Below are 57,671 nucleotides of genomic sequence, written 5' to 3' on the forward strand. Positions count from 1 at the left end.
TACTAAACAATGTCTTTCTATAAAGATATAATCCATCATGACTAAACTCAGCTGAGTAGAACACATCACCTTTTAAATCCTTTAAATCCTCATGATGATAAGTATCAGGGCCAGTGATTACTCCATTTAAACCACAGCTACATGGAGGCTGTTCAGTGGCAAAGTATAATTTCACTCTGTCCTTGCTACTTTCAGGTAGCATTTGTCTAGGAATGATTTGATAAGCTGGTTGTTTTCCTTCTTCAGGTCCTTGATGGATAACTTCCAACAGCTCGTAGCCTTCTAGATTTTCCTTTTTCATTAATGACACCAGTTCCTCAGAGGCTACCCAATAACCATTTACATGGACCAAATGTCTATCCTTCATCTGCGTTGTATCAATTACTATTGGTGATAACTGCTCTTTATCCATAAGACCGCAACATTTACAATGGGTACTTAAAGAGAAGAGTGTCCCTTTGTCTTCTAAGAACATTTCTGGAGAATTCCCTGTTGAATTTAAAGTAAATAAAGGTGCCCTTTCATATTCAATATCTGAAAATTCAAAATAAAAACGTTCTCCTATTGACACAATACCAAATTCACGTTCTAAGGATTCGTACAACGCTGTAACCTTCTCGTATGTTACATCTTCGTTGAGTGTAAAAATGGGATTAAATTTTGTTTTTAAATTTCTTTTTCTAATTTCAGGCGCACCAATAGCAATACCATGACGATTATAAACGTTAATAACTTGATCTTCACTAGTTTCATCTATGGAAAACAAATTTTCAAGTTCTACTTTCACAATACACGCCTACCTTTATAAAGTTTTATGGTGAAGTATATTGACTAGCTAGTAACATTCTACAATCTACTAACGTTACTTTATTCATAGATAGTCAGGCTGCTTTATTAATAAAATCATTTGTATATTACTTACTATAGCAAATCTACTTAACCACGGTTAAATTAAGCGTACCAGTTGTTATACCGTATTTTCAACTTCGGGTTTACGCCAATTTTTTGGCGTGATTCAGGTCAATTTTTGGCGTGATTTGGCGGACATAGAAAAACACCGCCACTTTTTTGGCGGTGTTTTCCTTATACTATAGGCTATTTTACATAAAATTTTGGATTTATTTTACTAAGTTAAGAGTTGGTTATTTATTTTCAATAAGTACCCTCTTAATTGAAAAATATACCAACAGTATAGCATAGTACGAAATTAGAGTAAATTCATTCTTTCAGCAAGATTCACAGCTTCTGTTCGTGAATCTACATTTAACAAAGAAAAAAGTTGAGTTAAATATCTCTCTGTTGTGCGCTGTGGAATATTGAGTTCAATAGCAATGGCTTTATTCGTATGCCCCTCCGCTATTAGTCTTAATATTTTCTTTTCTTTTTCATTTAAATGAATATCTTTAGCATCCTGCAGTTTAAATTTATCATCCAGAAAATCTAAGAAGTTTTTAGGTAAAACAATTTCACCATTTGCAATCGCTCTTACTGTTCTTAAAATTTGCTCCTTAGAGGCAGTTTTAGCTAAAATTCCTTCTATTTTTCTTTCTAAAATGAGTGGATAATAATCCGTGATATCATCTCCTGTATAGAGAATAACGGAAGCATTTGACTGAATGGCTTTAATATTACGAGCTAAGTTAATTCCATTTTCTAAAGGCATATTGATATCGATTAAATAGATATCATATGGCTTATTATTTATTCTTTGAATGACACAGGTAGCATCACTTTCAGTATCAATAATAATATCTTCATTGTCTTGAAATAAATTTTTAGTTCCTTCTAACACTATAGGGTGATCATCCACTATGAGCATCGTAATCATGTGTTTCACTCCCTTCTATCACAATTATTCTAATAGCCATTCCTCTGTTGACGTTTGAGTCAATATAAAATTGTCCATTAAATGCTTTCACACGCTCCTGCATACCTCGAATACCCATCGACTCTGCTACAATTATATCCTCCACGTTACATCCTACACCATCATCTATATATACAATTTCAAAGCCATCATTCTTTTCTTTTAAATGAATCTCAACTGAAGTTGCATAAGAGTGTTTTAAAGCATTATTCAGTAGCTCTTGAAACAATCGATAGATCATTAAATTCATACGCTCATCCTCTAAATAGAGACGATCAATCGTATAAATTAACAAAAAGTTAGCCCTCTCCTGAACTTTTCTTATTAATTTTTCTAATGCTGCGTTTAAACCTAGTGTGTCTAGTAACGGCGGCTTTAGATTTTCACAATAGGTACGTAATTCATGTAGAGAGGTAATCATTTGTTTATGAATCTCTGCCAGCTTTTCTTGCATATTCGTTGTATCTTTTGCATTAACTAGGACATCCACCTCTCGGGCTATATGGAGTTGTTCCTGTAAATTGGTGTCATGCAACTCTTGGGCTAGCAAATACTTTTCTTCTTCGAATCTCATCCATAATAGCTTATTCAGCCATGGTAATTGACCATCGTCAGCTTGCTTCATATGCTTTAGTTCCTCTAATAGTTCTTCTACCATCTTTGTATTTTCAATAAAATTATTTACATACAATAGGAGTAACTCAAGCCATAAAAGCTCTTCATCTTTTAAATGAATCGTATTATTATGCCCTAGCACTAAAGCTCTCTTATATCGTGCATCCTGATGAAGAAAGGCTACATAAACCTTGTCAACCTTTCTTATTTCTCCTAACCTTATTTCTTCCATTGTATCAGGATGGATCGTGAAATTTTCCTCAGCGACTGTCATGAATTCATTTGTTTCATAGTTATATGTTAGGACAAAAACATCTTCCAGCTCAAGGTGCATAGAAACCTCATAAGCAAATTTTTCTAAGAGCTCGTCAATTTTAATGGTCTTACCGATTTTATCCACAGCAGTATATAGTTGATGAATATAATCGCCCTTCGTCGAAAATAGTATCTTCCGTTTTCGATAATCGACCTTTTCTTTTATATAAAAAAGGATAACTAATGAGGAAAATGTAAAGAAAGCAACCCCTGATACAGCAGTCATTGTTAAATACTGACCAGCAATAAAATAAAGTCCCACAGTAAACCATACTGTAAAGATTAAAGAAAAAATAACGTAATAACGTAATCTTGTAATATGGTACTCAATATCAAATAACCTTTCTGCTAATTGTGTAAAGATAAAGCTAAAAGGGATAAGCAATAGAAATAATGAGCTAATCTCAGATGAAAGAATGTACGTATGAAAAAGTACTTTTGGGAGTGCATATAAAAATAGGAACGGTAGAAACGGTATTAAAATACTATTTAAGAAAATTTTCAACTGAGGTGAGCTATATTTGAAATAGCTTATTAATAAAATACTAAGGATAATCACAAGGAGAATTAGAAACATAGCTAATACAATATTTGAAAGAATATCGTTAGCAGTAGGGTAAATAGTGCCCATTAACCCTAGTATAAAAGCGAATATAGGAAGTATATAAAAGAGCCTGATATTATTGGTAAACATCCAATTTGTTTTCACAAATGAATAATAATTTCTTAAAAAATGTAATAAGACGACTAAACATAACAGCATACTACTACGATTTACAATAATTCCAATAGCATCTAACCTGCCAGAGACACCGCTACTTACATATGCTAATGAAACAGATAATACAAAAAGAATAAGTAAGTCTACTAACTTTGAATTCCTTTGTTTAAAATGTAAGTAGAACGCAACAAATAACGTTAGTAAATAATAACAAGCTGGTATGATTAATACATAGATAAACTGCTGAGGGATGTCCAAATGCTTAATATGTATATTAATTAAATCTCCATTGGGCTTCATTATGGTTAAATCATTGGCAGATAGTATTCTAGATTTATACCTTAGCTGATCAAAAGAGTCAATTGGACGCTTATCTACAGTTAAAATGGCATCGCCAATGGATAAATTTTGCCTATTAGCCCAGTCTTTATAATACAGTCTTGTTACTAGCCACTTTCCATCTTCTTTTTCTACCTCTATTTCAATATACGGCGCGCTATAATTCACATAATTTAAATACAGACCTATAATTAAATAGAGAATTATAGCAGGCCAAAACAATTTATTACGCAATGTTTTTAGTTCCAAATTTCACTTTCTGCATTCATATCACCGTTAAACGATTCTAAAATTGCTTTTTGTTCTGTAGATGAGACACCAATTAATGCGGCTTTTTGTTCCTTTAATAGTGCAACTAGGCTAGGATTTTGCTCTAAATACTGGATTACATTAATCATTTTAATCTCTCCTCATCTCAATAGTTTTTCTAGATATTCTCTACCTAGCTTATTTATAGCTACATTTTCTAGATAATTCAGCGCTTTAAACTTGTAGACATTCTTTATCGTAATGGCATAACGTATTGCCCCACCATTTGTCAACTCGTTTTCTGTTGCCTTATTATCCAAAACTGTAACTATATCATCATTATAATAGCTGGCAACAGAATTTGAAACATCATTTTTCTTTGATAAGAGATAAATAATAGGCAAGGAGTATCTTTTATTTAGCAGGTCATTTTTAGGGCCCCATACTTTCAAACTTTGAATGTCATTTTTAATTTGTTGGATAATACCTATGTATTTCCCGTATTCCTCTACTTCTTTCGTAACTTCCCCCTTTGCAAGCACCTCGCCTATTAAACAACCCATCGCTGTTAAAGAGCCCGATTTCTGAGTAATCATTTGGACATAAGATTCCTCATCACGACAAATATTAAGTAAGTCTAATTGTTGACCACTAATGCTCATTAAGGCGTATTTCTCAAGTAGTCTTATAGCAGCGCTTTTATGCTCAAATGACGTTTCATTTATTGCTTTAGAGGCCATGATCAGCATTGCTAGGGCAACATTTAATGATAGCTCAGGTGTATTGTTCCAAATATAGTCTGAATCCTTATCTTGCAGATCATCGATAATATCAAAAGACAATATTAAAAGTTCAATTGCTGCAGCTACTTTATAGATATCTTCATTTATGCCATCCGAAAATGCTTCATAATGCAAAAAACATAACTTACCAAAAGAAAAACCTACGGCAGTTTTCTCTTCAAGAAAACTTTTTAACAGCAATTTAAGCTCATCACCAAGTAATGTTTCGTTTTCTATAAGAATGTCCAATGATTCATGAATACGTTCATCAAAACCGTTCAATAGTCCTCTCTCCCCTCCCGTTTATTACTAGATATTATATATATTAGTGGCAAATAATACTAGACTAAACAATTTTAAATACATTTAATACCATCAAATCCCACAAAAAGGTTATGTCCGCCAAAAAGTGGCGTTATTTACATAAAGCACGCCATTTTTTTGTTAATTAATGCTAAAAAAATGGCGGTGGAGAACCATATCCCGCCATTAAAGTGGCGTAAACTCACCATTGAAATGGCGTTCTGATAGATGTTACGCTTATATTAATAAGATTTTGATAGATATAAAGTCAGAATCGATGTGAATAAATTGATACATATAAATTCTTTTGCACTGGGAGTGATTTAAAAATGAAAAATGGATTAAACGAATCGCTTTTAATACTTACGGCTACTTTTTCATGTAATATCTCTGTCTCAGCTGAAGAAATTACAATTAAACAGCCTACAACTGATCAACTACAGATTGAGCAAATAATTATTCAATCTGAGTTAAAAGCTTATCAAGAAACGTTAGCAACCTATAAAAACATTTCAACCTTTTCATGCCTTATTAGTGACACCCCTGGATTTGAGGATTGTTTCCAACAAAAAAGAGATCAGTATATGGAGCAGTACGGCATTATAAGAATATCGGATGAGAGCTTATCTAGTATGCCATCCATTCATCCATTTCCTTTTGGATTAAATATTGAATCTCCTTCTATTTATGTAACGCCACAATACACCATCATTAATGCTAGAGGACTAGAAACGAAGAAGACTATTCAAGAGTTGGATGGGCTCAATAATGCCAACATCTCAGGATTATCCATTAACGAAAGCTCTATTTCCTTTAATTTGGATTCAACATTTAGCGGATGGAGAAAAACATCGATCAAACATTAAAGTACAATTAACTAAGCAGTCATAATAATTGTGCTGACTGCTTTATATATAACAAAAAAGGTGTCTCAATTTACTTGAGACACCTTTAACGTATTAACCTTTTACGTAATAAACTTCTTGTCCGCTTTCAATGACGTATTCAGGTTTCGGTTTACCTGCGTTTGCCTTATGACCCGCAATGTGCTCGGGACTCTTTTCCCAGTTTTTCCATGCTTCTTCTGATTCCCAGCGAACCATAATTAGCACTTCTTCATCACCACGGCGAACTTTTTTTACAAGCACCTGCTTATCAATATAACCAGGTTGTTGTTCAAGTAATGACGGACCATCAGGTTTAGCGCCAAAACGTTCCACAACCTTATCCGAATTCCCTTCCGTTACAACGATACGTTTAATTTGTACAAACATATTAGTTAAACGCCTTTAATACATCATCAATTTTTTGTGTTTCAGATTGTAAGCCGCCACCTGATAGATACCAAATTTCTGGGTCTAGGTAGAATACTTTGCCGTTTTTCACAGCGTTTGTTGCACTAACGATTTCGTTTTCAATCGCAGCTTTTGTACCTGATTCACCATTTTCATTTACAACAGCGTCACGGTCAACTACAAATAAAATATCAGGATTTGTATCACGCACATATTCAAATGATGCGTTTGCACCATGTGTAGAAGCTTCAATTTTTTCATCAGCAGCTTTCACACCAAATACATCATGAATCACACCGAAACGTGAACCAGAGCCATAGGCTGATAAAGCACCTTCACTACCTAAAACAATTAATGCTTTCTCTTCTGAGGCAGTTGCTTTAGCTTTTACTTCTTCTACTTTTGCTTCATATGCAGCAATCGCATCTGCTGCTTCTTTTTCTTTACCAAAGATTTTACCAGCTAATTCTGTATTAGCTTCAAATGATTCTAAGAATTTTTTGTTATCTACACCAATATAGACTGTAGGCGCAATTTTAGATAATTCAGCGTAAGCAGCTGATGCACGACCAGAGATGAAAATAATATCTGGGTTAATTTCAGATAGTTTTTCATAGTCAGGCTCAAATAAAGTACCAGCATTTACATAAGTGCTATCTTTAAATTTGCTTAAATATGATGGTAATGAATCTTGTACCACCGCAGTAGGCTTAACACCTAAAGCATCTAATGTATCTAGGAAACCATTATCAAAAACAACTACTTTTTCCGGCATCTTATCAAGTGTTACATCTTCAAATGTAGTCTTACCATCTTTTCCTTCAATTGTGCTACCTGGAATTGTTATTGGATATGCAGAAGAATCACTATTTTGCTCCTCTGCTGGTTTATCAGTTGAAGTACCTTTATCTTCTTCTTTTGCTTCGTCTTTTGAACCGCAAGCAGCTAATACTAATAACATCATTGCCATTAATACCGTAAGTAATTTCCATTTTTTCATTATGATATTTCTCCTTTAATTAATTTATTTGATAGTATTTTGATGGTTCGTCCATCTGTAACTATTTTCACGAATTAAAATAAACACAAATTCGACAGCCATTCTGTTCTTGAACAGGGATATCCATATCATAGATTTCCTTTAAAGCATGGGAGTTAATAATATCGTTTGTAGGACCATTTTTAACTACGCGTCCATCTTTTAATGCAACAATATGATCAGAGTATACAGAGGCAAAATTTATATCATGTAAAACAATAACCACCGTTTTCCCTAACTCATCAACAAGCTTTCGTAAAATCTTCATAATCTGTACAGAATGCTTCATATCTAAATTATTTAATGGTTCGTCAAGTAATATATATTCTGTATCCTGTGCAATTACCATTGCGATAAAAGCACGCTGACGTTGACCACCCGAAAGCTCATCTAAATAATTATGTTGAATCTCATCTAAATTCATATAACGAATAGCTTCGTCAACTTTTTCCTCGTCTTCTGGTTTTAAGTTCCCTTTCGAATAAGGAAAACGGCCAAACGATACAAGTTCACGAATTGTTAGACGAACATTCATAAAGTTTGATTGCTTTAGGATCGATACCCGCTTCGCAAAATCATCTGATTTCCAGCGTCGTACATCTGCTTTATCGAGTAGTACTTCACCAGTATCTGCATTTAGTAAACGGCTCACCATTGAAAGTAGTGTAGACTTCCCTGCGCCATTCGGTCCAATAAATGAAGTGATTTTTCCTGAAACAATATCAACACTTACATCTTGAACGACAGGCTTTTTCCCAAAAAACTTTGTAATTTCTTTGACTTGAATCATCCTGCTGACCTACTTTCTTTTAATAATAAGTAGATGAAGTAGACCCCACCCACAAAATTAATAATGACGCTAAGTGTAGTACTGAAAGTAAATAGTCTTTCAACCATCCACTGTCCACCGACTAAAGCAATAATACTCATCACACAAGAACCAGCAATTAAGATGGAGTGCTTGTATGTTTTGAAATACTGATAAGATAAATTTGCTACGATTAAACCAAAGAATGTAATCGGCCCAACGAGTGCCGTTGATACAGCAATCAGGATGGAGGCTAAGATTAACATACGTTGAACCAACTTATCATAAGGTACGCCTAAGTTAATGGCTGTATCCCTTCCTAATGACATGACATCTAATTGGTTCATATGGCGCCAACCGTAAATAAACGTTAGTAAAATCACGACACCTGCTAGCCAAACTAAATCTGAGTTGACATTATTAAAGCTTGCAAACATTTTACTTTGTAAGCCTAAAAACTCATTTGGATCTATTAATACTTGGAAGAACGTTGTAATACTACCTAAAAACGTTCCGACAATCATACCCACAAGCAGTAAGAAATAAATTGGTCGCTTGCCTTCTTTAAACAATACTCTGTAAAAAATTAAAGCGAATATAATCATTGCTACAATAGCAAGTGAAAAATTGTAGTAAATATTAATTACCAATATCGACGTAGAGCCAAAGAAAAAGTAGATGAATGTTTGAATTAGCATGTATAGTGCATCTAATCCCATGACACTTGGCGTTAAAATACGGTTGTGTGTAATTGTTTGAAAAACGACAGTTGAATAGGCAATAGCTATACCTGTTAACGCCATCGCTACTACTTTTATGACACGACGTGGAAATGCATAATGGTAATTACCGTTTAACTCCCAAAATAAATATAGCAAAACAGCTATGACGGCAATACCTATTAAAATGAACATTCTTGTACGATTACGCATATGCTCTCCCCCTAAACAACATAAATAGGAAGATTGCACTTCCGATGACACCAACAGTCATACTAATTGGTATTTCATAAGGGAAAATCAAGACGCGTCCTAAAATATCGCAGAATAATAAGAATGACATACCAAGTAATGCTGTATGCGGCAATGTCTTTGCCAAATTATCACCTTTAAACAGTGAAATAATATTCGGAATGATCAAACCTAGGAATGGAATGACACCGACTGTTAACACCACTGTTGTAGAGATAAGAGCTACCAATACTAAGCCTAAGTTCACTACAAATTTGTAGGATAGACCAAGATTTTTAGCAAAATCCTCTCCCATTCCAGCCACTGTAAAACGGTTTGCGTAAATGTAAGCTAAAATCAGTACTGGTATACTTATGTATAACAGTTCATAACGGCCTTTCATGATTAATGAGAAATCTCCTTGTAACCATGCAGAAATGTTTTGGATAATATTCGCCTTGTACGCAAAGAACGTTGTAACAGAGGACAAAATATTTCCGTACATTAAGCCAATAAGCGGTATAAAAATCGCATCTTTAAACTTTATTCGATTTAATATTTGCATAAATAGTAATGTGCCGGCTAAAGCAAATATGAAAGCGAAGGAAATTTTTTGAAAATACGTGACGTTCGTAAAGAACATCATGGAAATCAAGACACCCAACCGAGTGGCATCTAACGTACCAGCTGTAGTTGGTGATACGAACTTATTCCTACTTAAGCTTTGCATAATTAAACCAGCAATACTCATACCTGCACCTGCTAGCAAAATTGCAACAAGTCTAGGTACTCGACTAATTAAAAATAGTCTTGTTTCTTCTGATTGGAAGTCTAATAGGTCACTAGGCTTTATATCAACTACTCCTATAAATAGCGACACAATAGACAACACAACAGTTGCTGTTAAAAGATATCTTATTTTCATAGTAATCCCCGGTAGATTTCATTTTTGTGTGTAACGCATTTATTCAATGAAAATGATTATCATTACTCACGATTCCCATTATAAGCATGATTTTATTATCAGTCAACCAACAATTGAGAATTATTCTCGTTTTATTGAGTATTAACTAAAAAACGTGTCTATTTAACGAAATATCAGTTATTTCGCTAATCTTTTCAACTAAAGCATTTCTCTATTTCTACATATTTTTTCTCCAAGCAAAAAAGGTAATTGAGAACAAATTTATATCTCAATTACCTTTTTTATAGTAAACAATTTTCTTTGTTCCGCTTTTGAACCATGCTGAAATAATGAAAATAATTAATATTAAACCTACATAACCCATAACTGCATATAGTTTTGCTACCAATGTTGTGAATCCCACAAGACTCGCTAAAAACCCCAAGCCTCCAATAATAATAACGGCTACCCTAAAGCTACCTCTATTGGGCTTGATAAACCTTACCATGAAAGAATATAGCATCCCCACAGCAGTATTATAGATCATGCCTAAAAGAGAGAAAGTCATAAGCAAGCCCACAATAGGATGTATTTCATTAGCCAATGCAAGCATTGGAATATCTAATCCAACAATAATATTCATTTTTGCAAGAAGAGAGAAATTAATAAGTAATATTAAGGCTCCTAACAAGATACCACCTATTATACCTCCCATACCCGCTACCTTATCATTGCGTATAGAGCCACACATCACGGTTAACAATGAAAAACTAACCCCTACGTTAAATGACATATAGAGTAGGGCTGTGACCCACCACCTGTTCCCGCTTATTTGAGCTTGTTGAGCAATAACTGCCTGCTCTACAAAGGTGAGATCCATAGTTGCGATAGCATAAATAGCGATGATGGACACAATTGTTAATAGGTAAGGGGTGGCAAGAGCAATAATATTAATGATGTTTTTCACATCCAGCATAACGGTAGCTACTGTAAGGATAACCATGCAAATACTACCTAACCAAATAGGTAGTCCAAACATTTGCTGAAAGGTTGCACCCGCTCCCGCAAACATAATGACAGCAACTCCAAATAAAAAGAGCGATAATATTAAATCCAATAAAAAGCCAACAAAATTCCCTGAAATTTGATAAATCAAATCCTTATGAGAGGTTGTGTGCAGTCTTGAACTAACTTGTGCCACACACATTCCGACTATAGAGAAGCCAATCATCGCTAACAATGCACCATATATTCCTTTAAAGCCATAACTTGTAAAGTAGAGGACAATTTCCTGCCCTGACGCAAATCCTGCACCAACGATTATTCCTACATAGGCACCGCCGATTTGCAAGCTTTTTTTCAATCAGTTCTCTCCTCGTTTTTTCTTCTATTAGAGCATTGACAATCAAGGTTTACTTATAGACTTCCGTACATATTGTTAACTTATCAATGACAGCCATATTAGGCGCATAACCAATGCCAACTGATTGGGGTATCTCAATATAGCCATCTTTAACTATAACTTCAGGTTCAATTATATCTTCGAACCAATAATGACTAGATCCCGCCGTATCTCCAGGTAATATAAAATGACTTAGTGATGTTAAGGCAATATTGTGTGCTCGTCCGATACCTGCTTCCAACATGCCACCACACCAGACAGGAATGCCGTTTTCCTTACATAAATCATGGATTCGCTTCGCTTCCGTTAAACCACCTACTCGTCCAATTTTGATGTTGATTACACCACAGCTCCCAAGAGTAATCGCCCTTCTTGCATCTTCAAAAGAAGTAATACTTTCATCTAGACAAATAGGCGTTTTTATTTTTCGCTGTAATGTTGCATGATCGACAATATCATCAGGGGCTAGTGGTTGTTCAATCATTAATAATTGATAATCATCTAGTTGCTGCAACATGTTGATATCGTCTAATGTATAGGCAGAATTCGCATCTACCATCAAAGGTAAATCTGGTAGTTCAGCACGGATTGCTTGTACTACCTCGATATCATAACCAGGCTTAATTTTCACCTTCACTCTTTTGTAGCCTTTTTCAATATGGCCTTTTATCAACTTTATTAATTGAGCGGTAGAAGGTTGGATACCTACACTGACGCCGACCTCGATTCGTTGCTTATGACCACCTAATGCCTGTGCAAGTGATTGCTTTGTTTGTTGGGCATAAATGTCCCATACAGCCCCTTCTATCGAAGCCTTAGCCATACAATTACGACGAATAGGGGCAAACAACGACGTTACCTCATCAGGATGCCCAATCTCTTTATTTAACAAGATAGGTATTAAATAATCCTTGAGCATATGCCATGTCGTCTTTAAAGTCTCCTCTGTATACCAAGGTGCTACAAATGCTACCGTTTCTCCCCAACCTGTTATTCCTGATGCATCTTTTGCCTCTATTAATAACAGTTCTTTTTCATCCACTGTTCCAAAACTCGTTGTAAACGGAGCTTTCATTGGCATTTTAATGTGCCTTAAAATAATCTTTTCTAATCTCACAACATTCACTCCTCAGCCTTATTATAAGGCTAATAAGGAGCGTCTGACTAACAGATAGCTATGAACATATTCCTTGTGCTTCTTCACGCGTACAATGGCGTAATCTTGATTAAATAATGTAGTTAAGATTGTCCGTATTTTATAACGCCAGTCCTCAGCAAGTTTTGGACTCTCGACTTTCATCTTCTGTAAAGATTGAGGGATTGCTAATAGATAGGCATCATTGTAAAAAGATTGTTCCATCTGAAATTCATTTTCTATATCAAGTACTGGCAAACCATCTACGGTTAATGTCCACGGCACGATTTCCTGTGCTATTTCTTCTAACTCATCAAGGCTATCTGTCACCTGTTCACGTTCGATCCACCACTCAACGACCAACCTATCCGAAGGTAGTCCTTCATTAAAATCATCTTGGAGCGGGCCATAGTAATCATTTTCATATTGAAAGCTCGTAGCATTCAGTTTAAGAAATGCTAGATTAGCTAAGCCAGCTTCTAACGGCTCAATTAACCAGCGAACAAGCTGAAATCCATTCTCTTTTGCGTATTCTTGTTGTGCGTGCTTCAATAACTCACCTACACCTTGTTCACGATATGCCTTTTCAACACCAATCATGTGCGAATGTAAATACATTTCTCTATCTCGATAGCCAACGAAGCAATAATTAAAACCAATTAATTTTTCATCTAAATATGCCCCTAATACTAATCCGCCATTTTGAACAGCAGCTAATAATTGATGGGAGGGAATTGCTTGGCTGCCCCAAATTTCTGCATTCAATTTCTGTACTTCTGCAATTTCTATAGGTGTCACTACTTTGTGAATACGCACTTTCTCTAACATTATGCTGACGCCTCCTTTATATGCCTAGACTCCAATGCTAGCAAGACCGCTCTCGTCAGAATTTCAACTCCTGTAACAAGTCTTGCTTGTTTAAATTTCATTTTAGGATGATGCAAGCCTGGTGTAAGCCCACAGCCTAAGCCCAGCATCGTTGTTTTTAAATGTGGTCGTTGTACAGCATAGTGATGAAAATCCTCACCACCAGGCGTATGAACAGGCTTTCTTAAATTCGATAAACCAGCTGCTTGTATAATTGCTTGCTCCATAATATATTGAGCACTTGTATCGACCTCAGCAGCTACAATATTGGCAACAGTACGTAATTCAATTTGCACCTTATGCAATATTTTAGAGGAATCAATTACACGTTTAACCCCTTGAGCTAAATCATCCATTACATTGTTTTGTTGCGCACGGATATCAATAGTGAATGAAGCATTGCCAGGGATAATATTGCCTGACTCTCCTCCAGCATGAAATTTGGTCATTTTAACAGACACAGGTACCATAGGATCTGTATGGATGGTTCGTAAATCTTCAATGATTGTTGCACCTACTTCAATTGCATTGACGCCCAGATGTGGCCTTGCAGCATGGGCATCCTCTCCAATAATCTCACCTTCTAGTAAGCGAGAAGCCCCGTGATATAAGGCAGCACAATAAGTACCATCCTCTAATTCATGAACAGGCCTTAAATGAACACCGAATAAATAATCTAAATCATCTATAACGCCTTCTTCTAAAACGGATAACGCCCCTGTTCCTTTTTCTTCAGCAGGTTGGAAAATAACACGAATTGTACCATTGAATGATTGCTTTAGTTCTTTTAGAAGTAATAACGTACCAATGGCCATCGTCATATGTCCATCATGTCCACAGGAATGATTCGCTCGAAAATGACCATCAACCTCCTGCCATAGTGCATCTATATCTGTTCGTAACCCCACTTTCGGATTTCCGTTGCCCACATCAACATATAGCCCTGTAGAATGCTTAAAGCGTATTGGTGAAAATCCTTCTTGAGTTAATAGCTCCACTATATAATTGGTTGTTTCTACTTCGTGCCAGCTAATTTCAGGATGAGCATGTAAGTATGTAAAAATCTCCATTAGCCTTGGCCTCAAATAATCTAACTCTTCTTTCATGGCTTCCAACCCCTTAAATTTTCTTATTATTAAAATTATTATAACGAAAATAATCATGTTCTACATAGAAACTTATACCCGCATTCAACAAAATAACTACTTATGATAATATATTTCATTCTAAAGCTCATAGATAGACATTTATTTAGACAGCAAAAAAAGATGCAAGCACAGTTACTAACTACTGTACTTACATCTTTTCTTTAGTTAATACCTTTCATCGCCTTTGAAATAACCGGTGAAAGAATTAATATTATAATTCCAATCACTATAGATAGTGATCCTAAGAAACCAAAGTATGTGAATTCGCTTACAACTTCGTAAACTCTTACTAATTGAGCATTAATAGCTTGTGCTGCTGCACTTGTTAAGAACCATAAGGACATTGTTTGTGCTGCAAAGGCTTGTGGTGCCAGTTTCGTTGTAGCTGATAAACCAACTGGTGATAATAATAGTTCACCAACAACTACTAGGAAGAATGACAGAACTAACCATAAAGGACTTACTAACGTTTCTCCACCAGATAAGTGTGCTGGAATCATCATTACAATGAATGATAGACCCGCAAAGAACAATGCATATGAGAACTTGCGTGGTGTTGTCGGTTGCTTGTCCCCCCATTTAAGCCATAGCATAGCAAATAATGGAGCTAATGTTATGACAAATAACGGATTCAACGACTGGAACCATGAAGATTGAAGCTGAATACCACCAATACTTAACTGTGTACGCTCATCTGCATACGTCGCTAAAATCGTTGCTCCTTGTTCTTGAATAGCCCAGAACATTACCGCTGATAAAAATAATGGAATGTAAGCGAGTAGACGAGATTTCTCATCCTTCGACGTCTTTTTACTGCGGTACATATAAATAAAGAACACCGTTGGGATAATCACACCAAGTGCTGTAATAATTAAACTAAATACGTTCATTGTTAATGTACCCGTTTTAATACCAATAGCACCTAAAATGATAAGAAGTAATGCTACAATCCCGAATTGTGTAAAGACTTTTTTACGTTCTTCAGGCTTTAATGGATTATTTACTTGTAAGCCAGCTAAGCCTAAATATTTTTTCTCTGTTAATTTGTAGACAATTAAACCAACAAACATCCCAAGACCTGCTAAACCAAAGCCAAGGTGGAAACTATACTTTTGTCCAATTGTTCCGACAATAAATGGTGCAATGAATGCCCCCATGTTAATACCCATATAGAAAATAGAAAAACCTGCATCGCGACGACTATCTGTTTCAGCATAAATGTCCCCAACAATACTTGAAACGTTTGGTTTTAATAAACCTGTCCCCATAACGATAAATGCCATTGAGGCAAATAGCATGCTGACACCACCAGGCAATGCTAGTAGCAAGTGACCGATCATAATTAAGACACCACCATAAAAAATGGTTCTACGTGTCCCTAAAACTCGGTCGGCTATCCAGCCACCAATAATACCAGACATATAAACGAGTGAACCATAGATGGCCATAATTGAGTTCGCTGTTCCGCGGTCTAGACCTAATCCACCCTCATTCAATTCATAATACATAAAGAAGATGAGAATTGCCCGCATACCATAATACGAGAAGCGTTCCCAAAATTCTGTGAAAAATAAAGTAAAGAGCCCTTTAGGGTGTCCAACAAAGCCATTTTGAGGGACAGATTTTACAACTTCATCTTTACTAGACATACAATACCCTCTCCCGATTAAATTATTCTCTAAAAAACATCATTACCCTAATTTAAGGATAAAAAATCTTTGTTTCATCATACTAAAGCGTTTTTTAAACTTTAGCAAGAGTTTTAAAAAATGTTGAAAATTTATCATTTTTCAATAAATTCTGACTGATTGATAAAGAAATTATTAAATCCTTTGATATATCTAAGTTTTCTCACTCTTTAATTGTCGATAAACACCATAATAACATTAAATTATTCTAAAATATCTAAAATTCAGATTTATAACTTTATTTACAAATTTACACTATTGCGTCTAGGATTTTGATTACAGCTTTGTTCTAGATTCTACTATTCCCCCTAATGATAAAAAGCATGCCAAAATTTCTTTTGGCATGCTTGGTTTCATTTTATTTTACATATTGCTGGTACTTTGCATAATCAGATGCTTTTACTTCAAGGGATAATAATGTACCATCCTCTTCATAAGAAGTATTAAAAACAGAGGCATATTCATTTAAATAAGAAACAACATTCCCTTGATCATACGGTATTAACATATCACACGTTACATAGTGGGAGAAGATATGCTGACGAATCAATTGTAATAACTCCTCTAAACCAATCCCTTGTTTCGCTGATATCCAAATATTATCACCACTTACTACAGGGTAAGGAACATTTGCAATATCCGCCTTATTGTATACATAGATAGTTGGAATGTCTTCAACGCCAACTGCCTTCAATGTCTCATTTGTTACATCCATCATAAATGCGTGCTCTGCATTTGAAACATCTACAACATGCAATAAAAGATCAGCATCTCGCGCCTCTTCTAATGTAGATCGGAATGCTTTTACCAGATGATGTGGTAATTTACTTACGAAACCTACTGTATCTGTAAGTAAAAACGTCTTTTTATCAGGTAATTCTATCTGACGAACAGAAGTTTCCAATGTAGCAAAAAGCATATCTTTTTCAAATACTTGTTTATGCTCTTCCTGCCCTATTTGTGTAAGTAACTGATTCATGATTGTTGATTTACCAGCATTTGTATATCCAACGATTGACACAACGGGAAGTGCATTTTTACGGCGTTGTTTACGTTGTGTCTCTCGTTGCTCTTTCACGTGTTCGAGATCCTTTTTAATTTTGGCAATTTGATCTTCAATTTTCCTTCTATCCAGTTCAAGCTTCGTTTCACCAGCTCCACGGTTTTTAAAGCCACCTCCAGTACCACCACCCTGACGACTTAGAGAAGCATGTAGGCCTACTAAGCGAGGTAGCATGTATTGCAACTGAGCTAATTCCACCTGCATCTGTGCTTCTCTTGTTTTTGCTCGTCTTCCGAAAATATCCAAAATAAGCATCGTACGATCAATAACTTTCGTTGCTAAATCACGCTCTAAATTGCGGATTTGTGAAGGAGACAATTCATCATTAAAAATAACAAGATTTGCTTGTGCTTCTTCATAAAAACTTTTGATTTCCTCTATTTTACCTGTACCAACATAGTGTGAAGGTGTAACACGCTCTAAATTTTGTGTAACAATTCCTACCACTTCTACATGCAAAGCCTCGGCTAAATTTTGTAACTCTTCCATTGAATAATCAAAATGCTCGTCATTTCGTAAATTGACGCCAACAAGTATGGCCTTTTCAACTAATACATCAACTTCCTTAATTCTATCCATTAGAAACCTCCCACCAAAGCCTGGTGTCCCTACGACAAATTTTCTTCATCTTACCATAAAATACTCTTTTTCGTATTTGTGGACCATCCGTATTTTTTAAAAAATGCGCCTCTCTAAAAGGCGCATTTTCATTACTTTCTTTCTTCTTTTAGTAATACTTCTGAGCGAGTAAATTCTTCTTCAATTTCTTTATTCGGCTTATATGTCAGCATACTAACAACAACCGCAACGATTAAACAAACAAAGAAACCAGGAACAATTTCATATAAAGCACTTGATAAAGCATCCACTTTACCCCAAATAAACGCAGTTGCGGCACCTGTTATCATTCCGCTTAGCGCTCCATAATTGGTTAATTTTCTCCAATATAAAGAAAGCAATATAACAGGTCCAAATGCTGCACCAAACCCTGCCCAAGCAAAACCAACTAGGCTTAAGATAGAGCTATCTGGATTCCACGCTAGGATACCGGCAATAATCGCTACTACTAATACCGCCATTCGTCCAACAAAAACATAATGTTTATCATCGGCTGTTTTGTTGAACAACGCTTTATATATATCCTCAACAAGTGCTGAAGAAGTGACGATTAGTTGTGATGAAATAGTACTCATAACAGCTGCCAAAATAGCCGCTAACATAATACCCGCAATAAATGGATGGAATAAAATTTGCCCAAGTACAATGAAAACAGTTTCGGCATCCTTTAACTCACCAGCGTTTTGCTCATAATAGGCAACACCTACTAAAGCTGTCCCAATGGCCCCGAATAAGCTTAACATCATCCAACCAATACCAATACGTCGAGCCTGCTTTGTTTCCTTTACTGAACTAATAGCCATAAAGCGTACAATAATATGTGGCTGTCCAAAATAGCCTAATCCCCAAGCAAGAGAAGAAATAATCCCTGCTGCTGTTGCAGTGGCTGGTAATAAATTTAAAAGATCTGGACTAACGGCTTTAATTGAAGAAATTGTATCCCCTAATCCACCCGTTACAAATAAACCAAATAGCGGTACAGTAATAAGTGCTAAAAACATAATAAGTCCTTGTAAAAAATCTGTATAACTAACCGCTAAAAATCCTCCAAATAGTGTATAGGCAACTACTACTGCCGAAACAATTAGTAATCCTGTGTGATATTCGTAACCAAATGAACTATCGAAGAATTTACCACCTGCTACCATTCCTGATGATACATAAAATGTAAAGAATATTAAGATAATAATACCTGACGCAATTCTTATTAGCTTCGTATTGTCACGTAGGCGGTTATCCAAATAACTTGGAATCGTAATGGAATCATTCGTAACCTGTGTGTAAACACGTAACCGTGGAGCAACAAGTAACCAGTTTAAATAAGCCCCTATTGTCAGTCCTATTGCAATCCAAGCCTCTACAAGTCCTGATACAAATATTGCACCTGGTAAACCCATTAGAAGCCATCCTGACATATCTGCGGCGCCTGCACTTAGCGCAGTTACTGCTGGACCTAAGGAACGACCTCCTAGCATATAGTCTGTTAAATTCGACGTTTTAGCAAATGCATACCAACCAATTGCTAGCATGGCTATCATATAAATAATAATCGCCAATAATTGATACATGTTATCCGTCATATTTTTCCTCCTTTGTTCAATCTTTAATTTCACTATCTATATTAAAGATACCACGATTATACAACACTACATATGATTACTCTAAATTTTCGTGAAATTTTTTCTGAATGCCAAAGTAGTCATTGTACATTATAAAGTGTGATAAACTAGTGCCATCTATTACACAATAAAGTAGGCGAAAATGTATGACATTTGAAGAAATGAAAACTCTGCTCACTGAGCAAATTTTGCAGCAACAACTTGTGACTGCTACTATTAGTCAACCTCGTATGAAATCGAATGAAATAAAACGTATAAAATTAAAGCCTTTACTATTAAAAAATCACTACCATATACAAATTGAATACCAATATGAACGCATTTTAAAACATGAGAATATTTTATTGGCTGACTTCCCTTCTAAGCTTGAAGCCATTTTTGAAGATTATCGACAAGCTCATATTGATTTCTTAGATGAAAAAGTACAAATCCAATTATCGAAAAAGAATAAAGTACTTTGGAAATCAGATAAATCAGCTTCACCGAAAGAGGTTAATTTAGCCCATAATCGGAAGAAAAACTACTTACTTTCAGATGATCAACCATATCCTTTTTTAATTCGACTAGGAGTTCAAACTGAGGATGGGAAAGTTAAAAAACAAAAATACGATAAGTTTAAACAAATTAACCGCTTCATTGAATTTATTGATGATGCTTTATCTTATTTACCTCAGAATCGACAAGTGCGTATTTTAGATTTTGGTTCAGGAAAATCTTACTTAACCTTTGCTTTGTATCATTATTTAAAAATCGAAAAGGGCTTAGATATTCGTGTTACTGGTTTAGATTTGAAAAAAGAGGTTATTGAAGAATGTTCAAGAATCGCACAGGATTTAGGTTATGACCAGCTTGAATTTCTGGTAGGAGATATTAATGATTATAATGAAGAATCGTCCGTGGATATGGTAGTGACCTTACACGCTTGCGATGTTGCCACAGATATGGCATTAGCACGCGCTGTAAAATGGGGAGCAAGTGTTATATTAAGCGTTCCTTGTTGTCAGCATGAGTTAAATCGTCAATTAAATACACCAGCTCTTGATATTATGTTGCAACATGGACTTGTCCGAGAGCGTTTTGCAGCACTGGCTACAGATGCTATTCGTGCAGAAATTTTAAACCTCGTTGGCTATGAGGCTCAACTTTTAGAATTTATTGATATGGAGAATACACCTAAAAACATTTTAATTAGAGCATATAAAACAGGTAAAAAACCTCGTGAAGAGCAGCGTACTAGCTATAATGCCTTTCTACAATTACTAAATGCCACACCATTTTTAGCAAATGAGCTAAAAGACTACTTATGAAAATCTTCTCAAATAAAAAGGCGCCCCAAACAATATTGGACGCCTTTTTATCTTTGTTTATCATTGAACCCACAGTGGCTGAGGGTGTTTCAAGTGTTTGTACACCCCGCCGATTTGTCGTAGATTAAAGCTCTTGTCGTAAAGCCTGAATAACATCAATCTTTGTAGCTTTCCGTGCTGGACGATAGCCTGAAATCATCGCTACCCCTATACTAATGGCAGCTGCAATAATGACTAGTTGCCACGGAATAAGAGAAAATGTAATATCATTTGTGGCAAATGCATCCTCTCCTGTTGCTGCTTTAAGAATCAAGGGTAATGCTGCATTTGCCGCAAAGCTAATGGCATACGAGATGGCAACTGCAATAAGCGTCCCCAAAATACCAATAAACGTACTTTCCATTAAAAATAGTCTTTGGATAAGCTTCGGACTTGCACCAATAGCTTTTAACACACCAATTTCTCGAGTACGCTCTGTGACAGCCATTGTCATTGTATTAAAAATACCAATTGAAGCAATCAATACAGCAATTGTCCCTACAAAGATTAAGCCAATTTTTAAGACAAGGAAAAATACATTCATTTGATCTAATTGTTCAGTTACTGAATATACACTATAGCCTTTATCTTTTAATTTCTCTAAAATCGGCTTTACATTTTCTAAAGTATCAGCATAAATATTAAATTCTGAGTAAAACAACTCATCCTCTTTACTAGCACTATCAGTGGATAAATTTTCAACCAATACTGACTTTTGAGCTTTATCCATATGAATGGAATTATCAACCATCCAGTCATAAGAAGGCTTCTCCATCACACCAACAATTGTATAGCTCATTTTTGGCGAGTTTTCATTTGTGCCAGTCTGAGGCACTAAGGACAGCTCAATATTTTTATCAATCAACGACTCTTTATAGCCTTCTTCACTGCCATCATAGTAGGTTCCTTCTGCCTCAGCCTTTTTACTCTTTTCTTCGATAATATCGCGTTCTTTTTCATTCAATAATGTTTGAGCGAAGTGATAACCTACAACGATTTCATTTGGTTTTGTTGGATAACGACCTTCTGCAAGCTTACCATTTACCTGCTCAAAGTCCTGCATATCCGATAAAGTCAAAGTAGAGGCTGTCTCACGATCTCCTAAAAACGACTGTGCAGAAGCATTCACATTAATCGTTTCAAGTACTGTTTCCACATGGTCCAACTTTTTAATTTCTTGAACCTGTTCTTCGGTGAATTGATTATCTCCATATATTTGAATTTTCGTAACGGTTTCATTCGAAAGAATATCATTGCGTAGTGATTCCTGTATACCAAAGCCAACCGAAGCTAGCACGATAAGGAACGCACAGCCCATTGTTGCTGCTAAAATTGTCATAAACACACGTAATTTATTTTTCTTGATATGCTGTGTTACAAAATCGATTTGGTCCTTAAATAACATTTTAAGCCTCCTCCCTTACGAGTTCGCCATCATACATACGGAGTCGTCTATGTGCGATAGAGGCTACTTCTTCATCGTGTGTAATAATGACAAAGGTTAGCCCCAATTCACGATTTAAACTTTGAATAAGCAATAATATATCTTGCTCTGTTTCTGAATCAAGACTTCCCGTTGGCTCATCAGCAAGCAATATTGGAGGGTTTGTAATAAGCGCTCGGGCAATGCTGACACGCTGTTGTTGCCCACCCGATAGTTCATTTGGATAATGGTCTGCTACTTCAGTCAAACCAACCTTGTCCATCAATTTCTTTACCTTTTCCTTACGTACTGCCTTACGTAAACCTTGTAGTTTTAAAGGCAATTCAATATTTTCGAAAGCAGATAAACCAGGCATCAATTGAAAGTTTTGAAAAATAAAGCCGAATTGGCGTAAACGAAATGCAGCACTTTCTGTTTCAGTCAGATTGGCAGTTTCCTTACCATTCACTCTAATAGATCCTTGTTCAGCTTTCATAAATCCAGCTAATACTTGCAATAAGGTCGATTTACCAGATCCACTTTTTCCCACAATAGCAACAATTTCTCCTTTATTGACCTCGAAGTTCACACCCTTCAATACTGGTACTTGTTTCTCCTTCCCCTTTTTTCCAATTAAAAATGTATGTTGTAAGTTTTCAACTTGAATCATTATAAATAATGCTCCTTTCTCCTTCATTTCCCATTGTAGAGAATAATTCTTAATAAAGAGGAAGGATAAAAATGAAGATATTCTTAAGAATAAGAAGAGAGTCCTTCAAAAATAAAACGTATTTACATTCCCTTTACAATTCAACATGCTAAATCAAATGTTTACACTATTTTTCTCTTATAAATCTGTATTAAACAGAGGAGAACTCTTCAAAAAACCTAGTATTAAAGGTAATTCTCTGTACTACAAAAAACAAATACAGTGGAGTCATCATTATTTTGTGAACGAATTGTATATTACAGCAATGTAAATTTTATTGTCGAATAGTAAATTTTTATGTAGATAAATTAAAGATTTTGTTATGATAGTAAAGTTTAGAGGTCGATTAATTTATTTATATCCAGGAGGATTCGATTTACATGCTTAACTCAAAAAAACAAGACCCATTCTTTATTGCATTGCATAAAATTGCTGAAAATATGAGAGAGGCTGTACATTACGCAAATGATTTTCGTATTCACAGTGTAGCTGACCTTAAAGAGATTAGCATTACAATGAAAAATTACGAAACTGCTGGCGATAAGCTCATTCACGAACTGATCGTAATGTTAAACAAATCATTTATGACACCTATAGAACGTGAAGATATTTTAGAGTTTGCCATTCGTATGGATGATATTTTAGATGGCACAGAACATTGTATTGCACACTTTGAAATGTTTTCACTTACAGAGATTGATGAATCCATGCGCACTTTCCTAGGATATATCTCTAAGAGTGCTGATGAAATTGTCAAAGCGACTGAAGAGTTAAAGAAAAAGAATCTAATTGGCATGCGTCCACACGCCATTCTTATTAAAGACTATGAACGTGAATGTGATGAGGTACAGCGTACTTCCATCAAAAAACTGTTTTTAAACGAAAAAGATCCGATTCGTCTTATTAAATTTAAAGATATATATGAACAACTTGAAGATATCGCTGATCATTGTCAAAACGTAGCCAATACTATGGAAACAATTATCATGCGTAACGCATAATTAGGAGATGGGCAATTTACAATGAATACAATCATAATACTAACCATACTGGTCGTCATCTTTGCCCTTACATTTGACTTTATCAATGGCTTCCATGATACAGCAAATGCTATCGCAACTTCGGTTTCCACTCGGGCATTGCCACCTCGCACAGCGATCATTATGGCAGCGACTATGAACTTTATCGGTGCCATCACCTTCGTAGGAGTTGCTAAAGCTCTAACTAAAGACATTGTAGACCCGTTCTCTTTAAATGCCTTTGAAGGAGACACAACAGGTTCAGTTGTTATTTTAGCTGCATTAATTTCAGCTATTATTTGGAATTTATTGACTTGGTACTTTGGTATTCCATCTAGTTCTTCACATACGTTAATTGGTTCGATTGCAGGTGCTGCTATCGCATCAGCAGGCTTTAACGTGTTAAACTACGGCGGCTTTACTAAAATTATTATGGCATTAGTGCTATCCCCACTACTTGCCATTTGTGCTGGCTTTATCATGATGACACTTTTTAAATTATGGTTTAAAAATTTAAATTTATATCGAACAAATAAAGGTTTCCGAACAATGCAAATCTTCACCGCAGCCATTCAATCGTTTACTCACGGGACAAACGATGCACAGAAGGCAATGGGGATTATGACAATGGCGCTAATTGCTGGTGGCTTGCATACTGGAGATGAAATACCTTTCTGGGTACGTGCTGCAGCCGCTACAGCAATGGGTCTAGGTACATCTATTGGTGGATATAAAATCATTAAAACAGTTGGCGGTAAGATTATGAAAATTCGTCCAGTTAATGGTGTTGCGGCGGATTTAGCATCCGCTACAGTTATTTTTGGTGCTACGTTAATTCACTTACCAGTATCGACAACACATGTTATTTCTTCCTCTATTATGGGTGTTGGTTCTGCACAGCGCGTACGTGGTGTAAACTGGGGAATGGCTCGAAAAATTGTTACTACGTGGGTAATTACAATGCCAATTTCAGCAGTGATGGCATCCGTTATTTATTTCATATTATCATTATTCTTTTAACGAAAAAGGCTCCTATCCAATGGCTGGATAGGAGCCTTTACTTTGTCACACGACAAAAAGCGACACATCCATTACACTAATTGAAAAGGGGGATACATAAATAACTATGAAAACAATTTCGACATTTATTACAGCACATGCGAAAGCAATCGTAGCTATATGGCTTATTATTTTTCTAGCTATGGCTTATTTTGCTTTACAGCTTCCGGGTAAACTTCAAGGGGATGGCTTTTTTGTTGAAGGCGATCATACCTATGTTACAAATGAGCTAGCAGAAAACTTTGATTTGCCTTCTGATACGATTTTGATTGTCTTTGATCAAGCAAAAGATCAAAAAATTGAAGATACTTTAAAAAAACTCGATCGTATAAATGAAATACATTCAATTCAATCGCCTTTAGAAGATTCCTCTTTACGTAAAGATGACATTGCCTATGCGATGGTTCATTTAAAAAATGATGTTGAGAATCTTCCGGAGATTGTCGAGGAATTCCGTTCATTAATTGAAGGAGACGGGATTAGCATTACTGGAGGACCCGTTATTTCTGCTGACATTAATACAGCCAGCCAAAAAGATTTAGCGTCAGCTGAAGCCATTGGGTTACCAATTGCCATTGTTGTTCTTTTATTGGCTTTTGGTACAGTGATTGCTTCTATCCTACCCATTGTCATTGGTATTGTTACAGTCGTTACTGCCTTCGGAATAATGACATTACTTAGCGGCAGTGTGAATCTATCTATTTTCGTGTTAAATATTGTTCCAATGCTTGGGCTTGCTTTAAGTATTGATTTTGCCCTACTGTTTATCAATCGTTACCGAGAAGAGCGTGCACATACCTCTATTGGACAAGCTATTCAAACTGCTATACAGACAGCAGGACGTTCCATTATTTTCTCCGCAGTTTGTGTCATGATAGGTTTAGGCGCAATGATTGTTATTGATGTAGAGATTTTTCACAATATCGCTCTCGGGGGCACAATCGTCGTCCTATTAGCCGTTCTTTCTGGTCTAACATTACTCCCTGCCACAATGATGCTTTTAGGAGATAGACTTAATAAATGGCGTATATTGCGTGTTAAACCAGGTGGTGCGAACCGTTGGCGTGGCTTCGCTGGTTTTGTCATGAAACATCCAGTTGCGATTGTCATTTCAGCATTATTATTACTTGGTATTGGTATGCTCCCATTAAAGGACATCAAACTAGTGATTCCACAGGTTGACTCCTTACCAACCAAATATAATGCACGTTCAGCATATGACCAATTAGATAAAACATTTGGACTCGGTGAATCATCTACTTTATATTTGTTAGCTGAACGCAAAGAAGGTTGGGAAGATAGTGAGGCACGAGAGCTTATTTATACTATTCAAGAAAAGCTATTAAAGGATCCGTTAGTCTTAGAGGTCTCTACAATATATACAGCCGCGAATATTCAAACACCTGAAGAATTATCAGCATCTTTAGCTATTCCACAGGTCGCGGAACAATTAAAACCTGTTATTCATACCTTTTCAAAGGATACACAACTATTTATCCCAATTACCATTGATGCAGCAGGTTCTTCCACTACTGCTCAAACGTTTGCACGAACATGGATGGAAAAAGATTTAAATGTAAGTTTTGCTCTTGGGGGGCCAGCTAAATTTAACCAAGAGATTTTCGATGAAATTGCTAGTAAAATTGTTTTGGCTATCGCCATTATCATCGTCTCTACATTCTTTATTTTAATGCTTGCATTCCGCTCAGTCTTAATTCCATTAAAGGCGATTATCATGAACATTATTGGTCTTTCATCTGCATTCGGTATACTCGTTTATATTTTCCAATATGGACATTTTGGTATTGAGGCAGGCTCAATTGTCTTGATTATTCCTGTCATTGTTTTCTGTCTCGTGTTTGGTTTAAGTATGGACTACGAAGTCTTTTTAATTTCTCGTATCCAAGAGGAATATTTAAAAGGGGCAGATAATACACGTGCAACCATTGATGGGCTGACATCTACTAGCCGTATTATTACATCGGCAGCGCTTATCATGATTGTTATCACAGGAGCATTTGCTTTTACGGACGTCATGCCTGTAAAACAAATTGGTGTAGGGATAGCCATTGCTGTTGCTATTGATGCGACAATTATTCGTCTAATGCTTGTACCTAGTCTCATGAAACTATTTGGCGATTGGAACTGGTGGCTACCATTTTCAAAGAAAAGTAAATAAACGAATTAAAATCCGCCTCTCCATAAAAAGAGGCGGATTTTTCAATTAAGCATAGATACTGTTATACCATTCTTTTGCTGCATGTACTTCAGGAATAGTAAGCTGATGTCCAAAATCAAACCATTTTGTCGTAACCTTAGCACCTGCTGAAGTTAACAGTGTTTCTAAATCCTCAGATTCTTGTGCAGTACACATCTGATCATTCGTACCAGCACCGATAAATACAGGAATAGAAGAAAGTTGCGGTAATTCAATTCCACGTCTTGGTACCATTGGATGATGTAAAATAGCTCCCGCTAATGCATCATCATAATGGAATAGCAAGCTTGCCGCAATATTAGCACCATTTGAATAACCTATCGCTACAATTCGTTGCCGATCAAAGCCATATTGCTGTGCTGCCTCCTGTAAAAATTCATATAGCTCCTTTGTACGAAAGATTAAATCCTCTATATCAAAGACACCTTCTGCTAGTCGACGGAAAAATCGCGGCATTCCATGTTCAAGTACATTTCCACGTACACTTAAAATATTAGCTGTTTCATCTATCTCTTTTGCCAGCCCAATTAGACTTTCTTCATTACCTCCCGTGCCATGTAACAACAATAACGTCGGTTTTGTTTCATCTGTCCCTTTATAAAAAATGTGTTGCACTGACAATCACCTCTCAATTATCTTGAATTCGAGATAATTGTAGCCTGTGGCAAAATTAAATTCAAGCTTTTTGACTTATTAATTTCTCGATTCTCTCGATTTGGTTGTTCTTCGTGATTTTTATAAAAATTAGTAATGGTATAAACTGAAAATAAACATGCTGCAATCACCACAACAATAACAATTCCCACTAATTTTTTCCCGTTCATTGATATTTATCCCCCGTATTTTTATTTCTTTGTACGAAAGCCCTCTTCTAGTAAATATTCCTTTGCTGCATCATACGTACCAAATGCCTCTTCAAGATTTTCCCCATGATATACATTCCAAGAACGTTGCTCAAAAGCAAGTTGCAATTGAGCACCTTCTCGGCTATGCCAAATCTCTATAATCGGCTCCTGCTCTTCTACTTCTTCTGATAAGTACTGAATCGAATCTTCAATAATTTCACGAAGCTGTTGCTCATCAAAATCACGAATATTCACTAATCCTTTTTCGTTAGCCACATGCTCATAGCGTAATAAATCCCCAACAAAGACAAATCCATTGCCATTGGGATGTAGCTTTTCAACTACAACTGTCTTTTCATAAAGACTGTCCATATAGTGATAATTTAAGCGTTTTAATGAAATTTCCTTTCTTGTTAGTTCAGTAAACGATTCAATAACCGCTTGTTTTTGTTCAAATGTTAGCATATAAAAAATGCTCCTTTTCTTTACAATCTATCTTACAGTATAACGTATTTTTCGTTTTTTTATCGTGACGTTTCTAAATCATTTTTGCCAATAAAAATAGGACAAGCTTATACTAACAGCCTATCCTATAAAAAATATCATGTCTGATTAAATATTTTTTCGCGTGCAAATTTTATTACTTGTGCAACATATAGTTCTCGATAAGGAACAAATTGTGCGTTACTAACTGGTCGGACAATTTTCATGCGTTGACCATCTGGAAAATATTCGTAGCCTTCAATATTTAACGTCGTTGTTTCTCCTAAGAAAAATGCCTCTGCTTCATCAAGTCTTGCTCTCACTACACCAGAGACTTCTTCATACTGTAATACAAAGGAATCCCAATCATGTTGGAAGGGATATATGTAGACATGGCAAAATTCATTGTCGATCATATTTTCAGAAACGATACTACAAGAGGTCATGCCCATTTTCACTACTTCATGGACATCTATATCGAGACCCAGTTCTTCTTTTACTTCACGAATACCTGACTCAACTGTTTCAATAGCTAATAGATGCCCTGCTGCTGTAATATCAAGCAACCCTGGGTAATCCTTTTTCTGCGAGCTACGTACTTGAAAATAAATATAGTCTTCATTGACAAGCCAGCAATGAAATGTCTCATGCCAAAGCCCTTTTTCATGTACTTCTGCCCGTGTCGCTGTGCCAATTTGCTCATGCAGTTCGTTAAACACTTTTACAATTTCTTGTTCCATTTTTTCGGCTCCTATACTGACTTCGTCGCTTTTTTCTTAATCGCATTACGTTGATCATAAATATTAGATACGATAACCTTTAGTACCGCGTAAAATGGTACAGCAATAATAATACCAATAAAGCCTGCAATATTACCCGCTGCTAAAATAATTGTAATAACGGTTAATGGGTGAATATCGAGTGATTTTCCCATGACATTTGGTGTAATAAAGTTGCTATCTATTTGCTGTGCAACAAGGGTTACAACAGATACCCAAACAACTAGAATAGGATCTTGAATAACTGCCACAATCAATGCTGGAGCAAAGGCTATCCAAGGCCCAATGAATGGGATCATATTCATAAAGAACGCAAAGATCACTAACAGTAACGAATATTCTAATCCAATAATTAAATAACCGACATACATGATGAGTGCTAATAAAAAGCTAATCTGCAGTTGTCCCTGAATATAACTGCGTAATACATCATCAATTTCACTTAATGTCTTTTTTACCCATTGTTGACGCTCGCCACTGAAATATTTATAGATAGATGGGGCAAATTTTTCATGATCCTTTAGCATAAAAATAAAGAAGAATGGAATTAAAATAGCTAATAACGACACAGAAACAATGGATTGTAAAAAGGACACAAATCCCTTACTCGCTACTACTGCGATATCCTGTACAGAATTCGCCATTTTTTCAATAACATCATTTAATTGCTGTGGGAAATTATCTTTATTTTGCGTTACATAGTCTGTTAGTTGTTGGATGCTCGTACTAATACTCGTACTAATCATAGGGGCATTCTTCACTAATTTATTGACTTGCTCGGCAATCGGATTACCGATAATCCAGCCAAATATCCCCGCAATCGCTATTAACCCAAATACAATTGTCAATATACTTGCCCATCTAGGCATTCTCCGTTTTTCTAAAAATCTCTGAATCGGTTCAGTCACATAATATAGGACACCACCAAGTAATAAAGGCACAAAAATAGCTTTTAATATAATGACTAGTGGTGAAAAAATCCAATGAATCTCTATAAAATATTTAATGATTAGTAGTGTAAGTAATATCCCTACGCCTACTTGAAACCAAACTTTCCTCGTCACTTTCATTCACTTCCTTTTATCACAGTTACTGAAAATACTACTGATATATTAACCATTTCGCAAGTATCCTAGTATTTTTAGACAAAATAAAATTGTATGGAGATGATCAATTAAAAAATTCGCTCACTTCATGGAAGTGGAGCGAATTTATAGATTAATTAAAGTGAGGAGTCATCAACTGAATTTAAGTATGCCTCAATTTCCCCAATAACCGATTCAACACAGCCGTCCTCAAATGGCGAAATTAAGCCTGCCTCTTTTACTAGCTTTGTAAAGGACATAGATCCTCCCAAGCCGCATAAATGTATATAATCTTTCCAAGCAGCCTCAAATTCTTCACGTGAACGCTTCCAGAACTGGAAGGCGCAAATTTGGGCTAGCGTGTAATCAATATAATAGAACGGGCTCGCATAAATGTGACCCTGACGTTGCCAAACGCCCCCTGCTGCAAGATAGCTATTATCGTCATAGTTACGGTGTGGTAAATATGTTTCCTCGATTTTCTTCCATGCTGCCTTACGTTCAGCTGGTGTCATTGTAGGATTTTCATAAATAACATGTTGGAACTCATCTACTGCAACACCATATGGTAAGAATAGAAGACCGCTACTTAAATGTGTAAATTTATATTTCTCTGTATCTTCTTTAAAGAATAGTTCCATCCATGGCCACGTGAAAAACTCCATACTCATTGAGTGAATTTCACAAGATTCGTAGGTTGGCCACAAATATTCTGGTATGCCAATATTACGACTTGAATACACTTGGAAGGCATGTCCAGCCTCATGTGTTAACACATCAATGTCACCTGACGTTCCGTTAAAGTTCGAGAAAATAAATGGGGAATGATAGTTTTCAATAAATGTACAATAACCACCACTCTCTTTACCTTTCTTCGCTACAAGGTCCATTAATTCATGCTCAATCATGAAGTTGAAGAATTCTCCTGTTTCTGGTGATAACTCCTCATACATTTTCTTACCATTTGCTACGATCCACTCTGGATTACCCTTCGGTGTAGCATTGCCTGATAAGAAGTTTAATGCTTCATCATAGAATTTAAAATCTTCAATACCAATACGCTTTGCCTGGCGCTCATATAGCTTCGTTGCAACAGGTACGATTAAATCTCGAACCTGATCACGGAATTTTTTTACCATTTCAGCATTATAATCGATACGATTCATGCGAATATAACCTAGCTCTACATAGTTTTTGTAACCTAGTTTAACAGCAATTTCATGACGCACCTTTACAAGCTCATCATATAAACGATCAAATTCTTCCTCATGTTCAGCAAAGAAGCCAAAACGAGCATCTGTCGCAGCCTTACGTGTTTCTCGTTCAGTTGATTCCGAAAATGGGCCAAGCTGAGCAAGTGTTAATGTCTCTCCATTAAATTCGATTTGTGCGGAAGCAACAAGCTTATTATATTCAGAAACAAGCTTATTTTCTTTTTGCATTAAATCAATCACTTCTGGGGAGAACCCTTTAATTTGATAGGTTGCTAGATCGAATAATTGCTGACCCCATTTTTCTTCTAATTGCTGACGGAACGGTGAAGCAATTAATGCTTTATAGTATTCTGTAGTTACTTCCTCTAGCTCTGGACCAACTTCATCGAAATAATCACGTTCTGCTTGATAAAATTCATCATTTGTATCAATAGAAGCACGAATATATACTAAGTTAGCCATTGTAGCAAAGTCATTACTAATTGTATTTAACTGTTCAATGATGCCACTTTGCTCGTCCATAGATTGTGCATTTTTAAATTGTTCGATGAGAGCTAATTGTTGCTCTTTCATAACTGCCACATTTGGACGGTTGTATTCATAGTCTTTAAACGTTTTCATTGAAGTCCCCTCTTTCTGGCCTATCCCCGTAATATTTCTATTATATGCCAAATGGAACCTATTAAGAAACAATTATCTACACTGAGCAATAGTTTTTTACGAGGAAGCACTAGATAATTTTTCAACGAAGGACATAATTATTTAATAGCCTATAATATATGTTTTTAATAATGCGGCTCTTTCTCTTATTCTTAGTTTAGCTTCTACTGACTTAGGTGTTTTGGCCGCTACGACATCCACTTCAAAATTTAATGCTTCAGCTAGATATTTGGCACGTTTCAAATGAAAGTCATTAGAAACGATGGTGATTTTCTTTGTCTCTTTTGGTAATAGTTCTTTAGAAAATACTAAATTTTCATAAGTCGATGTAGATTGATCCTCTATGATAATTCTTGAAGCCTCAATACCTTTCTGTTCCAGATAATCTTTCATGACAGATGCCTCTGTTCGATCTTCATCAGGTCCTTGCCCACCTGACACAATAACCTTAACATGCGGATAGTTTGTTAAGTATTGTACCGCCACCTCTAATCTACTTTTTAACGACAGCGATGGTACACCACCAGGCTTTACTTTTGCTCCAAGTATAATCATATAATCAGCAGAGCCATTGGCATTTGGTTCAACTCCCTGCTCGATTTCTTTTCCCAACCAGATATAAAGAACAATGCCCATACCTACTAGAAGAATACATATACTTATCACCCATTTTTTCACAAATCACCCCTCCTTTACCTTTTATTAACGTGGATAAAGTAAAAAGGATGCTTGGTCAACAAGCATCCTGAAACATCATCTCAATATAAAGCGTTTAATGGACTCCTGTAATGCAGATATTTCATCAGTTAGATCATTAGATGATTCACTAACAAGCTGGATTGCTCGTTGTTGCTCATCTACAGACGCAGTGACCTCTTCAGATGCAGCAGCATTCTTTTCACTAATCAAGGCTATGCTTTCGATCGATTGCATCATATCATTCTTAGAGTTATTTAAATATTCTACACCCTCTGTCATATCTCCTATGAAGGCTATTATCTTTTCAACAGCCAATTTAATTTCTTTAAAGGACGTCTCTGTTACTATGACAGAATCATTTTGCTGACGCACAATCACATGTGTCTTCTGCATCTCATTGTTGACTAAGTTTGTTTCACTTTCAATACCCTTTAACGTCGTGCGTACAAGCTCAGTCGCTACAGCTGTTTGATCAGCAAGCTTTCGTACTTCCTCTGCAACAACTGCAAATCCTTTGCCCTGTTCACCAGCTCTAGCTGCTTCTATTGAAGCATTAAGAGCAAGTAGGTTCGTTTGATCTGAAATTTCGGTTATCGTCCCTACAATACCTTCAATTTCACGCACCTTGACAATTAGACTACTAAAAACAGACTGCATGTTCTGAATCAACGTTGAAGACTCATTGGATTTTACTTTCAAGCTATCTATATTAACAAGACCTTCTTCATTTGATTCCTTCATATGCTGGGATGCATCGAGCATTAATTCATTTTTTTCATGTAATCCTTCTATTAGACGCGCAAATTCTATAGCTGTTCGATTTGTATCTTCCGCATCAGATGCTTGCTGGACTGCGCCTTCCGATACTTCATTAATGGCTTTAACAATCTCATCTCCATACGCATTTGTTTCTTCAGCTACTGCTGATAGGTTCGCTGATGTTGATTGAATTTCTACTATCGCTTCCTCTACATCCGAAATAAGCGTTTTGAGCTGATCAACCATTTCATTAAAGCCTGCATTTAACTGTCCAATTTCATCTGAACGCTTTAAATGTTCAATGTCTACAGTTAAATTCCCCTTAGCTACTTCGAGCACACGCTTCGATAATTTTTGTACGGGCAATGCCAGATGTCTAGATACTAAAATAACAACAATGGTCCCTATAATAATGGCACCAATTAATGTTACAGCAATCACTATCAGTAAGGAATGTGCCCCTTGGTTAAAGTCTTGCATATACGTACCAGATGCAATAATCCATCCCCAATACGGATCTTTCTCAGAATAGATAATTTTATCAGCTAAAACATCCTGACCTGGAAGTTCAAACTCATATTCTGTAAAGCCACCACCATCAAGTGCCTTTTCTGTTACTTCTCGAATAAAATAATTACCACTACTATCTTGGTCATTCCATAGATTGTCTCCTTCTCTAGTAGGGTGTGTTGTTAAAGTACCCTTATCATCTAGCACATAAATATAGCCATATTCACCTAAATTACCAGGATAGTTAATTGGTCGCTTCCCTTCACTATCTTTAGGACCAAGTAAAGCTTCTCGTACTCGCTCTTGTGCTACTTCTAAAGGAATATCGCCCTTTTCAACACTCTCATTTGCGAGTTCAATCAATTGCAAAGCCGATTCAACACTATTGTATAGTACTTGCTCTCCAATCTCCTCCATTCCATTTTTCGCCTTACCGTAACTAACCATTCCAATAATCAAACTTGGAATAGTCAATAGTGCTAATGAAATAATAATTAGTTTCCCCTGTATCGAACGTAAAAATCTCATACTTTAGACCCCCCTATTTTCTTCGTTCAAATATATTAATTTATATTATGTTATGGTTTGATAGTTTTCACAATGGGTAAACGACAAATTATTTTCTAATTTCCCTTAATCTGGTTTAATTCTACATTTAATATGAAAAATGACACATTGATGGTAGTACTGTTTAATTTATGTAACAAAATAAAAAACTATTTTTCTACAAGCTCTACGCTCATAGAAAAATAGTTCAAATTAATCAATAGCTTGTATTTAAGAGCTCTTCAGTGCAGACATCCAAGCCTTTTTTATTTGCCTTATAACTTGTCCTTTTAAAGAAATCGAATTGTGCCCTATTTCAATAATAAAACTAAGATATGATACTTATCCAAATAACTAATCCGACTAAAGTAGCGAACAATGTTGGGATTGTAAGAATAATGCCGATTTTAAAATACTGCCCCCAGCTAATTTTAATGCCCTTTTGAGCCAATATATGAAGCCATAATAATGTCGCGAGTGAGCCAATCGGTGTCATTTTTGGTCCTAAATTGGTGCCAATGACATTTGCATAAATTAGACCTTCTTTCATCATACCTGTTGCGCTTGTTTCGGAAATAGCTAAAGCATCAATCATGACAGTGGGTAAATTGTTCATAATCGCTGATAAAATGGCTGCTACAAATCCCATAGTGATAGTGGCTACTATAAAGCCTTGCTGCACAGCTTGGTCTAGCAAACTTGCCAATAACCCCGTCATACCTACATTTTTCAAGCCATAGACAACCACATACATACCAATTGAGAAGAACACAATATTCCACGGAGCCCCTTTTATAACTCTCTTTGTATCAACAAACGTACTGCGTTGTGCTAACCATAAGAAAATTGCCGCAACACCGCATAAAATAAAGGATACAGGGATGTGCAAAACTTCACCAATCACGAACCCCACTAATAGAATAACAATCACATACCAAGCTATTGCAAATAGTTTCGGGTCTCGAATTGCCTGCTTAGGATGCTCAACTGCCTCCAGAGAATAATCTTGTGGAATGGATCGACGAAAAACAATGTACAGGACTACTATACTTGCTATTAAAGAAAAGAAGTTAGGTACAACCATATGAATAGCATAATCTATAAAGCCGATCTCAAAGAAATCAGCTGATACGATATTTGTTAAATTACTAATAACAAAGGGTAAGGATGTGGTATCTGCAATAAAACCACTTGCAATGATAAATGGAAAAATCATTTTTTCCGTTAAGTTCAGCTTTCTCACCATTGCTAAAACAATGGGCGTTAATATTAAAGCTGCACCATCATTAGCAAATAAAGCCGATACAATAGCTCCTAAACAGGCAATATAAACGAATAAACGAATCCCGCTCCCCTTAGCAAGCCGTGCCATATGCAGAGCTGCCCATTCGAAAAAACCAATTTCATCTAATATAAGCGAAATTAAAATAATACCGATAAATGAAAGCGTGGCATTCCAAACAATCCCAGTTACCTCTAATACATCTTGCCAGGTGACTACGCCAATTAATAGCGCAATAGCTGCTCCTATACAGGCTGACCAGCCAATTGATAGTTTACGCGGCTGTACAATAACGAAAAATAATGTAACTAAAAATAAAATAATCGCTAAAGTAGTCTGCATATTTTCCTCCCTAATTAAAAACCAGTAGCCTTATAGCTACTGGTTTACTCATTTAGATTAGCGGTTTATTCACCTAAATCTGCATTGTGGAAGACGTTTTGTACATCTTCTAAATCTTCTAAAGCATCTATTAGTTTTTCAAACTTCACTACATCGTCACCAGTTAATGTTACTTCAGTTTGAGGTAGCATAGATAGTTCTGCTACTGTGAACTCTTCAACACCTGCAGCCTTTAATGCTTCTTGTGTAGCAAAGAATTGATCTGGCTCTGCATAAATAATAACTGCTTCATCTTCTTCTAGAATATCACGAGCATCAATATCTGCTTCCATTAAAATTTCTAGTACTTCATCAGCAGTTTTGCCCTCTAAACCAATTACTGCTGTTGAATCGAACATATAAGCTACAGAACCACTGACACCCATATTCCCATTATTTTTACCAAATGCTGCACGAACATCAGATGCTGTACGATTCACATTGTTTGTTAAAGCATCCACGATAATCATTGTGCCTGCTGGTCCAAAGCCTTCATAACGTAATTCGTCAAAGCTTTCATCACCGCCACCTTTTGCTTTATCGATGGCTTTTTCTATAATATGTTTTGGAACACTATATGTTTTAGCACGTTCAAGAACTACCTTAAGTGCACGGTTTGACTCTGGATCTGGTTCGCCTGATTTAGCTGCCACATAAATTTCTCGACCAAATTTGGCATAGACACGGCTTGTGCTTTGATCTTTAGACGCTTTCTTTTCTTTAATGTTATTCCACTTACGACCCATTGTTTCCACTCTCTTTCAAAAGATAATTTTATAAAAATAATAGATACACATTTGCATATCTGAAAATGGTAATTAAATACTTATCGTATCTTTACTCTGCAAATAATAACACAATGATTCTTACAAAGCTAGATATACCAATGTTTAAGCGAACTTTTTCTAAAGCAATAACTGTTAAAATTTACGCTATTTAGTATCGCCTTACAACAACTCTTGTTTTATTTTTACGAGTAACGCCTGACATCCCTCACGTACTAAATCGTAGGTTTCTTGAAAATCTCCCGTATAGTAAGGATCAGGGACGTCCTTATGATGCTCTGTTAAATCTAAAAAACGAAATATCTTTGGTGAATGGGGATCACCTAACATCGTACGGATATTGCGAATATTACTTTCATCCATACCTATAATGTAAGCAAATTTTTCAACATCAGCTTGTTGCAATTGTCGACCACGCATTCCTGTAGTAGAAATGCCATACTCTTTAAGCTTATCTTGTGTACCACGATGAGGGGGCTCACCAACATGCCACGAACTCGTAGCAGCAGAATCCACTTCAATTTTATCATTCAAATGCTCTTTCTCTATTAAATCACGCATGACAGCTTCTGCCATTGGAGAGCGACAAATATTGCCTAAGCACACGAAAAGTACTCGAATCATTCTACTATCCTCCCACAATAAAACACTCAAAATCAAGTTGATTCTGAGTGCCACTTTATTTTATTTGACTGCAATTCGTTTCTGTAATTCTTCTGTTAAAGCAATCAGTTCATGTTCAAGGTGTTGTGTAAATTGTTCACGACCTTCTTTACCTTTACCTGTTACATAAAACGGCTCACCATAAATTAAATAGCCTTTGCCACGCTTCATTACATCTCCAGCATTGCGTGCACCAACATAAGCAGCAGGAACAATTTGCACCTTTGCCAGCTGTGCAATTGTAATCGCTCCTTGTTTTAAATCAGAGCCTTCTGCATTTCGAGTTCCAGATGGGAAAATCCCCACGATTTTGCCTTCCTTCAATAACTGTGAAGGAATTTTAATCACGCTTGGACCAGGATTATCACGGTCTACCGGAAAGGCATTTAAACGCTCAATAAGCCATCCAAGGCCTTTCATTTCAAATAATTGCTTCTTTGCCATAAAATGAATTTCCCGTGGATACATGGCTACACCAAGGTTTAAAATATCAACATAGCCTGTATGTGTACAAGCTATAATAAACCCACCGTCTTTTGGTAAGTTTTCTTCTCCATATACACGAGCCTTTGAGCCCATTAATTTCAATATTACTTTGACAACATTTGCTGCTAATTTATACACTGTTACATTCCTACCTTATTCAATAGTTATTCCCATTGTAATCGAAAAGACCAGTATACTGCAATTGCCTGCGACCATCTAAACCTTCCCCACTAGTAGATCTACATCGATTGTAATTGCATTTAATATGAGGTCTTTATCCTCTTTTTTATGCCAGCCCATTGGTGTCATTTCTAATAACGCGGGCACAAGATTCTCATCAAGTGGTAGAGTATAGGTAACACGTTCTTTGGTAACCTCATGAAAGCTATCTTGAAAACGTGCAACAATCTGCTCATTAGAATAGGTTTCTTTGCTTGAATCTGCATATAATTGAGCACGCAGTTCCTGTAAGTATCCGCTTTGTGGCACAACCTTTACAATACAGCCATCAGGCGCAAGAAGCCGTTTAAACTCCTCATAATTGGCAGGTGATAAAATATTTAAAATTGCATCAAAGCTTGCTTTCGCAAACGGACTTTTCGCCAAATCACCTACACACCAAATTTGTTGTGGATAATGACGAGCTGCAGCCATTATGCCTTCTTTTGCTATATCAATTCCTATACCTATCCCATACTTTTTGGCCTTCATAATTCGAGCTAAATGTGATCCTTCTCCACATCCAGTATCAAGCACTGTTTTTGCAGGCGCTACAATCTCACTGATTTTAGCTTCCACTACATCATAGATTCCGCTATCAATTACAGCCTTGCGGGATTCAAAAAGACTCTTACTATATTTAGAGGAGACGCTATTCGTTAGCATATTGACATAGCCTTGCTTGGCAATATCAAATGAATGGTTGGCAGAACAAACCAACCTCCCTTGCTCATAAACATACATCGATTGCTGACAAACCGGACAAGCAAAAAGATTAATCTGTTGATCCATTAATGCTGCCCCTATTGCACGTTTAGATAATGCACCCATTGCTATGCCTCCTTCTGTTCGTTAGGTGAAACGAGGGCAAATCGCTCCCATTTACGGCTCTTCCATCTAAAGTATACGATAATTGCCCGCAACCATTCATCTGCTGAAATGGCTAGCCAAATTCCAACCAAGCCCCAATCCAGTACAAAGACAAATAAATAACCCAATGGAAGACTCATGCAAACCATTGACAGAAATCCGATTTTCACAGGGAACCTCGCATCCCCTGAAGCACGTAACGAGTTAATGACAACAATATTCATCGTGCGACCCGTCTCAAGTAAAATACTTAAAGCTAACACGGATGCTCCAATTGCTATAACGTTAGGGTTATCTGTAAAAACATGCATAAGCTGCTTGCGGAAAATCGTGACAAAAGCGACCATTATAATCGTAAAAACAAATGCCGCACGTACGCTAGTCCAAAGCTGATGATAAGCATCGTCCTTTTTCCCTGCACCTACATGACGACCAATAATGATTGCTGTTCCTGTACCAATAGCAATCGCAAATAAATAGGTAAACATTGAAATATTCATGGCGTATTGTCGTGCCGCTAATGTTTCTGCTCCTAAATATGTTGCATAATACAAGAAGATGATTTGACAAAACTGATAAAGAACCTGCTCAAATGCAGACGGTAGGCCAATGTTCAATATTTTTTTTACATATTCCTTAGAATACTCGAAATAATATTGAATCTTTATACGCACTTCCATGACCTGATATAACAACCAGAAAAATACGAGTACCGCTAAACCTCGACTAATAACAGAAGAAATAGCTGCACCTTTAACACCAAGCTCTGGAAAACCTAAATTCCCAAAAATAAGACCATAATTTAAAACCACGTGCAATATATTCATACCAAGTGATACGTACATTGTTTGCTTCGTCCAACCATGTACGCGGATAATTGCAGCTAAAGCATTGATAATAGCCTGAAGGAAAATAAAACTCCCGATGATTGCTAAATAGCTTTGCGCATAGTGGAGTACTTCTCCCTGTAAATTCATCATTGTCATTAAATGATCAGCAAAGAAGAAAAATAGAATACTCATCAAAAGCCCAACGGCCAAATTCATTGTAACAGCTAAAGCTGATATTTTTGCTGCTTCGAAGAACCGTCTTGAACCTAAGTATTGGGAAACTACAATGGATGCACCATTACCAACCACTTCAAGAATCAAGATAGCTATATGGATATATTGATTGGCTGCACCTACTCCTGATACAGCATTATCTGATAAAGCACTGAGCATAAAAGTATCAGCTAGTCCCATTAACATAAATAAAAATACTTCTAAGAAGATAGGCCACGTTAAATGGAATAGACTTAACTTATTTGTCTCTTTAATTGTGTCTGCCAATACTTTCACTTCTCCTATCTTTTTCTTGAAAATCTATTGTATCTTATCACAAATTTTCAGACTGTAAAGAGGTTTATGATAAGACAGCGCTTCCACACAAAAAATCCCCTTCACATAGCTTTGTGAAAGGGCTTTTCCTTACGTCAAACAGTAAGACTGTAATTGCTTACGTTTTTCAGCTGTTAGTCCAAATTCCTGTTCCATAAAGGCAGTCTTTGAGCCATAGAGATCATCCATAGCATCCAATGCTGCTTGTAAATAATCTTCACGAGCAGACATCAATGCATAAAATTGCTGTAATTCTTGTTCATTATACTGATGCTGAATAGCTTGAGCCATTTTTTCCACCATGGGTTGTAAGTGTATATTAGTGTCTAGGTAGTCTTCCATGATTGTTTCCTCTGGTACATCTAAAGCTAGTAAAATCAGGGCGCCTCCTATACCTGTTCTATCTTTTCCAACTGCACAATGGTGAACAAGACCTAAATTATCAGGATTTTGAATGGTTTTCATTAGCTCCTTAAATGAGGGATTATTAAAAGGCATTTGCGCATAAAAATTTCGGAACATTTCGGGGCTTACTACTTTATAAAAATCTTTACCACCAGCATTTGTGGGCATTTCAAAAGCATGATTACCCTTTGCTGGTATTTGAATATATCGAGCATGTGAGAACACGGGGTTAGGATTATGCTGTGCTTCCTTGTTGTCACGGTAATCAAAAATAGTTTTAATACCTAACATTTCAAATCGCTCTTTATCTGCTGATGTCATTTTACCAAGTGCTGCAGATCGGTAGAATAAACCCTTCTTTACAATACGTCCATCCCTTGTCTTATATCCCCCCATATCTCGGAAATTATAGACTGCCTCAAACGGAATAACCTGTGTATCTAACTGTTCCATTCACTACCCTCCCTAAATTATTAAGCATTCTTACCTTTATTCTATAGAACAAATTAAATTAATTCCAATTTTCACGCTAGGTAATAACTAACCATATAAAAATGGCTAGCCGTTAGATCAGCTAGCCTTGAATTGTTATTTAAATAACTCTGGATACACAGCTTTAGCTACTAATTCTACTGCTTCTCCAATACGTGGACCAGGACGATTAGAGATATCAGTATCAAGAGACTGTACAGCTTTATCTTGAATAGCTTTCACAGTATTCCAACCATCACGTGTCAAAATTTCCCCTATAGGATCTTCTGTATAGTTTACTGTTGTTAATATAACCTCTGGATTTTTCGCAATAACCTCTTCCTCAGACACTTGCGCCCAATTGTCTAAATCAGCAAAGACATTCTTAACATTGGCTGCATTTAATATTTCTTGCTGGAAAGTTCCAGCGCCTGCCGTATAAATATCTGGCTTAGGACTAATCTCTAAATAAACATTTTTCGGTGCTTTTACTTCTTTCACCTTTGTTTGTACTTCAGTAATTTTCGCTTTAATCTGTTCGTTTAATTCATTTCCTTTATCTTCAACACCCATTACAGCAGCTAGTTGTTCAATATCCCCATAAACATCATCAAATGATGTGGCAGATTCAATAACAAATACTTTCAGTCCCGCATCTTCTAATGGTTTCAATGCATCCTTAGAGCCAATTGTGTAAGCAATGACCACATCTGGCTTTAAGGCTATAATGCGTTCACTATCGAAATTCTGAGAATCAGATACTCGTTCGATTTTTTGTGCTGCTTCTGGATATGTGTCATACTCTGTTGCTCCTACGATTTTCTCACCAACACCTAGTGCAAATAAAATCTCCGTATTACTTGGTTGTAAGGAAACAATAGTTTTTGGTACTTCTTTAAATTCTACTTCTACACCACGATCATCTGTTACTTTGTAGGTTGTTTGTTCAGTTTGTTGCGTATCCTGTGAAGCCTCTTTATTTTTTGTATCTTCTGAGGTACCACAACCTGCTAAAACTAATATTAGTACTAGCACTGATAGCCATTGGAAATTAAATACTTTCTTCATTCTTACTCTCCCTTTTCTTTTTCATTGGATAGGATTTACTAATAAACGGTATTTCAGCTATACCTGCTTGGTGATTCATATAGACTGCCATGACAAAGCATACATTTGCTAACAAGCCTAAGTAGTCGAAAAGGATAGCTGGTACCTCTCGTTCCTCTGAAACCTTATGTAATGTACGATATGATTTTTTGGCTTCACTGCGGCAAAGATGTAAAGCAGCAGCAGCCTCTGTGCCCTGAGGTAAAACAAAACTTTGTATTTCTTCCTTCACATGACGAACATAAAAGTCATAGCGTTCGCTTAACCAAGAAAGATCTTCTTCTGTTACTGCTAGCTTTCCTCGGACTGAACCATTGACATGGTAAGCCATAGGTAATATAAGCAGCAAATCATCTACGACAACTTGTACATCCTCCTTTTTTACTGCAGCTAATGCAACCCCTAGATGTGTTGTGAGACTATCTGTTCGAATCTCATAATCAACCGTTGAAGCCTTCTCACGCATAAACGGATAACAAGAATAACGTGCATCCTTTTTCACTTGATGTACCCCCTTCCCATTTTGATAAATTCTTACATGAACGATAGCATAAAAAAACGCCGCTCCTTTAAGCAAAGGAACGACGAAAATAACATAATGATTGCCAATTACTATGACATTACCTATGTAATTTGCCGTATATCCTCCTAGCTTCCGAAGAGTTGTTATACGTTCAAATAAAGGTCGGTCTCCTGGCTTGTACAGTTCATTAATGAATTTTAATGAGCTATAAAGAACCTTCCCATCTCCTTGGAGACAGTGGTATATCTTTATAATGGCTGTACTTACAGTTGCGGAAACAGCTTCGGTTTTTCACCGAATTCCCGATTATGCTAGTTAGCACCTTTATTCTGCAAGAATATTTCATTTGTAAAGCAGTTTACCATATATTAATAGGAAAAAACAGTTGTACTCCAAATAGAAACTTTACATCCTGTACAAAAAAACACCATCTCGCTACTTTGAACGGATGGCTGCCTTATATTTCTTTTTGTGTTTAACTTCGTGCTCTTCATCAATTAAGCGGTGTGCAATAGCTATTAATTTAGAGTCATTCGTTTGATCATAAAGCTTTTTAAAAGAAATAATAATATCATAGCGAATAAGAGAGGGATGCTTTTCATCCAAACAGGTTTGAAATCTCTTAGCTAGATACGAGACAACTAAGTCTCTTTGTACTTGACCTGCTAATCCAATTTTCCAAATAGCTTGTAACGCGTTCCTCGCCGTGGCAAATCGCTCATCATACGTCACAGCCCAAATTTTCAAAAAATCCTCCAATACCCTTTCTTCTGGATCACTTTTTGCGGCTAAGGCACATAAAATTTGTGCAGCACGTGCACGAGCATGTCCATCTTTGTATGTAAGTGCTTGTACAAGCTGTTCCCATACTGCATATGTCCAATCTACGGGCTCCTGCATAATTTTCATTAGTTCCTCGTAAGATTCATATTGAATATCGTGGTCACGCTCTGTTAGATTACTAAAAAGTTGCAAAATCTCTTTTTCCATAATTTATCCCTACCTTTATTGATTCAGAACGTAATAAAATTTGATTTATGGTACACTTAACTTAATTTTTTCGCAAAGAAGGTGAGTTTATGAATAAATTTAATGCTAGGAAATTGATTTTTCGAGTAATTGTGATTCTATCCTTACTTGTAGCTGCCTATTTTATTATCCCTGTGTCCATGCCTTTACTATTTGCAGGTATAAGTGCATTTTTCTTAGAACCAATCGTCATGTTCTTTAAAAGGCGATGGAAGATGTCACGGAAAATAGCAGTTGCTTTTATATACATAGTGAGTGTTATGGTTATATCTATTATTTGCTATCTGTCCATTACACAAATCATGTCGCAAATAATTTTACTATCTAAGCAAGCTCCCTATTATATTTCCAAGCTATCAGATATGTGGCTCCATATGCAAGAAAATATCTCTAAATATACAGAAGACTTTCCACCAGAAGTAAGTGCTTCACTTCAAAAAACCACAATGGATTTCATAAAAAAAGTTGAAGAATTCTTTTTAAGCTTCTTTAATTATAGCAAAGTTTCAGCCTTCTTTTCAGAAATTCCAAGCCTATTTATCAGTCTTCTCGTTTATATGATTGCTCTATTCCTATTTATGCTTGATTTGCCTAAATTAAAGCAAATCACTTATAAATATTTAAAGCCCAACACTGCAAAGAAAATAAAGATTATCCTTAATCGTCTAAAGGATGCAACTTTCGGTTATATGAAGGCACACTTATTTGTAAGCTTTATTATTGGAGGCGTCACACTTATTGGACTTCTATTAATCCAGCCCAAATATGCCATAACAATGACGATTATTATTTGGTTAATAGATATTGTCCCTTTCCTAGGCTCTATCATTATTTTAGCTCCATGGGGACTTTATCATTTACTGATGGGTAACACAGCTATTGCTGTAAAATTATTCATCTTAGCTGCTATTTTACTTATTATTCGTCGAGTAGTCGAGCCTAAATTAATGGGAGACCATATCGGTTTATCTACATTGCCAACATTAATCGCCATGTTCATTGGTCTTCAGTTATTTGGTATTATCGGTTTACTTGTCGGTCCCTTTGTTATAATTTTCTTTATTGCATTGAAAGAGACAGGTGTCATTAAGTTAAACTTTAAAATTTAAAAATTTTTAAGCTAAATAAAAAAAGGTCATCTTTGTATTTTTTCTCTACAAAGATGACCTTTTTCTCATGTCAATCGTCTATTAGATAAAGAGGCTTGCTTATTGAATACGACCGAAGCCTACTAAGTATTGATTCCACCAATCAAGTGATTCAATTACGACACCGTTGTTTTGAGCATCGATCATTGTGTTGTTACCTAAGTAAATACCTACGTGCGCTACCCCAGACCCGTAGCTGAAGAATACTAAGTCACCAACTCGTGCTTCACTTGCTGAAATACGCTGTGTTGCTAAATATTGTTGTGATGCTGTACGAGGTAAAGAAACACCTGCTTGTTTGTAAGACCATTGTACAAGACCTGAGCAGTCAAAGCCTGTTGATGGGTTGCTACCACCCCAAACATAAGGACGACCTAGGAATTGCTTAGCAGTTGAAATAGCATCTCCTGATGATGCTGTACCAGCTCCAGAGCCAACAATAATTTTTTGTGGTTGACCACCACCAGTATTTTGAGTTGCTTGTACTACTGGCGTTGCTGCTTGAAGAGCACGTAAACGAGCTGCTTCTTCTTCAGCTGCTTTACGCTCCGCTTCTAAACGTTCTTCTTCTTGTTTCGTTGCAATTTGAGCTTTTAATGCAAGTGATTTCGCTTCGTTTTCAGCCTTTTTCACTTCCATTTCGCTTTCCTTTTGTTGAAGCTCTTGGAATTGTTTTTGAAGCTCTTTTTGCTTTTCATCTAATGTAGCTTTTTGTTGCACTAAGCTTGCTTTATCTGCTTCCTGTTGATCCACTAATTCTTGGTCAGCATCCATTAATGTTTTAACCGCTACGACACGGTCCATTAAATCTGCAAAGCTTTTTGCTTCAAGAACGACATTTAAATAAACGCCTACAGTGTTATCTTGTGCTTGATATGCAGCCATACGCTCACTTAAGATTTTAGAGCGTTGTTCAATACGTTTTTGTGTTTCAACAATACTAGCATCTACTTCTTTAATTTCAGCTTGTACTTGTTTAAATACTTTAACTTTTGCGTCGATCTCTTGTTGTAGCTTTGTTAATTCTTGCTCTAATTTCTTCACTTGTTTATCTATTTCAGCCTTTTTCTCGATCATTTGTTGAGAAGTTTCTTCGGCATGTACTTCTGTTGGTTGAATTGTATTAAATAATAAGCCGCCTGCTAGTGCCAATGCTAGCACCATCGACTTACGCCATTTATTGCGCTTTCCCACGTTACCTTCATTTCCCTTCATCTATCAATTTCGCTCTCGATATCCTATGTAATCACTTGAACGATTTCTATTTTAATTAATTGTTCTTATATTTATATTAGCCTTTTAAAGTTTAGCATTTCCGGCATAACTTTTATACTATTTCTCATCTATTTAATACATTAGTAAAACTCGAAATATTTCTGTAACATTAGATATAATGCGTATTTATTCTACAAATAACCAATTTAATCTACATAGCGATAAAAATAGCTTATTCGACATTAGACCTACGCATCGTTTTGTAATGTTTTTGTAATATTTCTCTACAATGTTTCAAAAAAAGATAGGGAAAAGATTCCCTATCTACTGTTTCATTGATCTTAGAGCTTGTATCGATAATCTTACTAATAAAATGGCACATAAAAATAAACCTAAATAGGCGGCAGTATTTAAGTAAACCGCATAAGAATCATGAATAAATTGCGAGATAGCTAAAAGCGCCACGGATATAATGCCAAAGGTGATCCCTACTAAAAGCAGCACAAAGCGAGAAAACAAATGTGTAATAAAACGAGCATTATGTTCATCTGAAAAAACATCATGATGTAAAATAATCTTCCCGCTTTCAACGCGTTGAATTAGCTGATCTACTCTTCTTGGCATTTTACGTAAAGTAGGTATAAGCATGGACAGTTCTTCCTGAAGTCGCTCTTTAGTAGCCATTGGTTCTTTAAATGGCTTTAAGAAAGAGGCACGCATATATGTAGCAGAAAAATCCTTTGCCTCGGTAAAAATATCAAAACGGGAATCAATTACTCGTAAAGTGCCATCCAGTGTCACTAAGGAACGAAGAGCCAACCCTACTGCAGGATAGAACGCTAAACCAAAGTCCCTTACTACTGTAAATAATGCATGAATTAATTCTTCAGTCGGTATACGATCAACATAGGAGATTTTTAGTAAAATTTGATCAATTGCTTGCTCCATCCTTGCACGGTCTGCGTGATCAGCATTTTCCACTAATAATGTTAAGCCATCATATAAAACGCTTGAATCATTAAGCTGAATGCCCATCAAGAATAGCTTCAAACCCTCCTGCTGTGTAGCGCCTAATCGCCCAACTGCACCAAAATCAAGCAGAACTGGTGTGCCATCTGTTTCATCGATGTGGATATTTCCTGGATGCGGGTCTGCATGGAAAATTCCAGAGAATAACATTTGTTCAAAAAATGAATATAATACTGTTCTTGCGAATTGCCTACGATCGATAGACAACCGTTTGAATTCAGCTGCCCCATCTGCTACGCTTTGCCCTCGAATATATTCCATCACAATGACATTCTCATTACTGTAGGCTGTGTATATTTTAGGTATTCGAACTTTATAGTCACTTTTCGCTAGAGCATTTTTGACCTGTAAAGTATTACGGACCTCAATATCTAAATGAATCTCCTCACGTAATCCATCCGCAAATCCACCAGCTAGCTCCCGAAAGCCTAATGACTCTGCCCAAGTTGATTTTGTTGAAAGCCAGTTGGCAAACTCCTCTAAAATTTCAAGATCATCACGCATGATTCCTTTTACTTCTGGACGCAAAAGCTTAACTACAACATCTTCATAATTTTTAAGTCGCGCCTTATGCACCTGACCAATAGAGGCAGCCGCAATGGGTTCCATTTGAAAATGGCTAAATATTTCATTCATTGGTTGTGGAAGTGAGCCTTCTAAAATTTGTGTAACTTGCTCCTCTGGTAAAGGCTTCACACGGTGCTGAAGTCTTTCTAGCTCATCTATAAAAATGGGCGAAAATAATTCCTTCCTCGTTGACAGTACTTGTCCAAATTTAATGAAAATCCCACCACATTGCTCTAATGTTGCTCTTAAGGCAATGGCAAGCTCTTTTTCATTTTCACGTTGCCTAGCATATTTAATCGTTTGCACAACACCGTTTGTGACAGCAATTTTTAGTACTTGCCTTAAACGTTTCTGTTGTCGCCAATAGCTACGCAGTCGAAATAACATGGATTTTTGGCCGTTTCGCCGGTCTCCTGTTGCTATACCACTTGGATCAAACAGTTCAAAAACTAAATAGAGCAACATAGAAATGAGTAGCATACTCCCAATCCAAATGAGCGTACTGACTTCTGTCACCGTTTGCATCATCGTTTCTGATAAAAAATCCGTATGGCGCAAATAAGAATACCAGTAAACAAAAGAGGTTAATGTCACACTAATAACAACCGATAGCACTCTACGAACAAAATTGATATTGGAGCCAATTAATCGTCCACTAACAATGTAAATCAAACCAGATACTATGATAATTTGGATCAAAAACTTCAAAAAAATCAACAGTGTCACCTCCTGCACCATTTCCATCTCTTACTACCGCTAGTATAGCAAATTTATGTACTAACTTTCTTTTACAAGGATCATAACTAATATTTTGTTATCCAAAATTGCCCATGAGCCGCTTAACTTAACAAATAGGAAAGGGACGCTGTCAGCCAGCATCCCTTCATTCATTAGTTAGTAGAAAGCACTTTTTCCCAATCAATTGTGCCATTTTTAATTTGTTCTCGTTTTTCTTTATTCATAATGTCATTTGGGCGCCCGCCTTTTGGCCAGTCTTTATCGTGGTTTGCCCATTCTGGTCGATCCTGCGATAAAATAAAAGCGGCTAAATCAGCAGCATCCTGATCTGTTAAAGTACCTGCTGCTCCGACTGGCATATTGTTTTGAATATAACCAGCCATTTTTGATATCCGCGCCATCCCTGCTCCATCATTGAAGGAATTATCTCCCCATAATGCAGGACCTGTATTTGCACCCGTACCAGAACCATCAGCAGCATGACAAGCTATACAGGACTGTCCATAAAGCTCCTCACCATTTGCAACATCTGGAATCGGAACATTCTTCATATCACTTGTACCAGCCCATTCACGTTTTGCTCCTATTGGTACACCTTCAGAAATATAAGCAAAATACGCTACCATGGCCTCCAATTCATCACTATTCATTTCAAATTTTTTACCATTCATACTACGAACCATACAGCCATTAATACGCTCTTCTATCGTCACAACATCACCAGAGCGTCCAATATATTGTGGATAATTTGCCATGACCCCTACTAACGACGATGCTTGCTCATCATAGCCTGCTCCTGCATGACAGCTTGTGCAAGATAATTGATTCCCCACATATTCATCTGCTGCAACATGTGTGTTATTCACTAGCTCATAGCCGTATAATATCGCCTCTTTCATAGGTCCATCCGGCACCTCTTCAATACTTGGTGGAGCATAGACCAACGACTGAGCAGCTGCTGTTGTTGGTATTTGTGTCTGCACTGTCTTTTCATCCTTGCCAGCATTTGACTCTACTGAAATTTTGTCGCTGACAATTGTTCCAACAAAGATTGAGCCTGCTAACAGTACTGTCCCTGCTACTCCTGCTACTATAGGTTTCATCTATAATACCCCCCTTTGTATCTTCCTTTTCATTTTAGCAACATAGCAATTATTTGGATGTGATTTTTCTCACACATACCTAAAACAGAACCATTAAGATGATAAAAATGGTTAAAATATACATTTGTTATTGTCCTACAACAAAGAAAACAAGACTTAATACCTCTTGCAGTATATAGCCATATCTGAATAAAAAAGTGTCGAGCACATCATGTACTCGACACTCATCTAGCCTTTTACAATTTACATACTCCATCGGCACATACAGACTCACCATTTCCCATTATCTTTATTATTGGTTGGATACCCGCTTTTTCCGCCGCTTGATGTAAAGTTTTTACAAAAACCTCATTTGGTTCAGCGCCTTTAATACCATATCTATTTTCAAACACAAAGAATGGTACACTTTGTACCCCCAGTTGTTGGGCATCATAGCGATCCTGTTCTAATGCTTCACTAAAGTCAGCCGATGTTATGATTTTCTTCGCTTCTTCCACATTTAAATTTAATTTCGCAATAACTTTTAATAAAAAATCGTCATCATTTACATCTTTACCCTCTTTAAAATAACCAGCCATTAATGCTTCTGTATAAGCCGTCGCTTTACCAAATTGCTGTGTCCACTTCGCTAAACGATGTGCTTTTTCAGTATGGGAAGTGGACATCTTAGCAAATTCATAATCCAAACCAACCTCCATTGCTCTCATAGCTATGCCCTTGACCATTTCTTTTACTTCTTCTAGCGTGATATCATATTTTTTAGCCATCGCCTCGTAAAAGGTTGGTGCATTCAATTTTGGTATATCTGGGTCTAATTGAAATGCTTTATATTCAATTTCCACTAGTCCTGTATAGCCTGCAATATCAATTGCCCGTTCTAGTTCTCGCTTGCCAATATAACAAAACGGACATGTGAAATCAGAAAAGACTTCAATTTTCAAAGCTATCCCCCCTTATAAAATGTCCATCCAAATTTTTATCGCTGTTACTAATATAAGAACCGCTAAAATAACTTGTAGGAATTTCGTATTTAACTTCCCCCCTACTTTCGCACCAAGTGGAGCCGCTATTAGACTAGATACAATTAAGATGAGCGCTGGAAGATATTCAACTTGTCCTGTCATTAATTTTCCAACGGTACCTCCTATTGAGGAAATAAAAGTAATAGCAAGGCTTGACGCAATGGTCATACGTGTTGGGATTGCTAAGACAACAAGCATTATTGGCACTAATAAAAAGCCACCAGCTGCCCCCACAATCCCTGAACCGATACCAACAATAAATGCTAATATGACTGCAAGTGGTTTATTAAAAGTAATCTCCTGCATCGATTTATCATCAATTTGCTTTTTCGGGATGAACATCATCACAGCTGCAATCAACGCAAGGATACCATAGACAATGTTAATACCGGACTCTGATAAAAATTTTGAACCAAAGCTCCCTACAAAGCTTCCTGTTAATATGGAGCTCCCCATATAGATTATAAGTGATTTATTTAAATATCCCCCTTTGCGATATACCCAAACTCCAGCAAGCGCAGCAAAAAGCACTTGAATCGCACTAATCCCTGACACCTCATGTGCAGAAAAGGCCGCAAAACCTAATAATGGCGGGATATATAGTAGCATCGGGAAATTAATGATAGCACCGCCAATCCCCAACATCCCCGATACAAATGAACCAAGAAAACCAATAAGTAAAATGGTTAAGATCCATGCAATATCCATTTGTTTTTCCTTCTTTCTGGCTGCAATCAATAAAGAGAAAGAAGGGTTGTTCTACTGTAATAGACAACCCTCAATCCGCTCTATGCTTTCTGAATTAAAAATGTAATGACGCCAGCCTCTTCGTAGTGGTCTAAAATGATATGACCCCCAGCTTTTGCCCAAGCAGGAATATCCGCTAAAGCTCCTTTATCTGTCACCTGAACTTCTAAAACTTCCCCTGCCTTTAAGGTGTCGATTGCTTTTTTTGTCTTCACAATAGGCATTGGACAAGACAGGCCTTTTGCATCTAGTTGTAAATTAGGTTTCATCATAATCTCCTTCGACTCGGCAAAGCTTGTAAGCGATTTTGCCGAGTCTTCTTGTTTTTTATCTTCATGAAGGAAGAGCGCCTTCAATCCACGGAATTTACATGTTATAAGCATGCATGCGTACTCATTGCACTTTAGCATGCTCTATCGTACAGCACAGCGATTTGGTCCAATTTCCATTTCTGTTTGTTCATCTGGTGCAGGTGTTATTTTCCCCATATTGACCTGACGAATTTCTTGATAAGCATTCGGCTGTGGAGGGAGTTGATCGGTCACCACATGTCTAAATTCTTCTTCATCTTGTATATTCAAACCATGGTTTTGGGCAAACAAATCTCCTAAGCGTTTTGCCACGGTTCCATCTTCATTCAACTCATCAATAATCATAAAATGCGCTGGTAATACAATAAGTTCATCAGACAATTCGCGATAACGCTTGTAAAGCGTAACACGTAAATCTCCAACCCAATCATCAGCAAGTCCCGCTAAATCAGGACGTCCGATTGAATCAATAAATAAAATATCTCCTGTTAACAGATATTTGTTATCGACCACAAATGAAGTAGAACCAATTGTATGACCTGGAGAATAGATAGCTCCTACATCTATTTTAGATGCTCCGATTTGAACAGTTGTTCCATCAACTAATGGCGTATATTGAAAGACAACCTCTTCCGCATCTTTTGGTGGTAAATAGTAAGCTGCACCAGTTGCTTCTGCAATATGGCGACCACCTGAAATATGGTCTGCATGTAAATGTGTATCAAAAACATGTTTAATTTTAACGTTCTGTTGTTCTGCAAAGCTTGTGAATATATTCGTAAAACGAACAGCATCAATGATAGCAGCTTCTCCTTCAGATATGATCATATAAGAAAGACAGCCCTTTCCTAAACGGACAAACTGATAAAGCTCGCCACCACCTGTTAAATCGCCAACTTTAATCGGCTCTAGGTATTCACTCCAAGATTTCATACCTCCTGCTAAATAAGCAACATCTCGACCTGCTTCAGCTAGCATTTCCGCGATCATCAATGATGACCCCTCTTTTGCACAAACTACTAATACTTCTTTATCTGATGGGATTTCCGGTAAAATCTCCTCAATTCCATCTAACAGTTCAAAATACGGAATATTTAAGTACTCAAAGCGGCGACCATCAATTTTCCAATCTTCAAATGCATCCGCATTACGAACATCTAAAATAAACAATTCTTCATTGTTAATAACCTTTTTAGCAACTTGTGACGCATTCCACTTCTGAATTGACATACAGTTTACCCCCATAGGTATAATTTTAATGTTTTTTATAGCGGAGAGCTTTCTCCACTCTCCGCCTTGAAGTACAAGTCTTTAGAAAGTTAGAGATGGCGCTGCATCTTTCGCAAATTCAAGGAATGTTACAGCTCCGCCAACCTCAATACCATCAATAAAATCTTCCGTCGATAAACCCATTACATCCATAGTCATTTGACAAGCAATAAATTTCACACCTAATTCCTGTGCCATTTCCACCAATTGAGGAATGGCCGGAACATTTGCTTTTGCAAAACCTTCCGCAAAATGCTCTGCCCCAGCAGGCATTGGTAGCGCATGCATACCTTGCTTATGAATAAAATTCAATCCTTCAAATGTGAAGAAGATTGCTACCTCCTTTTCTGAAGCTGCCGCTGCCGTTGCGATATTAAACACCTTATAAGCATCAAATAAACCACCATTACTTGCAATAATTGCTACCTTGTTTGACATAATAAAATTCCTCCAATTTAAATGTTTTTTGTAAGTTCACCCTTCCAGGATGTCATTCCTGGTAAGACATTAAATACCTTTGTAAAACCATGTGAAGCAAGCTTCTGCGCAGCCATATCACTGCGTTTGCCGGTACGACAAATAATATAAATCTCCTGCTCTTTATCAAGCTCTGAAAGACGTGCCTCTAGTTCGCCCATTGGGATAGATTTTGCCCCTTCAATATGGCCAAAAGCGAATTCCGCTTCCTCACGTACATCAAGAATTAATCCTTCACGACTAGTGATTTGTTCTAGATCAATTGTTTGATCAAACGTTATGTCTTCTATTTGATCGTTGGTACATTTACGAATATAATGTTTCAGCACGCCATCCTCTTCTATAGTGCCTATATATTGGTGGCCTACAGTTTCAGCCCATGCCGCAATATCGGCTTTTGACCCTTTATCTGTCGCAGATACTTCTAAAATTTGACCATCCACTAAATCAACCATAGCTTTTTTTGTTTTCACAATCGGCATCGGGCAAGAAAGGCCCTTGGCATCTAGCTGAAAATCCGCCTTCATATTTTCCACAACCTCCATATACCATACCCGGTATTATTTTTAACAAAAAAATATAGATATTATCTATATTTGTACTTTACCCTCCCAAGCTAACATACCACCAGCCATATTCGATGCATCAAAGCCATTATCTTCTAATAACTGGGTAGCACGACCACTACGGGCACCTGAACGACAAACCATAATATACGACTCATTTTTATTTAATTCATGCAGTCGAAATTCCAATAAACCAAGCGGTATATGCATAACATCTGGTATATGTCCAGCTTGTACCTCATCTACCTCTCGAACATCAATAAGGTTCAGCTTTTTCCCCTGATCTATCAAATGTTGTACTTCATTCGCCGTAATTTCCTTCATTCTATCTCCTCCTAGTAAGCACTCATACCACCTCGAACATTGGTAACACGTTCAAAGCCTTGCTTTTTCAATTGTTTACACGCCTGACTACTTCGCATACCACTTTGACAAATAACGATTACTTCTTTATCCTTTGGCAAATTGTCAAAGCTCGATCCAAGTGGCATGTTTTTAAATTGAGAGATATGCCGACCTTTATATTCAGCAGGTGTGCGTACATCGATAAATATCTTATCCTTATCATTCAGCATATTTTTTAATTGCGCTGTTGAGATTGACTGAACGCCCTTTGTTGGTTTCATTCGCCAAATAAAAAATACAGCGATTAACGCAATAATTATCCATATCTCCAAATGATCATTCCTCCTTCTTTATACGTTAAAGGGTATATAAATTTATCGGCTTTTCACAACTAGATCCATTGCCTCTTGGATGGCTAGATTCATTTTTTCTGCATCACCTTCGGCAGTCGATACACAATCCAATAAATTTTCACTTACAATAACACCGATCGTCCGATCAACCGCAGAACGCACGGCAGATAGCTGTGTGATCACATCCTTACAGCTTTGACCTTCTTCCATCATGCGTAAAATACCACGCAATTGACCTTCCATACGTTTCACACGATTTGCAGTGTTTGAGCCATATGCCATTCTGTTATGCCCCCTTCCAAAACGATTGATTGAACTTACTTACGAGATTCATATTATACCCCTATAGGTATATTGTCAACACGAAAGCTTCAACCTTTTTTCTTTAAGGACTGTAATCCGTCGTTTATATGCCTCTTTCTGGTCTCTTCACTTTTTTATTTCTACCCGTCACTATGCCCACAATAAAAAAACCCTGCTATGAGTTTTTTCTCATAACAGGGAATCCTCTTTTTATTTAGCTAATTGCATGGCTGGTCCGAAGAACTCATAGTGAATTTTCTCATCCTTCACGCCAATTTCCTGTAAATTTTTAATAACAGCTTCCATGAAGCCTACAGGTCCACATACATAAACATCTGCATTATCAGCTACTTTTTCTGCTAATAATTCTTTTGTGATAAGCTTGTCTTCATCAGAATATAAAGCTGTATATGAAGCATTTGGCAACGCATTTACTTTCTCCTTAATGTCATCGCTAAATGCCACAACTTTCTCATTACGAGCACATTGGATAAAGTTAACTTTATTTGTTGCATCTTCTTTTAAAGATTGTAGCATACTGTTTAAAGGTGTTACCCCAATACCACCACTCACAAATGTAATTGGTGCAGCAGTTTCCTCTAGAACAAATAAACCAGCTGGAGCACTTACATCTACTAAATCTCCAACTTGTAAGTTATCGTGAATAAAGTTAGAAACTTTACCATTTGGTGTATGATCGCTTTCGCGTTTTACTGAAATACGATAGCCATCTTCTGCACTTGCCTGTGAAAGTGTGTATTGACGATTCATTAAATACTCTTCGCCCGGCACTTTTACACGAATGCTAATGTATTGGCCTGGTTCATAAGTCGGTAATGGTGAACCATCTTCATTTACAAAATAAACAGATGTAACTAAGTCGCTTTCTACAACTTTTTTCGCCACTTTTAATGGTTTAAATAGGCGCCATCCACCATTATTTTCAGCCTTTTGGTATAACTCTTCTTCCACTTGAACGAAAATATCAGCTATAACGCCATAAGCCTCAGCCCATGCATTAATAATATCATCTGTTGCTGCGTCACCAAGTACTTCTTTAATTGCTTTTAATAGATGTTCTCCAACAATTGGGTAATGTTCAGGTAAAATGCCTAAACTACGGTGTTTATGTGCTATAAGCATTACAGCAGGTAAAATCGCTTCTAAGTTTTCAATATGAACAGCAGCAGCATAAACAGTGTTAGCTAATGCTGTTTGTTGACGGCCTTGTTCTTGATTCGTGTGATTAAAAATGTTCAGTAATTCTGGATGAGCTTGAAACATATTTTTGTAAAACGTCTTTGTAATTTCAACACCATGAACTTCTAATACAGGTACTGTTGCCTTAATAATTTTAATAGTTTCTTGTTTTAACATATCGCTTACCATCCTTTCGTGATTACAATATAACGCTTTCATTTCCTTAAAGCAATATATGAAATACATCTTTAACAAAATGGACATAATTAATGTATTTTAAATACATCTTTAAAAAACGTTTGAAAATATTATACTTCAATGTAAAAATGCTATAATAATTTTGAATTATAGAAAGTAGGGTGTTCTAATGCGCTTAACTTTATACACAGACTACTCTTTGCGTACGCTTATTTATCTAGGTGCAAAGGAAGACGGCCAATTATCAACTATTCAAGAGATTTCAGATGCTTATAATATATCGAAAAACCACTTAATGAAGGTGACACATCAGCTTGGATTATTAGGCTATATTGAAACAATCCGTGGTCGTGGTGGCGGTATTCGCCTCGCTATCGATCCAAAAACTATTACTATTGG

General features: G+C 36.5%; 57 protein-coding genes and 1 riboswitch (2 of these 58 running past the window's edge). Of the genes, 7 read left to right on the plus strand and 50 right to left on the minus strand.

All coding sequences use genetic code 11. The features are described from left to right. The 5 genes from OU989_RS20290 to OU989_RS20310 all read right to left on the minus strand — a co-directional run. A protein-coding gene (locus OU989_RS20290; RefSeq protein ID WP_274794727.1) for a hypothetical protein crosses the window boundary here: on the minus strand, nucleotides 1–787 show its 5' portion. The gene continues 113 nt to the left of window position 1, outside the view; 787 of the gene's 900 nt are visible here — the first part of the coding sequence; the start codon lies at nucleotides 785–787; its stop codon lies off the left edge, out of view. A 420-nt stretch (nucleotides 788–1,207) separates the two neighbouring features. Then, the gene (locus OU989_RS20295) at nucleotides 1,208–1,828 is read right to left on the minus strand and encodes a response regulator transcription factor (RefSeq protein WP_274794728.1); all 621 of its coding nucleotides are present in this window, start codon (nucleotides 1,826–1,828) and stop codon (nucleotides 1,208–1,210) included. After that, nucleotides 1,803–4,106, minus strand: coding sequence for a sensor histidine kinase (locus OU989_RS20300; protein ID WP_274794729.1), 2,304 nt, complete (start codon nucleotides 4,104–4,106; stop codon nucleotides 1,803–1,805). The genes OU989_RS20295 and OU989_RS20300 overlap by 26 nt, the downstream gene beginning before the upstream one ends. Next, nucleotides 4,097–4,255 (minus strand): competence pheromone ComX, encoded by a 159-nt coding sequence (gene comX / locus OU989_RS20305; protein WP_274794730.1) that lies wholly within the window; start codon nucleotides 4,253–4,255, stop codon nucleotides 4,097–4,099. The genes OU989_RS20300 and comX overlap by 10 nt, the downstream gene beginning before the upstream one ends. Before the next feature lie 12 nt (nucleotides 4,256–4,267). Continuing rightward, entirely contained in the window at nucleotides 4,268–5,170 is a 903-nt protein-coding gene (locus OU989_RS20310; RefSeq protein ID WP_274794731.1) for a polyprenyl synthetase family protein, read from the minus strand. A 350-nt stretch (nucleotides 5,171–5,520) separates the two neighbouring features. On the opposite strand from OU989_RS20310, the gene OU989_RS20315 reads away from it, so the two are divergent. Continuing rightward, a complete protein-coding gene (locus tag OU989_RS20315) occupies nucleotides 5,521–6,057 on the plus strand; it encodes a hypothetical protein (protein WP_274794733.1) in 537 nt (178 codons plus the stop codon). 93 nt (nucleotides 6,058–6,150) lie between these two features. Here the strand turns inward: OU989_RS20315 and OU989_RS20320 are convergent, their stop codons facing one another. From OU989_RS20320 to putP, 12 genes are all read right to left on the minus strand, one after another. Next, the gene (locus OU989_RS20320) at nucleotides 6,151–6,465 is read right to left on the minus strand and encodes an antibiotic biosynthesis monooxygenase family protein (protein WP_274794734.1); all 315 of its coding nucleotides are present in this window, start codon (nucleotides 6,463–6,465) and stop codon (nucleotides 6,151–6,153) included. Nucleotide 6,466: 1 nt separating this feature from the next. Further along, complete coding sequence (locus tag OU989_RS20325) at nucleotides 6,467–7,486, minus strand: siderophore ABC transporter substrate-binding protein (protein ID WP_274794735.1); 1,020 nt, start codon at nucleotides 7,484–7,486, stop codon at nucleotides 6,467–6,469. Nucleotides 7,487–7,553: 67 nt separating this feature from the next. Then, nucleotides 7,554–8,315, minus strand: coding sequence for an iron ABC transporter ATP-binding protein (locus tag OU989_RS20330; protein ID WP_274794736.1), 762 nt, complete (start codon nucleotides 8,313–8,315; stop codon nucleotides 7,554–7,556). Continuing rightward, the gene (locus tag OU989_RS20335; protein WP_274794738.1) at nucleotides 8,312–9,265 is read right to left on the minus strand and encodes an iron chelate uptake ABC transporter family permease subunit; all 954 of its coding nucleotides are present in this window, start codon (nucleotides 9,263–9,265) and stop codon (nucleotides 8,312–8,314) included. The genes OU989_RS20330 and OU989_RS20335 overlap by 4 nt, the downstream gene beginning before the upstream one ends. Continuing rightward, nucleotides 9,258–10,208: an ABC transporter permease gene (locus OU989_RS20340; RefSeq protein WP_274794739.1), complete on the minus strand. Its 951-nt coding sequence runs from the start codon at nucleotides 10,206–10,208 to the stop codon at nucleotides 9,258–9,260. The genes OU989_RS20335 and OU989_RS20340 overlap by 8 nt, the downstream gene beginning before the upstream one ends. A 268-nt stretch (nucleotides 10,209–10,476) precedes the next feature. Next, entirely contained in the window at nucleotides 10,477–11,550 is a 1,074-nt protein-coding gene (locus OU989_RS20345) for a YkvI family membrane protein (RefSeq protein ID WP_274794740.1), read from the minus strand. Between the two features lie 49 nt (nucleotides 11,551–11,599). Next, complete coding sequence (gene menC, locus OU989_RS20350; RefSeq protein WP_274794741.1) at nucleotides 11,600–12,706, minus strand: o-succinylbenzoate synthase; 1,107 nt, start codon at nucleotides 12,704–12,706, stop codon at nucleotides 11,600–11,602. Nucleotides 12,707–12,727: 21 nt separating this feature from the next. Further along, nucleotides 12,728–13,552 carry a GNAT family N-acetyltransferase gene (locus OU989_RS20355; protein ID WP_274794742.1) on the minus strand — a complete coding sequence of 275 codons (825 nt, stop codon included), beginning with the start codon at nucleotides 13,550–13,552 and terminating at the stop codon, nucleotides 12,728–12,730. Continuing rightward, on the minus strand, nucleotides 13,552–14,697 hold the full coding sequence (locus OU989_RS20360) for a M20 peptidase aminoacylase family protein (RefSeq protein ID WP_274794743.1): 1,146 nt from the start codon (nucleotides 14,695–14,697) through the stop codon (nucleotides 13,552–13,554). Before OU989_RS20360 ends, OU989_RS20355 begins: the two co-directional genes overlap by 1 nt. Before the next feature lie 203 nt (nucleotides 14,698–14,900). Continuing rightward, nucleotides 14,901–16,388 (minus strand): peptide MFS transporter, encoded by a 1,488-nt coding sequence (locus OU989_RS20365; RefSeq protein ID WP_274794744.1) that lies wholly within the window; start codon nucleotides 16,386–16,388, stop codon nucleotides 14,901–14,903. 397 nt (nucleotides 16,389–16,785) lie between these two features. After that, complete coding sequence (gene hflX / locus OU989_RS20370) at nucleotides 16,786–18,069, minus strand: GTPase HflX (RefSeq protein WP_274794745.1); 1,284 nt, start codon at nucleotides 18,067–18,069, stop codon at nucleotides 16,786–16,788. Nucleotides 18,070–18,200: 131 nt separating this feature from the next. Next, complete coding sequence (putP, locus tag OU989_RS20375) at nucleotides 18,201–19,688, minus strand: sodium/proline symporter PutP (protein ID WP_274794746.1); 1,488 nt, start codon at nucleotides 19,686–19,688, stop codon at nucleotides 18,201–18,203. 185 nt (nucleotides 19,689–19,873) lie between these two features. Between putP and OU989_RS20380 the strand changes: the two genes are divergently transcribed. Then, nucleotides 19,874–21,034, plus strand: a complete 1,161-nt coding sequence (locus OU989_RS20380; protein ID WP_274794747.1) for a class I SAM-dependent methyltransferase — start codon at nucleotides 19,874–19,876, stop codon at nucleotides 21,032–21,034. Nucleotides 21,035–21,158: 124 nt separating this feature from the next. Here OU989_RS20380 and OU989_RS20385 read toward each other — a convergent pair whose 3' ends face one another. Further along, on the minus strand, nucleotides 21,159–22,478 hold the full coding sequence (locus OU989_RS20385; RefSeq protein ID WP_274794748.1) for an ABC transporter permease: 1,320 nt from the start codon (nucleotides 22,476–22,478) through the stop codon (nucleotides 21,159–21,161). Nucleotide 22,479: 1 nt separating this feature from the next. Next, on the minus strand, nucleotides 22,480–23,166 hold the full coding sequence (locus OU989_RS20390) for an ABC transporter ATP-binding protein (RefSeq protein ID WP_274794749.1): 687 nt from the start codon (nucleotides 23,164–23,166) through the stop codon (nucleotides 22,480–22,482). Nucleotides 23,167–23,585: 419 nt separating this feature from the next. On the opposite strand from OU989_RS20390, the gene OU989_RS20395 reads away from it, so the two are divergent. The 3 genes from OU989_RS20395 to OU989_RS20405 all read left to right on the plus strand — a co-directional run bounded on the left by OU989_RS20395 (nucleotide 23,586) and on the right by OU989_RS20405 (nucleotide 27,462). After that, entirely contained in the window at nucleotides 23,586–24,206 is a 621-nt protein-coding gene (locus OU989_RS20395) for a DUF47 domain-containing protein (RefSeq protein WP_274794750.1), read from the plus strand. 21 nt (nucleotides 24,207–24,227) lie between these two features. Beyond that, on the plus strand, nucleotides 24,228–25,244 hold the full coding sequence (locus OU989_RS20400) for an inorganic phosphate transporter (RefSeq protein WP_274794751.1): 1,017 nt from the start codon (nucleotides 24,228–24,230) through the stop codon (nucleotides 25,242–25,244). Nucleotides 25,245–25,350: 106 nt separating this feature from the next. After that, nucleotides 25,351–27,462, plus strand: a complete 2,112-nt coding sequence (locus OU989_RS20405; protein ID WP_274794752.1) for an MMPL family transporter — start codon at nucleotides 25,351–25,353, stop codon at nucleotides 27,460–27,462. Between the two features lie 45 nt (nucleotides 27,463–27,507). Here OU989_RS20405 and OU989_RS20410 read toward each other — a convergent pair whose 3' ends face one another. The 18 genes from OU989_RS20410 to OU989_RS20495 form a co-directional block, all read right to left on the minus strand. After that, a complete protein-coding gene (locus tag OU989_RS20410; protein ID WP_274794753.1) occupies nucleotides 27,508–28,116 on the minus strand; it encodes an alpha/beta hydrolase in 609 nt (202 codons plus the stop codon). Between the two features lie 17 nt (nucleotides 28,117–28,133). Next, entirely contained in the window at nucleotides 28,134–28,325 is a 192-nt protein-coding gene (locus OU989_RS20415; protein WP_004231917.1) for a hypothetical protein, read from the minus strand. Between the two features lie 21 nt (nucleotides 28,326–28,346). Then, nucleotides 28,347–28,811, minus strand: a complete 465-nt coding sequence (locus tag OU989_RS20420) for a hypothetical protein (RefSeq protein ID WP_274794754.1) — start codon at nucleotides 28,809–28,811, stop codon at nucleotides 28,347–28,349. 137 nt (nucleotides 28,812–28,948) lie between these two features. Next, nucleotides 28,949–29,569, minus strand: a complete 621-nt coding sequence (locus OU989_RS20425) for an NUDIX hydrolase (RefSeq protein ID WP_274794755.1) — start codon at nucleotides 29,567–29,569, stop codon at nucleotides 28,949–28,951. 11 nt (nucleotides 29,570–29,580) lie between these two features. After that, entirely contained in the window at nucleotides 29,581–30,678 is a 1,098-nt protein-coding gene (locus OU989_RS20430) for an AI-2E family transporter (RefSeq protein WP_274794756.1), read from the minus strand. A gap of 152 nt (nucleotides 30,679–30,830) precedes the next feature. After that, entirely contained in the window at nucleotides 30,831–32,528 is a 1,698-nt protein-coding gene (locus OU989_RS20435) for a M3 family oligoendopeptidase (RefSeq protein WP_274794757.1), read from the minus strand. Nucleotides 32,529–32,669: 141 nt separating this feature from the next. Continuing rightward, entirely contained in the window at nucleotides 32,670–33,203 is a 534-nt protein-coding gene (locus tag OU989_RS20440; protein ID WP_396631764.1) for a YdcF family protein, read from the minus strand. 117 nt (nucleotides 33,204–33,320) lie between these two features. Continuing rightward, nucleotides 33,321–35,063, minus strand: a complete 1,743-nt coding sequence (locus tag OU989_RS20445; protein WP_274794759.1) for a methyl-accepting chemotaxis protein — start codon at nucleotides 35,061–35,063, stop codon at nucleotides 33,321–33,323. Between the two features lie 346 nt (nucleotides 35,064–35,409). Beyond that, nucleotides 35,410–36,705, minus strand: a complete 1,296-nt coding sequence (locus OU989_RS20450; RefSeq protein WP_274794760.1) for an arsenic transporter — start codon at nucleotides 36,703–36,705, stop codon at nucleotides 35,410–35,412. Between the two features lie 65 nt (nucleotides 36,706–36,770). Continuing rightward, nucleotides 36,771–37,490, minus strand: coding sequence for a YebC/PmpR family DNA-binding transcriptional regulator (locus OU989_RS20455; RefSeq protein ID WP_274794761.1), 720 nt, complete (start codon nucleotides 37,488–37,490; stop codon nucleotides 36,771–36,773). A gap of 201 nt (nucleotides 37,491–37,691) precedes the next feature. Continuing rightward, on the minus strand, nucleotides 37,692–38,153 hold the full coding sequence (locus OU989_RS20460; protein ID WP_274794762.1) for a low molecular weight protein-tyrosine-phosphatase: 462 nt from the start codon (nucleotides 38,151–38,153) through the stop codon (nucleotides 37,692–37,694). 60 nt (nucleotides 38,154–38,213) lie between these two features. Beyond that, on the minus strand, nucleotides 38,214–38,816 hold the full coding sequence (locus OU989_RS20465) for a lysophospholipid acyltransferase family protein (protein ID WP_274794763.1): 603 nt from the start codon (nucleotides 38,814–38,816) through the stop codon (nucleotides 38,214–38,216). Between the two features lie 78 nt (nucleotides 38,817–38,894). Continuing rightward, nucleotides 38,895–39,728, minus strand: coding sequence for a putative RNA methyltransferase (locus OU989_RS20470; protein WP_274794764.1), 834 nt, complete (start codon nucleotides 39,726–39,728; stop codon nucleotides 38,895–38,897). Between the two features lie 2 nt (nucleotides 39,729–39,730). Beyond that, complete coding sequence (locus tag OU989_RS20475; RefSeq protein WP_274794766.1) at nucleotides 39,731–41,098, minus strand: MATE family efflux transporter; 1,368 nt, start codon at nucleotides 41,096–41,098, stop codon at nucleotides 39,731–39,733. A 138-nt stretch (nucleotides 41,099–41,236) separates the two neighbouring features. Next, nucleotides 41,237–42,004, minus strand: a complete 768-nt coding sequence (locus OU989_RS20480) for a tyrosine-protein phosphatase (protein WP_274794767.1) — start codon at nucleotides 42,002–42,004, stop codon at nucleotides 41,237–41,239. 135 nt (nucleotides 42,005–42,139) lie between these two features. After that, entirely contained in the window at nucleotides 42,140–43,090 is a 951-nt protein-coding gene (locus OU989_RS20485) for an ABC transporter substrate-binding protein (protein ID WP_274794768.1), read from the minus strand. Next, nucleotides 43,074–43,631 carry a hypothetical protein gene (locus OU989_RS20490; protein ID WP_274794769.1) on the minus strand — a complete coding sequence of 186 codons (558 nt, stop codon included), beginning with the start codon at nucleotides 43,629–43,631 and terminating at the stop codon, nucleotides 43,074–43,076. The genes OU989_RS20485 and OU989_RS20490 overlap by 17 nt, the downstream gene beginning before the upstream one ends. Nucleotides 43,632–43,795: 164 nt before the next feature. Further along, nucleotides 43,796–43,993, minus strand: a riboswitch (cobalamin riboswitch). Between the two features lie 94 nt (nucleotides 43,994–44,087). Continuing rightward, nucleotides 44,088–44,642, minus strand: a complete 555-nt coding sequence (locus OU989_RS20495) for a hypothetical protein (RefSeq protein ID WP_274794770.1) — start codon at nucleotides 44,640–44,642, stop codon at nucleotides 44,088–44,090. Between the two features lie 89 nt (nucleotides 44,643–44,731). Between OU989_RS20495 and ytvI the strand changes: the two genes are divergently transcribed. Beyond that, on the plus strand, nucleotides 44,732–45,790 hold the full coding sequence (gene ytvI / locus OU989_RS20500) for a sporulation integral membrane protein YtvI (RefSeq protein WP_274794771.1): 1,059 nt from the start codon (nucleotides 44,732–44,734) through the stop codon (nucleotides 45,788–45,790). Between the two features lie 99 nt (nucleotides 45,791–45,889). Here the strand turns inward: ytvI and OU989_RS20505 are convergent, their stop codons facing one another. From OU989_RS20505 to hmpA, 13 genes are all read right to left on the minus strand, one after another. Continuing rightward, a complete protein-coding gene (locus tag OU989_RS20505) occupies nucleotides 45,890–47,044 on the minus strand; it encodes a C40 family peptidase (protein WP_274794772.1) in 1,155 nt (384 codons plus the stop codon). Between the two features lie 324 nt (nucleotides 47,045–47,368). Beyond that, a complete protein-coding gene (locus OU989_RS20510; protein ID WP_274794773.1) occupies nucleotides 47,369–49,357 on the minus strand; it encodes an ABC1 kinase family protein in 1,989 nt (662 codons plus the stop codon). Between the two features lie 173 nt (nucleotides 49,358–49,530). Continuing rightward, nucleotides 49,531–50,481, minus strand: a complete 951-nt coding sequence (locus OU989_RS20515) for a c-type cytochrome (protein WP_274794774.1) — start codon at nucleotides 50,479–50,481, stop codon at nucleotides 49,531–49,533. Nucleotides 50,482–50,717: 236 nt separating this feature from the next. Continuing rightward, a complete protein-coding gene (locus tag OU989_RS20520) occupies nucleotides 50,718–51,422 on the minus strand; it encodes a DsbA family oxidoreductase (protein ID WP_274794775.1) in 705 nt (234 codons plus the stop codon). A gap of 12 nt (nucleotides 51,423–51,434) precedes the next feature. Next, entirely contained in the window at nucleotides 51,435–52,211 is a 777-nt protein-coding gene (locus OU989_RS20525) for a sulfite exporter TauE/SafE family protein (RefSeq protein WP_274794776.1), read from the minus strand. A gap of 80 nt (nucleotides 52,212–52,291) precedes the next feature. Further along, complete coding sequence (locus OU989_RS20530) at nucleotides 52,292–52,519, minus strand: sulfurtransferase TusA family protein (RefSeq protein WP_404809742.1); 228 nt, start codon at nucleotides 52,517–52,519, stop codon at nucleotides 52,292–52,294. Nucleotides 52,520–52,663: 144 nt separating this feature from the next. Then, the gene (locus tag OU989_RS20535) at nucleotides 52,664–53,791 is read right to left on the minus strand and encodes an MBL fold metallo-hydrolase (protein ID WP_274794777.1); all 1,128 of its coding nucleotides are present in this window, start codon (nucleotides 53,789–53,791) and stop codon (nucleotides 52,664–52,666) included. A gap of 81 nt (nucleotides 53,792–53,872) precedes the next feature. Beyond that, nucleotides 53,873–54,268, minus strand: coding sequence for a DsrE/DsrF/DrsH-like family protein (locus OU989_RS20540; RefSeq protein ID WP_274794778.1), 396 nt, complete (start codon nucleotides 54,266–54,268; stop codon nucleotides 53,873–53,875). A gap of 17 nt (nucleotides 54,269–54,285) precedes the next feature. Next, the gene (locus OU989_RS20545; protein WP_274794779.1) at nucleotides 54,286–54,852 is read right to left on the minus strand and encodes a sulfurtransferase TusA family protein; all 567 of its coding nucleotides are present in this window, start codon (nucleotides 54,850–54,852) and stop codon (nucleotides 54,286–54,288) included. A 45-nt stretch (nucleotides 54,853–54,897) separates the two neighbouring features. Further along, on the minus strand, nucleotides 54,898–55,197 hold the full coding sequence (locus OU989_RS20550; RefSeq protein ID WP_274794780.1) for a rhodanese-like domain-containing protein: 300 nt from the start codon (nucleotides 55,195–55,197) through the stop codon (nucleotides 54,898–54,900). An 11-nt stretch (nucleotides 55,198–55,208) separates the two neighbouring features. Continuing rightward, entirely contained in the window at nucleotides 55,209–55,550 is a 342-nt protein-coding gene (locus OU989_RS20555) for a rhodanese-like domain-containing protein (protein ID WP_274794781.1), read from the minus strand. A 42-nt stretch (nucleotides 55,551–55,592) separates the two neighbouring features. Further along, nucleotides 55,593–55,853, minus strand: coding sequence for a metal-sensitive transcriptional regulator (locus OU989_RS20560; protein ID WP_274794782.1), 261 nt, complete (start codon nucleotides 55,851–55,853; stop codon nucleotides 55,593–55,595). 231 nt (nucleotides 55,854–56,084) lie between these two features. Beyond that, nucleotides 56,085–57,251, minus strand: a complete 1,167-nt coding sequence (hmpA, locus tag OU989_RS20565; RefSeq protein WP_274794783.1) for an NO-inducible flavohemoprotein — start codon at nucleotides 57,249–57,251, stop codon at nucleotides 56,085–56,087. A gap of 190 nt (nucleotides 57,252–57,441) precedes the next feature. On the opposite strand from hmpA, the gene OU989_RS20570 reads away from it, so the two are divergent. Further along, a protein-coding gene (locus OU989_RS20570) for an Rrf2 family transcriptional regulator (RefSeq protein ID WP_155593299.1) crosses the window boundary here: on the plus strand, nucleotides 57,442–57,671 show its 5' portion. The gene runs 208 nt beyond the window's last position; 230 of the gene's 438 nt are visible here — the first part of the coding sequence; it begins with the start codon at nucleotides 57,442–57,444; its stop codon lies off the right edge, out of view.

This window comes from Lysinibacillus irui (assembly GCF_028877475.1).
Lineage (GTDB): Bacteria > Bacillota > Bacilli > Bacillales_A > Planococcaceae > Lysinibacillus > Lysinibacillus irui.

Coding starts and splice junctions, on each gene's coding strand:
- OU989_RS20295 (WP_274794728.1), bottom strand. CDS start 1,828: ATGATTACGATGCTCATAGTGGATGATCACCCTATAGTGTTAGAAGGA.
- comX (WP_274794730.1), bottom strand. CDS start 4,255: ATGATTAATGTAATCCAGTATTTAGAGCAAAATCCTAGCCTAGTTGCA.
- OU989_RS20315 (WP_274794733.1), top strand. CDS start 5,521: ATGAAAAATGGATTAAACGAATCGCTTTTAATACTTACGGCTACTTTT.
- OU989_RS20320 (WP_274794734.1), bottom strand. CDS start 6,465: ATGTTTGTACAAATTAAACGTATCGTTGTAACGGAAGGGAATTCGGAT.
- OU989_RS20325 (WP_274794735.1), bottom strand. CDS start 7,486: ATGAAAAAATGGAAATTACTTACGGTATTAATGGCAATGATGTTATTA.
- OU989_RS20330 (WP_274794736.1), bottom strand. CDS start 8,315: ATGATTCAAGTCAAAGAAATTACAAAGTTTTTTGGGAAAAAGCCTGTC.
- OU989_RS20335 (WP_274794738.1), bottom strand. CDS start 9,265: ATGCGTAATCGTACAAGAATGTTCATTTTAATAGGTATTGCCGTCATA.
- OU989_RS20340 (WP_274794739.1), bottom strand. CDS start 10,208: ATGAAAATAAGATATCTTTTAACAGCAACTGTTGTGTTGTCTATTGTG.
- OU989_RS20355 (WP_274794742.1), bottom strand. CDS start 13,552: ATGTTAGAGAAAGTGCGTATTCACAAAGTAGTGACACCTATAGAAATT.
- OU989_RS20360 (WP_274794743.1), bottom strand. CDS start 14,697: ATGAAAGAAGAGTTAGATTATTTGAGGCCAAGGCTAATGGAGATTTTT.
- OU989_RS20365 (WP_274794744.1), bottom strand. CDS start 16,388: ATGTCTAGTAAAGATGAAGTTGTAAAATCTGTCCCTCAAAATGGCTTT.
- hflX (WP_274794745.1), bottom strand. CDS start 18,069: ATGGATAGAATTAAGGAAGTTGATGTATTAGTTGAAAAGGCCATACTT.
- putP (WP_274794746.1), bottom strand. CDS start 19,688: ATGACGGATAACATGTATCAATTATTGGCGATTATTATTTATATGATA.
- OU989_RS20380 (WP_274794747.1), top strand. CDS start 19,874: ATGACATTTGAAGAAATGAAAACTCTGCTCACTGAGCAAATTTTGCAG.
- OU989_RS20385 (WP_274794748.1), bottom strand. CDS start 22,478: ATGTTATTTAAGGACCAAATCGATTTTGTAACACAGCATATCAAGAAA.
- OU989_RS20390 (WP_274794749.1), bottom strand. CDS start 23,166: ATGATTCAAGTTGAAAACTTACAACATACATTTTTAATTGGAAAAAAG.
- OU989_RS20395 (WP_274794750.1), top strand. CDS start 23,586: ATGCTTAACTCAAAAAAACAAGACCCATTCTTTATTGCATTGCATAAA.
- OU989_RS20400 (WP_274794751.1), top strand. CDS start 24,228: ATGAATACAATCATAATACTAACCATACTGGTCGTCATCTTTGCCCTT.
- OU989_RS20405 (WP_274794752.1), top strand. CDS start 25,351: ATGAAAACAATTTCGACATTTATTACAGCACATGCGAAAGCAATCGTA.
- OU989_RS20415 (WP_004231917.1), bottom strand. CDS start 28,325: ATGAACGGGAAAAAATTAGTGGGAATTGTTATTGTTGTGGTGATTGCA.
- OU989_RS20420 (WP_274794754.1), bottom strand. CDS start 28,811: ATGCTAACATTTGAACAAAAACAAGCGGTTATTGAATCGTTTACTGAA.
- OU989_RS20425 (WP_274794755.1), bottom strand. CDS start 29,569: ATGGAACAAGAAATTGTAAAAGTGTTTAACGAACTGCATGAGCAAATT.
- OU989_RS20430 (WP_274794756.1), bottom strand. CDS start 30,678: ATGAAAGTGACGAGGAAAGTTTGGTTTCAAGTAGGCGTAGGGATATTA.
- OU989_RS20435 (WP_274794757.1), bottom strand. CDS start 32,528: ATGAAAACGTTTAAAGACTATGAATACAACCGTCCAAATGTGGCAGTT.
- OU989_RS20440 (WP_396631764.1), bottom strand. CDS start 33,203: ATGGGCATTGTTCTTTATATCTGGTTGGGAAAAGAAATCGAGCAGGGA.
- OU989_RS20445 (WP_274794759.1), bottom strand. CDS start 35,063: ATGAGATTTTTACGTTCGATACAGGGGAAACTAATTATTATTTCATTA.
- OU989_RS20450 (WP_274794760.1), bottom strand. CDS start 36,705: ATGCAGACTACTTTAGCGATTATTTTATTTTTAGTTACATTATTTTTC.
- OU989_RS20455 (WP_274794761.1), bottom strand. CDS start 37,490: ATGGGTCGTAAGTGGAATAACATTAAAGAAAAGAAAGCGTCTAAAGAT.
- OU989_RS20460 (WP_274794762.1), bottom strand. CDS start 38,153: ATGATTCGAGTACTTTTCGTGTGCTTAGGCAATATTTGTCGCTCTCCA.
- OU989_RS20470 (WP_274794764.1), bottom strand. CDS start 39,728: ATGGGTGCATTATCTAAACGTGCAATAGGGGCAGCATTAATGGATCAA.
- OU989_RS20480 (WP_274794767.1), bottom strand. CDS start 42,004: ATGGAACAGTTAGATACACAGGTTATTCCGTTTGAGGCAGTCTATAAT.
- OU989_RS20485 (WP_274794768.1), bottom strand. CDS start 43,090: ATGAAGAAAGTATTTAATTTCCAATGGCTATCAGTGCTAGTACTAATA.
- OU989_RS20495 (WP_274794770.1), bottom strand. CDS start 44,642: ATGGAAAAAGAGATTTTGCAACTTTTTAGTAATCTAACAGAGCGTGAC.
- ytvI (WP_274794771.1), top strand. CDS start 44,732: ATGAATAAATTTAATGCTAGGAAATTGATTTTTCGAGTAATTGTGATT.
- OU989_RS20505 (WP_274794772.1), bottom strand. CDS start 47,044: ATGAAGGGAAATGAAGGTAACGTGGGAAAGCGCAATAAATGGCGTAAG.
- OU989_RS20515 (WP_274794774.1), bottom strand. CDS start 50,481: ATGAAACCTATAGTAGCAGGAGTAGCAGGGACAGTACTGTTAGCAGGC.
- OU989_RS20525 (WP_274794776.1), bottom strand. CDS start 52,211: ATGGATATTGCATGGATCTTAACCATTTTACTTATTGGTTTTCTTGGT.
- OU989_RS20530 (WP_404809742.1), bottom strand. CDS start 52,519: ATGAAACCTAATTTACAACTAGATGCAAAAGGCCTGTCTTGTCCAATG.
- OU989_RS20535 (WP_274794777.1), bottom strand. CDS start 53,791: ATGTCAATTCAGAAGTGGAATGCGTCACAAGTTGCTAAAAAGGTTATT.
- OU989_RS20540 (WP_274794778.1), bottom strand. CDS start 54,268: ATGTCAAACAAGGTAGCAATTATTGCAAGTAATGGTGGTTTATTTGAT.
- OU989_RS20545 (WP_274794779.1), bottom strand. CDS start 54,852: ATGGAGGTTGTGGAAAATATGAAGGCGGATTTTCAGCTAGATGCCAAG.
- OU989_RS20550 (WP_274794780.1), bottom strand. CDS start 55,197: ATGAAGGAAATTACGGCGAATGAAGTACAACATTTGATAGATCAGGGG.
- OU989_RS20560 (WP_274794782.1), bottom strand. CDS start 55,853: ATGGCATATGGCTCAAACACTGCAAATCGTGTGAAACGTATGGAAGGT.
- hmpA (WP_274794783.1), bottom strand. CDS start 57,251: ATGTTAAAACAAGAAACTATTAAAATTATTAAGGCAACAGTACCTGTA.